The organism is Pelomonas sp. Root405 (genome assembly GCF_001425165.1).
Classification (GTDB): Bacteria; Pseudomonadota; Gammaproteobacteria; order Burkholderiales; family Burkholderiaceae_C; genus Pelomonas.
The window spans coordinates 1-44,940 of the sequence record NZ_LMDU01000007.1 but is presented as its reverse complement, the minus strand read 5'-3'; the positions used below and the strand labels follow the sequence as shown (position 1 = coordinate 44,940).

The window sequence follows — 44,940 nt, the reverse complement described above, 5'->3', positions numbered from 1 at the left end:
GCGCGCCGCGACCTGCCGCTGGCCGTCTTCCACTTCGACTGCTTCTGGATGCGCGAGTTCCAGTGGTGCGACTTCGCCTGGGACCCGCGCGGCTTCCCGGAGCCCGAGGCCATGCTCCAGCGCCTGCACGCCAAGGGCCTCAAGATCAGCCTCTGGATCAACCCGTATGTGGCGCAGAAGTCGCCGCTGTTCGCGGAAGGCGTCAAGCGCGGCTACTTCATCAAACGAACCAACGGCCTGACCTTCCAGACCGACCAGTGGCAACCCGGCATGGCCATCGTGGACTTCACGAACCCCGCCGCCAAGACCTGGTACCAGAGCCACCTGCGTCGCCTCGTCGCGCAAGGCGCCGACTGCTTCAAGACCGACTTCGGCGAGCGCATCCCGAGCGAGGGCGTCACCTACTTCGACGGCTCCGACCCCGTCGAGATGCACAACCTCTACGCGCTGCAATACAACGAAGCCGTCTTCGAGCTGCTCAAGGAAGTGCAGGGCAGCGACGCCATCGTCTTCGCCCGCTCCACCTACGCCTCCGGCCAGCGCTTCCCCGTGCACTGGGGTGGCGACTGCTGGAGCACCTTCGAGTCCATGGCCGAGAGCCTCAGAGGCGGCCTGTCGCTCACGTCCTGCGGCTTCGCCTTCTGGAGCCACGACATTGGCGGCTTCGAAGGCAACCCGCCGCCGGCCGTCTACAAGCGCTGGATCCAGTTCGGCCTGATGTCCTCGCACAGCCGCCTGCACGGCAGCAGCAGCTACCGGGTGCCATGGCTCGTGGACGAAGAAAGCTGCGACGTGCTGCGCACCTTCACGCGGCTCAAGCACCAGCTCATGCCCTATCTCTACGCCAAGGCCCACGAGGCGACCGAGACGGGCGTGCCGCTGATGCGCGCGATGCTCATCGAGCATCCGAGCGACCCAGCCTGCGCGCCGCTGGACCGGCAGTACCAGCTGGGCGAGGCATTGCTCGTCGCGCCGGTGTTCACGGAGAGCGGGGAGGTGGACTTCTACTTGCCCGAAGGGACGTGGACCCACCTGCTCAGCGGCGAGAAGAAGCCGGGTGGGCGCTGGCACAAGNGTGTTCACGGAGAGCGGGGAGGTGGACTTCTACTTGCCCGAAGGGACGTGGACCCACCTGCTCAGCGGCGAGAAGAAGCCGGGTGGGCGCTGGCACAAGGAGACGCATGGCTTCCTCAGCATGCCGCTCTACGCCGCACCGGGCAGCGTCATCCCCTGGGGCGCCGAGACCGAGAAGCCGGACTACGACTACGCCAGCGGCACCGTGCTGCGCGTGTTCGAGCTGGCCGACGGCCAGAGCGCGGGCTTCACGGTCGTGGGGCTGGACGGCAGCGTCGCGGCACGCGGCACGGTCAGCCGCAAGGGCGGGCAGTACACGGCCCAGGTGTCTGAGGGCGCGCTGCGCGACTGGGGCCTGGACGTGGACGGCCAGCGCAGTCCGGTGCTGAGCCAAGGGCGTGAACTGCGCTGGGGCGACTGAAGCCAAGCGAGGTGGCCGAACCCATCCGGGTTGGCAACCCCGCCTTTCTGAGGACCGACCCCAATATCGAAGGCCTGACAACGTTGTCATAATTTGACGCCATGAAGTTATCAACCTCTGTATCGGCCGGTCTGCTGGCACTGGCCGCTGCCTTCGCCGTCGCGAACGCTCATGCGCAAGGCGCTGCCGTGAACCAGGTCGGCTACCTGCCGGGCGGGGCCAAATGGGTGGTGCTGCCGGCGGGCGCGGGCGAAGAGTTCCGTCTCGTCCGCGTCGGCAGCAACGATGTCGTACTGCGCGGCCGCCTGGGCCCGGCGCAGACCTGGGCGCCGGCCGGCCAATCGGTGCGCTTGGCCGATTTCTCCGCGCTGAACGAAGTGGGCGAGTACGAGCTGCGCATCGACAACGTGCCGGCGTCGCCGCGCATCCGCGTCGCGCCCGATGCCTATGCCGCGCTGACGGCCGCCAGCCTGAAAGCTTTCTACTTCAACCGCGCCAGCACCGCGCTGGAGCCGCGCCACGCCGGCCGTTGGGCCCGCCCGGCCGGTCACCCCGACACGGAGGTGCTCGTCCACGCCTCCGCCGCCAGCGACAAGCGGCCCGAAGGCACGCGCATCTCCGCGCCCAAGGGCTGGTACGACGCCGGTGACTACAACAAGTACGTCGTCAACTCCGGCATCACCGTCTACACGCTGCTGGCCGCCTGGGAGCAGTTCCCTGCACTGTTCAAGGCGCAGAAGCTGGACATCCCGGAAAGCGGCAACGATCTGCCCGACGTGCTCGACGAGGTGCTGTGGAACCTCGACTGGATGCTGGCCATGCAGGACCCGGCCGACGGCGGCGTCTATCACAAGCTCACCAACAAGACCTTCGACGGCAGCCAGATGCCGCACCAGACCAAGGGCGAGCGCTATGTGGTGGCCAAGGGCACGGCTGCGGCGCTGGACTTCGCTGCCGTGATGGCACAAGCGAGCCGCATCTACAAGCCCTTCGATTCGCAGCGCCCGGGCCTGTCGGCCCGCATGCGTGACGCGGCAATCGCCGCCTGGACCTGGGCGCGAGCGAATCCGCAGGTCGTCTTTAAGAACCCGTCGGATGTCCGCACCGGCGAATACGGCGACACCAAGCTCGACGACGAGTTCGCTTGGGCCGCTGCCGAGCTGTACCTCACCACCGGCGACGCCGCCTACCGCGACGCGCTGAAGCTGGCGTCGCAACCCATCCGCGTGCCCAGCTGGGGCGATGTCGCCGGCCTGGGCTGGATGAGCCTGGCCCAGCACCGCGACAAGTTGACCAAGGCCGACGCGGAGCTGGTGACCAAACGCGTGCGCGGCTTCGGCGACGAACTTGCCGCGTCCTGGAAAGCTTCGGCCTACCGGATGACGATGGAGAGCCCGACCGACTTCGTCTGGGGCAGCAACTCGCAGGCCTTGAACCAGGCTCTGATGCTGATCCAGGCCTACCGCCTCAGCAACGACCGCGCCCAGCTCGACGCCGCGCAGTCGGTGCTGGACTACGTGCTGGGCCGCAATCCGTTGGGCATGAGCTATGTGACCGGCTTCGGCCAGCGCAGCCCCATGCGCCCGCACCACCGACCGTCCGAGGCCGATGGCGTCGAGCCGCCCGTCCCCGGTTTCATCGTCGGTGGCCCCAACCCGGGCCAGCAGGACCAGAAGAACTGCCCGCGCTACCCATCGGCACTGCCGGCGCTGTCCTATATCGACCACGACTGCAGCTATGCCGCCAACGAGGTCGCCATCAACTGGAATGCGCCGCTGGTGTATGTGGCAGCCGCGCTGCAGTCACTGACGCCACCAGCGCGCTGACCGCAAATAAGAGAACAACGGAGACCCCATGACCTCGTCAACCCGCCACCCGCTCGTCTGGGTGCCCTCGCTCTACCTGGCCATGGGCTTGCCCAACGTGATGGTCGGCGTCGTCGCAGCCATCATCTACAAGAACCTCGGCGTCTCCAACGAAGACATCGCGCTCTACACCTCGCAGATGTATTTGCCTTGGGTGCTGAAGCCCTTGTGGGCGCCGTTGCTGGAAACCTACCGCAGCAAGCGCTTCTGGGTCATCAGCATGGAATTCACGATGGCCGCCGCGCTGGCCCTCGTCGCGCTGTGCCTGCCCACCGAGGGCTTCTTCAAGCTGTCGCTGGCCTTCTTCTGGCTTGTCGGCTTCGCGTCTGCCACGCAGGACACCTGCGCCGACGGCGTCTTCATGACCACCGTGTCCAAGACCGACCAGGCGCGCTATTCCGGCGTGCAGGGCATGTGCTGGAACATGGGCGCCGTCGTCGCCTCGGGCCTGTTCGTGTCGCTGACCGGCTACCTGCACAACCACGTGGGCATGAGCTGGGTGCAGTGCTGGATGGTGGTGGTGTCGATTGCGGCGGCGTCGATGGCGCTGTTCGGCGTCTATCACCTGCGCGTGCTGCCGCCGGGCGCGCCGTCCACGCTGCAGGGCCAGGGCCTGGCGGTCGGCATGACGGGCATGCGTGAGGCCTGGGTTACCTTCTTCAAGAAGCCGCAGATCTGGATGATGCTGGCTGTCATCTTCTTCTACCGCTTCGGTGAGGGCTTCATCGAGAAGTTCGGCCCGCTGTTCCTGTTGGACGCGACCAGCGCCGGCGGCCTGGGGCTGGACAACGAATCGCTTGGCCATATCAACGGCACCGTCGGCACGCTGGCCTTCATCGCCGGCGCCTTCCTGGGCGGCTTCTTCGTCGCCAAGCGCACCTTGCCGCGCACCTTCTTCATCCTGGCCCTGGTGCTCAACGTCCCGCACCTGACCTACTTCTACCTGGCGCAGTCGATGCCGACTGACACGGTCACCATCGCGGCGATCGTCGCCATCGAGAAGTTCGGCTTCGGCATGGGCTCGGTCGGCCACATGCTCTACATGATGCAGCAGATCGCCCCAGGCCCCTTCCGCATGGCGCACTACGCGATGGCCACCGGCGTGATGGCGCTGACCAAGTGGGGCACCGGCACCGTCAGCGGCTTCATGTGGAACATGGTGGACCACAACTACATCAGCTTCTTCGGCTGGGTGCTGATCTTCTCGATCCCGCCGGTCATCCTGGCCTGGCTGGCGCCCTTCCCACATGACCACGAGGAAGCCGAAGAGTTCAGCGGCCACGCCGCGCCCGCTGGCGGGCATTGATGAGGCGGATGCGCCCGTGGCTGCCGCCGCGGAGCTCGCCTGCGGCGCCGATGCGTGCACCTGAACTGGCAGTGACAACCTAGGGGTTTGCCTGCTGCCCGGCGTTCTGCGCAATTGCTTGACGTTTGAACTATTGATTTCTAAAGTGGTGCGATGCGCATCACCTGCATTGGCGGCGGACCTGCCGGCCTCTACTTCGCCCTGCTGATGAAGAAGGCCGACCCAGCCCACCAGGTGCGGGTGCTGGAGCGCAACCGCGCGGGCGACACCTTTGGCTGGGGCGTCGTGCTGTCCGACCAGACGGTGGACGCATTGCGCGAGGCCGATCCCGAGACGGCCGGGCAGATCAGCGACGCCTTCAACCACTGGGACGACATCGCCGTCCACTTCAAGGGCCGCCGCATCGTCTCCAGCGGCCATGGGTTCTGCGGCATCGGGCGCAAGAAGCTGTTGAACATCCTGCAGGCGCGCTGTGAGGCGCTGGGCGTGGAACTGGTCTTTGAGGCTGATGTGCCGGACGACGCGGACATCGACGCCGACCTCATCATTGCCGCCGACGGCCTGAACAGCCGCATCCGCCAGAAGTACGCCGCCACCTACCAGCCCGATGTCGACCTGCGTGCCTGCCGCTTCGTGTGGCTGGGCACGACCAAGCTCTTCGACGCCTTCACCTTCGACTTCCAGCACACCGAGTGGGGCTGGTTCCAGGCGCATGCCTACCGCTTCGACGCTACGCACTCGACCTTCATCGTCGAGGCGCCCGAAGACGTCTGGCGCGCCGCTGGGCTAGAGGCCATGAGCAAGGAGGAGGGCATCGCCTTCTGCGAAAAGCTCTTCGCCCAGGTGCTGGACGGCCACCCGCTGATCTCCAACGCCAGCCACCTGCGCGGCTCGGCGTCGTGGATCCGCTTCCCGCGCGTCGTCTGCAAGACCTGGGTACACCGCAACGACCGCGGCACGCCCGTCGTGCTGATGGGCGACGCGGCCCACACGGCGCACTTCTCTATCGGCTCGGGCACCAAGCTCGCGCTGGAGGACGCCATCGACCTGGCGCGCGATATCCAGGCGCACGGCGACCTGACAGCGGCGCTCGATGCCTACGCGGCCACGCGCAGCATCGAGGTGCTGCGCATCCAGAACGCGGCGCGGAACTCCACCGAATGGTTCGAAAACGTCGAGCGCCATGCGCGCCTGGCGCCGGAGCAGTTCGCCTATTCACTGCTGACGCGCTCCCAGCGCATCTCGCACGAGAACCTGCGCCTGCGTGACGCGCGCTATGTCGGCGAGTTCGAGCGCTGGTTGGCCGTCCAAAGCGGTATCGACGCCCAGGTGCCACCGATGTTCACGCCGTTCAAGCTGCGCGGCGTCACGCTGAAGAACCGCGTCGTCGTGTCGCCGATGGCGCAGTACAGCTGTGAGGACGGTGTGCCCGGCGACTACCACCTGGCCCACCTGGGCGCCCGCGCATTGGGCGGGGCGGGGCTCGTGTTTGCGGAGATGACCTGCGTGTCGCCCGACGCGCGCATCACGCCGGCCTGCCCGGGCCTTTGGACGGACGAGCAGGGCGCCGCCTGGCAGCGCATCGTCGAGCATGTGCACGCCAACAGCAGCGCCCGCATCGCGATGCAGCTCGGCCATGCCGGCCCCAAGGGTTCGACGCGCGTGCCCTGGGAGGGCGAAGACCTGCCGCTGCCCGACGGCAACTGGCCGCTGATCTCGGCGTCGCCCCAGCAATACCAGGCCGGCATCAGCCAGGTCGCACGGGCGATGACGCGCGCCGACATGGACCGCGTGCGCGAGGACTTCGTTGCCGCCGCCCGCCGTGCGGCGGATGCCGGCTTCGACTGGCTGGAACTCCACTGCGCCCACGGCTACCTGCTGTCCGCTTTCATCTCCCCGCTGACCAACCAGCGCGACGACGACTACGGCGGTCCGCTGGAGGACCGGCTGCGGTATCCGCTCGAAGTCTTCTCCGCCATGCGCGACGTCTGGCCGCTGGACCGGCCGATGTCGGTGCGCATCTCGGCCCACGACTGGGTGCCAGGCGGCACGACGCCTGAAGATGCCGTGGCCATAGCCGCTGCGTTCAAGCAAGCCGGCGCCGATCTGATCGACGTGTCTTCCGGCCAGGTCAGCAAGGCGCAACAACCCGTCTACGGCCGCATGTACCAGACGCCCTTTGCGGAAAGCATCCGCAACCGCGTCGGCATCGCGACCATGGCCGTTGGCGCCATCTCCGAGGCTGACCATGTCAACAGCATCATCGCGTCGGGTCGCGCCGACCTCTGCGCCATCGCGCGGCCGCACCTGGCCAACCCGGCCTGGACGCTGACCGAGGCCGCGCGCATCGGCTACCGCGGGCCCATTGGGCTGGAATGGCCCAAACAGTATTTGTCCGGCAAGAGCCAGCTGGAGCGCGAGTTCGAGCGTCAGCGCGCCGGCAATGTGGCTGCGGCCGAGCAGGCGAACAAGGCGTTGGGCGTATGAAGCACGCTGTGGTGACGGGTGGAGGAAGCGGCATCGGCGCCGCCGTGGCAAAGCGGCTGCTCGCGGACGGTTTTTGCGTCACGCTGATGGGCCGCAGCGAAGACCGCTTGCGCCAGGCACAGGCGGCCCTTGGTGACGTGGCCATCCAGGTGTGCGACGTCGGAAACGAAGACAGCGTCACCGACGCCTTTGCCGCGGTCGGCGACGTGGACATCCTCGTCAACAACGCCGGCCAGGTCGAGACCGCGCCGCTGGCCCGCACCTCCCTCGAACTCTGGAAGCGGCTGCTTAACGTCAACCTCACCGGCACCTTCCTGTGCAGCCGCGCCGTGTTGCCCGGCATGGTGACCCGCGGGCAGGGCCGCATCATCAACGTCGCCAGCACGGCGGCGCTCAAGGGCTATGCCTATGTAGCAGCCTATTGCGCGGCCAAGCACGGCGTACTGGGCCTGACGCGGGCGATGGCGCTGGAAGTGGCGGCCAAGGGCGTGACGGTCAACGCGGTCTGCCCGGGCTACACCGAGACCGACATCGTCGCCAGCGCCGTCGACAACATCGTCGCCAAGACCGGCCGCACCGCCGACGAGGCACGCGCCGAGCTGGCCAAGGTGAACCCGCTGGGCCGCTTGATCCAGCCCGACGAAGTGGCGGACACCGTGGCATGGATCGTCGGCAACGGCGCCATCAACGGCCAGGCTATTGCCGTCTGCGGCGGGGAGACGATGTGATGTCGGCGGACATGGACTTCGAGACCCGGCTGTCCGACGACGACCACCAGGCGCTCAGGCTCTGGCTGCGCCTGCTGTCCTGCACGACGCGCGTGGAAGACCAGATCCGCCAGCGCCTGCGCGCCGACTTCGGCACCACGCTGCCGCGCTTTGACCTGCTCGCTCAATTGGAGCGCCACCCCGATGGCCTGACGATGCGCGAACTGTCCAAGCGCCTCATGGTGACGGGCGGCAACGTGACCGGCATCACCGACCAGCTCGAAGCCGAAGGCCTGGTGCTGCGCGAGACGCGCGCCGACGACCGCCGCAGTTTCATCGTCAAGCTGACGCCCCAAGGGCGCCGCCAGTTCAAGCGCATGGCCGCCACGCACGAGGGCTGGATCGTCGAGCTGTTCGCCGGCTGGACGCCGGCGCAAAAGACGCACGTCCACGAGCTGCTCGCGCAGCTGAAAACCCATTTGGCCAAGGACGCCGCATGACTCCCTACCTGACCTCCGGCAACCACCAGAGCCTTGCCGGCTACATGCCCGAACACTTCGTCTGGCAGCAGCAGGGCGCCGTCGGCGTCATCACGCTGAACCGGCCCGAGCGCAAGAACCCGCTGACCTTCGAGTCCTATGCGGAGCTGCGCGACCTGTTCCGCCGCCTGAGCTATGTTGACGACGTGCGCGCCATCGTCATACAGGGCGCCGGTGGCAACTTTTGCTCCGGCGGCGATGTGCACGAGATCATCGGCCCGCTGACCGGCATGAGCATGCCCGACCTGCTGGCCTTCACGCGCATGACCGGCGACCTGGTGAAGGCCATGCGCGCCTGCCCGCAGCCCATCGTCGCGGCCATCGATGGTGTGTGCGCCGGCGCGGGCGCCATCATGGCGATGGCGTCCGACCTGCGCGTCGGCACGGCCCGCAGCAAGACGGCCTTCCTGTTCACCCGCGTGGGCCTGGCCGGCTGCGACATGGGCGCCTGCGCCATGCTGCCGCGCATCGTCGGCCAAGGGCGCGCGTCGGACCTGCTGTACAGCGGCCGCAGTCTGGGTGGCGAGGAGGGCCTGGCCTGGGGCTTCCTGAACCGCCTGGTCGCGCCTGATCAACTGTTGAACGAAGCGACGACGTGGGCCGGCGACATCGCCAACGGTCCCAGCTTCGGCCATGCGATGACCAAGCGCATGCTGCATCAGGAGTGGGCCATGGGCGTGGACGAGGCCATCGAATCCGAGGCGCAGGCCCAGGCCATCTGCATGATGACGAAGGACTTCCACCGCGCGTTTGAAGCCTTCGTCGCCAAGCAAAAGCCAGCGTTTCAAGGCGACTGACATGCAACACCTCGACTGGCCATTCTTCGACGCCAAGCACCGCGAACTGGCGACGGCGCTCGATGCCTGGTGTGGCGAACATCTTCAGCAGGTCAACCATGACGGCGACATCGATGCGCAGTGCAAATCACTCGTCGCGCAGCTTGGCGCAGCCGGCTGGCTGAACCACGCGGTGGCTGGCGCAGGCGAAGCCATCGACACGCGGGCCATCTGCTTGATCCGCGAGACGCTGGCCAAGCATGACGGCTTGGCTGACTTCGCGTTCGCGATGCAGGGCCTGGGCTCGGGCGCGATCTCGCTGCACGGCACGCCCGCGCAGCGCGAGCGCTATCTGCCGCGCGTCGCTCGCGGCGAGGCGCTGGCCGCGTTCGCGCTGTCCGAACCAGAGGCCGGGTCCGACGTGGCCGCCATGCAGTGCATCGCCATCGAAGACGGCGACAGCTACGTGCTGACCGGCGAGAAGACCTGGATCTCCAACGGCGGCATCGCCGACTTCTATGTGCTGTTCGCGCGCACCGGCGAAGCGCCCGGCTCGCGCGGCCTCAGTGCCTTCATCGTCGATGCCGGCCTGCCCGGCTTCGAGATCGCCGAACGCATCGACGTCATCGCGCCGCATCCGCTGGCCCGCCTGCGCTTCACCAACTGCCGCGTGGCCAAGAGCCAGATGCTGGGCGCGCCGGGCGAGGGTTTCAAGCTGGCGATGCGCACGCTGGATGTGTTCCGCACGTCCGTCGCCGCCGCCGCGCTGGGCTTTGCGCGCCGCGCGCTGCAGGAAGGGCTGAACCAGGCGAAGTCGCGGCCGATGTTCGGCGCCCGCCTGGCCGACCTGCCGCTCACGCAAGCCAAGCTCGCCGACATGGCCTGCAGGGTGGACTCGTCCGCGCTGATGGTCTACCGCGCCGCCTGGCTGCGCGACCAGGGCAGGACCATCACCAAGGAAGCCGCCATGGCCAAGCTGATGGCGACCGAAGGCGCCCAGCAGGTCATCGATGCGGCCGTGCAGCTCTTCGGCGGCCGCGGCGTGCGGCGCGGCGAGATCGTCGAATCCCTCTATCGCGAAATCCGTGCGCTGCGCATCTACGAAGGCGCCAGCGAAGTGCAGCAGTTGATCATCGGTCGCGAACTGCTCAAGCAAGCCTGAGGACGTCATGCACCCATCGGCCCACTTGGATACCTTCGCAAGAGACCACCTCCCGCCGCAGGACCAGTGGCCGGAGCTGGTGTTCGAACTGCCCGAGCTGCAGTTCGGCCCCCGGCTGAACGCGGCGACCGAGTTGCTGGACCGCTGGGTCGAGCAAGGGCAGGGCGAACGGCTCTGCGTGCAAGGCGCCGGCGTCCGCTGGACCTATGCCGAGCTGCAGGCAGAGACCAACCGCATCGCCAACGTGCTGGTCAACGAGCTGGGTGTCGTGCCCGGCAACCGCGTGCTGCTGCGCGGCGCCAACACGCCGCAGCTGGCCGCCTGCTGGTTCGCCGTCGTCAAGGCCGGCGCCATTGCCGTGGCGACCATGCCGCTCCTGCGAGCGGTCGAGCTGGGCAAGGTTATCGCCAAGGCCGAGGTTACGCATGCGCTGTGCGATGCGGCGCTGGCCGATGAGCTGGCGGCGGCGCAGTTGCATAACCCGGTGCTGCGCGGCATCTGCCACTACCGCAGCGGTGAGCCGGATGGCCTTGAAGCCCGCGCGGCGCGCCAGCCTGCCACGTTCAGGAACATTGATACCGCCAGCGACGACTGCGCGCTGATTGCCTTCACGTCCGGCACCACCGGCCAGCCCAAGGGCACGATGCACTTCCATCGTGACGTCATTGCGATCTGCCGCTGCTGGCCCGTGCACTGCCTGCGTGCGCAGGCGAGCGATGTCTTCATCGGCAGCCCGCCGCTGGCCTTCACCTTCGGCCTGGGCGGCCTGCTGCTGTTCCCGATGAGCGTCGGTGCGTCCGCCGTGCTGCTGGAGAAGCCCGCGCCCGAGCTGCTGCTCGCGGCGATTGCGAAGCACCGCGCGACGGTCTGCTTCACGGCGCCGACGTCCTATCGTGCGATGGCACCGCTGGTGGGGCAGCACGACCTCTCGTCGCTGCGCAAATGCGTCAGCGCAGGCGAGGCCTTGCCCGCCGCGACGCGTGCGCTGTGGAAGCAGGCGACGGGCATCGAACTGCTGGACGGCATCGGTGCAACGGAGCTTCTGCACATCTTCATCTCCCACACCGAAGACACCTCCAAGCCTGGCGCCACGGGCAAGCCGGTGCCTGGCTACCAAGCCTGCATCCTCGACGACGGCGGCCAGCCGCTGCGCGCGGGCCAGGTCGGCCACCTGGCCGTGAAAGGACCGACCGGCTGCCGCTACCTGGCCGACGAGCGCCAGCACCAGTATGTGCAGGACGGCTGGAACCTGACGGGCGATTCCTACCTGATCGACGACGAGGGCTACTTTGTCTACCAGGCGCGCACCGACGACATGATCATCTCGGGCGGCTACAACATCGCCGGCCCGGAGGTCGAGGCCGCGCTGCTGAGCCACCCCGCCGTGGCCGAGTGCGCCGTCATCGGCGTGCCCGACGAAGAGCGCGGCCAGCTGGTCAAGGCCTTCGTCGTGCTGCGTGAGGGCCATGCCGGCGACGCGCGCGCGCTGCAGGAGCATGTGAAGGCCAGCATCGCGCCCTACAAATATCCGCGTGCCATCGAGTTCCAGACCAGCCTGCCGCGCACCGAGACGGGCAAACTGCAGCGTTTCAAGCTCAGAGACTGAACGTCAACAAGGAGATCCACATGACTCAGGAGAAGGAAATGCAACCACAGAGGCACAGAGGCACAGAGACCAGCAGCCTCTCTGCTTTTTCTCTGTGTCTCCGTGTCTCTGTGGTTGCATTGGGCTGCTGGCTCGCCGGCCCGGCCCAGGCCGCCGACAAGCTCAAGGTCGGTTTCCTCAGCACCTTGTCCGGCCCCGGGGCTGGCCTCGGCGTGGACATCCGCGACGGCTTCGCGCTGGGGCTCAAGCACAGCGGCGGCAAGCTCGGCGGCCTGCCGGTCGAGATGGTTACGGCCGATGACCAGCAGAATCCCGAGGTCGCCAAGCAGAGCGCCGAGCGCCTGATCAAGCGCGACAAGGTCGACTTCATGACCGGCATCGTCTTCTCCAACGTGATGCTGGCCGTCGGCCCGTCGGTGTTCGACGCCAATATCCCCTACATCAGCGCCAATGCCGGCCCGTCGCAGTACGCGGGCGAGCAGTGCAACCCGTACTTCTTCAACGTCGCCTGGCAGAACGACAACCTGCACGAGGCCGTAGGCAAGACGGTGGCCGAGAAGGGTTTCAAAAAGCTGGTGCTGCTGGCGCCCAACTACCCGGCGGGCAAGGATGCGATGACAGGCTTCAAGCGCTACTACAAGGGCGCCGTCGTCGAGGAGATCTACACCAAGCTCGGCCAGCTCGACTACGCGGCGGAGCTGGCGCAGGCCCGCGCGGCCAAGCCGGATGCGATGTACATCTTCCTGCCCGGCGGCATGGGCATCAACTTCATCAAGCAGTTCGTCGGTGCGGGGCTGTCCAAGGACGTGACGCTGTTCGGGCCGGGGTTCTCGGCGGACGAGGACGTCATCAAGGCGGTGGGGGAGCCGATGCTGGGCATGTTCAACAGCTCGCATTGGGCGCATGACATGGACAACGTGGCGAACAAGAAGTTCGTGGCTGACTTTGTGAAGGACTATGGGCGGCTGCCGTCGCTGTATGCGAGCCAGGGGTATGACGCGGCGTTGTTGATGAATGCGGCGGTGAGGGATGTGAAGGGGAAGGTCGAGGACAAGCCGGCGCTGTTGAAGGCGATCAAGGCGGCGAAGTTCGAGTCGGTGCGGGGAGCGTTCCGATTCAACAAGAACCAGTACCCGATTCAGGATTACTACCTGCGCGTGATCACGAAGGATGGGCAGGGGCGGGTGACGAACCGGACGATGGGGAAGATCTTCAGTGAGCACCAGGATGCCTATGTGGGCTCCTGCAAGATGAGCTGAGATGTGCGAGTGATGAGGGTTGCTTTTGGGGAGCGGGTGTCTTCTCGCTGCATTGCCGGGAGTCCGTCCTGGCGGCCGGGTAACTTTCTTCTGCGGGGCCAGAAGAAAGTCACCAAAGAAGAGGCCCTGAACCGCACACCAGCACCACGTGCACGAGCTGCGCCGTGCAACAGCCGGTCGCGGTGTGGGCAGACGCGAGCCGCTGCGCTCTCGCTGCTGTCCTTGTCACCAGCGTCACTCATCGCCACTTCAGCCCGCTTAACGCGCGGCTGCACGCCGGGCTCACGAGAAACACCGAAGACAGCGGCGCTCGGGCGCCGCGACGGCGCGATGGCGCGTCGCAACCGTGTAGGTTTGGGTGAGCGCAGCGAACCCCAACGCCTCGCCGCCCACGCCCGGTGGCGTCGCCCCAGCGACGCGGTATTCCCTGGTGAGTTCGGCGTGCAGCCGACGTTAATCGGCATGAAGCGGCAATGGATGGCGCTCGTCACAGGGACAGCAGCGAGAGCGCAGCGGGTCGCGTCTGCCCGGAATCGAACCGTGAGTTTTCGCGCGCCGCTGATAGCGCCGCCGCGGTCGTGTGCGGTTCAGGGCCTCTTCTTTGGTGACTTTCTTCTGGCCCCGCAGAAGAAAGTTACCCCGCCGCCGGGCGGGACTCCCGGCAATCGTCGCGCTAGCCCGATCCGCCCGGAAGCGACCCACTGACCATGGACTGGATCCTCATCACCGAGCAACTCCTCAACGGCCTCCAATTCGGCCTGATGCTCTTCCTGCTCGCCGCCGGCCTGACCCTCGTGTTCGGCATCATGGACATGATCAACCTGGCGCATGGCTCGCTCTACATGGTCGGCGCCTACCTCGCCGCCGCCACGGCCGCCGCGACAGGTTCATTCCTGCTGGCCGTCCTCGCAGCGTTGGTGGGCACCGCCGCAATCGGCATGGCCCTCGAAGTCACGCTGTTGCGACGCCTGTACGCCAGAGACCACCTCAGCCAGGTCCTCGCCACCTTCGCCCTCATCCTCATGCTCAACGAAGGCGTCCGCATCCTCTGGGGCGACCAGCCGCTGATGCTCAACACGCCCGCCGCCCTGTCCGGCCCGGTCGAACTCCTCCCCGGCCTGTTCTACCCCGCCTACCGTCTGCTCATCATCGGCGTCGGCCTCGCCGTCGCACTCTTGATGTGGGTACTCGTCACCCGCACCCGCGCCGGCATGTGGGTGCGTGCCGGTGCGTCCAACCGCCAGATGGCCACCGCCATGGGCGTTGACATCCGCAAGTTGTTCACCGCCGTGTTTGGCCTGGGTGCCGCGCTGTGCGCGCTGGCCGGCGCGCTGCTCGGGCCGCTGCTGGCCGTGCAGGTCGGCATGGGCGAAAGCATCCTCATCCTGGCCTTCGTCGTCATCGTCGTCGGCGGCATCGGCTCGGTGCGCGGCGCGCTGGTGGGCTCGCTGCTGGTCGGCTTGGTGGACACCGCCAGCCGCACGCTGCTGCCCGCGGCGCTGCGTCAGCTCGCCTCACCCGAGGTCGCGTCCAACCTCGGTCCGGCACTCGCCTCTATCCTGATCTACGTGCTGATGGCCGCCATCCTGTTCTGGAAGCCGCGTGGCTTGTTCCCTGCCCATGGCTGAAGCGCGCAGCCTTCACCACCGCGGCCTGGGCGCCTGGTTCTGGCCGTTGCTGGCCCTGCTCGCCGCCTTGCCACCGTTGCTGCAGGCCCTGGGCATGGAGTTCTATACGGTCGTCGGGACGCGCATCCTCATCTTCGCCATCGCGGCGTCCAGCCTGAACCTCATCCTCGGCTTTGGTGGCCTCGTCAGCTTCGGCCATGCGGCCTACATCGGCCTGGGTGCCTACACCGTGGGCGTGTTGATGGACGCGGGCGTCACTTCCGCTTGGATCGCCTGGCCGGCGGCATGCCTCGTCAGCGGCCTGGCAGCAGCCGTGATCGGCGCCATCAGCCTGCGCACCCGTGGCGTCTACTTCATCATGATCACGCTGGCCTTCGCCCAGATGTTCTATTACCTCGCCGTGTCGCTGAAGGCCTATGGCGGCGACGACGGTCTGGCGCTGGCGCAGCGCTCGGTCATGGGCTTCGGCCTGGACTTGAAGGACGACGCCAGCTTCTATTGGGTGGCGCTCGCACTCTTCGCCATCGTCATGGCCGGCCTGCAGCGCGTCGTGAACTCGCCCTTCGGCTGGCTGCTGCAGGGCGCGCGCGAGAACGAGGTGCGTGTGGCCGCTGCCGGCGGCCGGGTGTTCGTGCTGCGCTGGCAGGCTTTCGTGCTCGCAGGCGCCATCGCCGGCCTGGCGGGTGCCATGCTGGCCAACCTGAACGGCCTGGTGTCGCCGCACCTGATGCACTGGTCGCAGTCCGGCCAACTGATGGTCATGGTCATCATCGGTGGCGCGGGTGCGCTGTGGGGCGGACCGCTGGGCGCGCTGGCGCTGCTGCTGCTGGAGGAACTGCTGTCCGGCTACACGCTGCATTGGCAGCTGGGCCTGGGCGCGCTGCTGCTGCTCGTCGTGCTGTATGCGCCGCGTGGCCTGGCTGGAGTGTGGCGCCGTGCTTGAAGTCAAACAGCTCATCAAGCGCTTCGGCGCGCTCGCCGCGACCGATGGCGCGAGCTTCGACGTGCGCGCGGGCGAACTGCACGCGCTGATCGGCCCCAACGGCGCTGGCAAGACGACGCTGATCCACCAGATCTCCGGCGCGCTGGCGCCCGACGATGGCGCCATCCTCTTCGACGGCCAGGACGTCACGCGGCAAGGCATGGCGCGCCGTGTGCAGGCCGGCCTGGTGCGCAGCTTCCAGATCACCAGCCTCTTCAAGCCCTGCTTGGTGCGCGACAACCTGGTGCTTGCCGTGCTGGCTCGGCGTGAGCGTGCGCCGTCGTGGTGGCGCAGCGCGCGCGCCGATGCGGCCGCGCATGCAGAAGCCGATGCATTGCTCGCGCGCGTCGGCTTGACTGCCCACGCCAACCGCGTCGCCGGAGAACTCGCGCATGGCGAACAACGCCAGCTCGAAGTAGGCCTTGCGTTGGCTGCCAAGCCGCGCCTGCTGCTGCTGGACGAGCCGTTGGCCGGCATGGGGCCGGACGAGTCGGCCCGCATGGTGGAGCTGTTGCAGGTGCTCAAACGCGAAGGACTGACGCTGCTGCTCGTCGAGCACGACATGGACGCCGTCTTCCGCCTCGCCGACCGCATCTCGACGCTGGTGGCCGGCCGCGTCATCGCCAGCGGCTCGCCGGCCGAGATCCGCGAGCACGCGGAAGTGAAGCGCGCCTACCTCGGCGATGAGATGGAGGCAGCCATATGAGCGCGCTGCTCAAGATCGAAGGCCTGGAGGCCGGCTACGGGGCCAGCCAGGTGCTGTTCGGCCTGGATCTCTCGATGCAGCCCGGTGAGGTCGCCACGCTGCTCGGCCGCAACGGCATGGGAAAGAGCACGCTGCTGCGCTGCCTGTGCGGCTGGATGGCGCCCAGCAGCGGCCGCATCACCTTCTGCGGCCAGGACGTCACCGGCTGGCCCGCCGACCGCATCGCCCGGCTGGGGCTGGCGCTGGTGCCCGAGGGGCGGCAGGTCTTCCCCAACCTCAGCGTGCAAGAGCACCTGCGCGCCTTCGCGGCCAACCGCAGCGGGGCCGTGGAACCGTGGACGGTGGAGCGCGTCTACGGCCTCTTCCCGCGCCTGGCCGAGCGCGCCGGCCACATGGGCCAGCAGCTGTCCGGCGGCGAGCAGCAGATGCTCGCCATCGGCCGCGCGCTCGTCACCAACCCGCGCCTGCTGGTACTGGACGAAGCCACCGAAGGTCTCGCCCCCATCGTGCGCGAGGAGATCTGGCGCTGCCTGGCCGTGCTGCGCGCCGCCGGGCAGACCATCCTGGTCGTCGACAAATACGTTCAGCGGCTGATCCGCCTGGCCGACCACCACACCGTGGTGGAACGTGGGCGCGTGGCCTGGGCGGGCAGCTCTGCCGCGCTGTCAGCTGACCCGGCGCTGTGGCAGAAGCACGTGGGAGTGTGACGATGAGCTTTGCTTTTCAACGCGAACAACTTGTCCGGTTCGGCCACTGCGACCCGGCCGGCATCGTGTTCTACCCGCGCTATTTCGAGATGCTCAACGAGCTGGTCGAAGACTGGTTCGCGAACGGGCTCAAGCTGCCCTTCGAGCAACTGATCGGCCAGCGCCGCGTCGGCATGCCGACGGCGCAGCTCGAGACGCGCTTCGTGCGCGTCAGCCGCCACGGCGACAGCCTGGTGCAACGCATCCACGTCGAGCGGCTCGGCCGCAGTTCGGTGACGCTGCGCATCGCCTTCGAGGGCATGGACGAGGGCGTCAGGGGCACGCGCGTCGAGTTCACGCAGGTGCTGGTCTGCACCTCGCTCAGCGACCACAAGCCCCAGGCGTTTCCGGACGATCTGCGCGCCGCGCTGGAGCGCTCGCTCGCCGCACAACAGGAGACAGACAAACCATGAACAACAACAGCAAGCAGATCCTGCAGCCGGCCGGCTGGACCCCGCCGCGCGGTTATGCGAACGGCGTCGCGGCCAGCGGCCGCCAGGTGTTCGTCGCTGGCCAGATCGGCTGGAACGAGCGCTGTGAATTCGACAGCGACGACTTCATCGCCCAGGTGCGCCAGACGTTGCTCAACATCCGCGCCGTGCTGGCCGAGGCGGGCGCCACGCCCGAGCACATCGTGCGCATGACCTGGTACCTCATCGACAAGCGCGAATACATCGCCCGCGGCCGTGAGGTGGGCCAGGCCTACCGCGACGTGCTTGGCCGCGACTACGGCATCGCGATGAGCGCCGTGCAGGTGTCGGCGCTGATGGAAGACCGGGCGAAGGTGGAGATCGAGGTGACGGCGGTGGTGCCGGAGGCGGCAGACTCAGGCGCTTGAGCCGCAACGCAAACGATTCGGCTCACAATTTGAGCCGATAGTGCTAAATTGCGGCTCATGACCGCGAGAGCACGCCCTTGGAACTGGCTTCGCGCTGACTGGCCGACCTTCATCTACGACGAGGCGACCGTCAGCGCCGACCTCGCCCAAGCCTACCGTTTGCACGGTGTCATGGAAGGCAAGGCTGCAGCCCTCGGCTTCACCGGAGCCAGCGACGTTGCCCTCGACTCGCTGGCCGACGAGGTGCTGACCACGGCGGCCATTGAAGGAGAGCGGCTGTCGCTGGACGCTGTCAGGTCGTCGGTCATGCGCCGCTTGGGCTTGAAGGTGCAGGGGCCCATCGACCGTGCCGTGGATGGCCTGGTTGCCGTCGTTCACGACGCAACCACTGCGTCCGGCACGCCGCTCGACGAAGACCGGCTCTGCCGCTGGCAATCGGCGCTGTTTCCAGGCGGCACTTCAGGCCTCCAACGCATCGCCGTGGGCCGCTACCGGGATCACGAAGACCCGATGCAGATCATCAGCGGCCTGCCGGGCCGCGAGGTCGTCCACTACGAGGCGCCGCCATCGGCCGATGTGTCCCGGCACATGGCGCGCTTCATCAGCTGGTTCAACGACACCGCGCCCGGCGGCGCGATTCGCGTGGACGGCCTCGCGCGTGCCGCCATCGCCCACCTTTGGTTTGAAAGCATCCACCCGTTCGAGGACGGCAACGGCCGCATCGGCCGCGCCCTCGTCGACATGGCCGTGGCCCAGCACCTCAACACGCCGGTCCGGCTGTTCAGCCTGTCGCGGCAACTGCTGGAGCGCCGCGCCGACTACTACGACCAACTCAACCTCTGCCAGCGCGGCGGCATGGACGTGACGGGCTGGGTGCAATGGTTCGCGCAGCAATGTGCGGCGGCCTACGCGGCGGCCAGCGCCACCATGGACTCTGCGCTCGTGAAGCGCCGGTTTGCAGAGCACCACGGCATCGCCGGCCTGCCTGAACGCCAGCGCAAGGTGTTGCAGCGGCTGCTCGACGACGGTGACGGCGGTTTCCTGGGCGGGCTCAACGCCGAGAAGTACATGAAGATGACCGGTGCGTCCAAGGCCACGGCGACACGGGATCTGGCGGACATGGTCAGGCGCGGTCAGCTCTGGACCACGGGCGCCGGCAAGGCCCTCCGCTACTACGTCAATGTGCCCGGATGGACGCACGGCGTCGCGACGGGTGAAGGGTCGGGAGAGTCCTAACCTGGTAACTCATCGACAAGCGCGAATACATCGCCCGCGGCCGCGAGGTGGGCCAGACCTACCGCGACGTGCTGGGCCGCGACTACGGCATCGCGATGAGCGCCGTGCAGGTGTCGGCGTTGATGGAAGACCGGGCGAAGGTGGAGATTGAGGTGACGGCTGTGGTGCCGGGGTGAGCCTCTCACACGGTCAGAACTAAGAGGTCAATCGCGCGAGCTGCGTAGAGTCTCAGCTGATATCCGCGCCATCGGCAAACCGGCGGATGAACTCAACACCGGCATCTGTGACCCAATATGTGAAGGTCGTCGGGAAGTGTTTTGCGAAGCCATTGCTGCCCTGTACAAAAAAGGTGCCACCGTCGACCTTTTTGTCTTCGAAGAACCCGTCCTTGATAGCGTTCGCTACAAGCAGATCGCCCGCAGTGCCGAGAACGAAAACACGATCGCCTGACTTGGCCAACACTTCGAAGAGACGCCGTTCAAACTCGCCGTATCGATTGTTCAGAATGCCGAGATTGCTTTTGTACATCTTGATCGCGAGGCGATCGATTTCCTTCTTTTGATCGAAGCGAGTGTGGCAATTTGGGCAGAGGGAAATAAGGTTCCCAAACGAGTTGTCATGAGTCTCGGCCCAGGGAACGATGTGCGCAATTTCCGTGGTCGTCGCGCGGCACGTTGGTATCGCGCAGCGGTGGCCCGCTTCGACCAGCACAGCTCGCTTGATTTCCGCAGGAATTGAGTCGCGTGTCATGCACGTTTAACGCGTTTCGGCTGAGTAATCATCATCGAAATTCGCGACGCGCGTCGGCGTATTGGCGCGTTTCAAGCCAACACCACCTCAATCCCACGCCCCCTCAACTGATCCACGATCGCCTGATCCGCGCCGCTGTCGGTGATCAGCATGTCCAACTGTTCCACCGGCGCGATGACCGACAGGTTGCGCTTCATCAGCTTGGACGCGTCCGCCACGGCCACGACCTGGCGGCTGATCTTCATCATCTGGGCGTTGAGCTGGGCTTCGAGCAGGTGGGGCGTCATCAGGCCGATGTCGGGGTCCAGGCTATCCACACCTAAGAACAACCGGTCCGCGTACAGGCCCTGCAGCGCGGCCACGGCCTGGGGGCCGGACAGCGAGAAGGAGTTCGGCCGCAGCTGGCCGCCCGGCATGATCAGGTTGACGTGCGGCACCGTGGCCAGCAAGGCCGCGATGTTGAGCGCGTTGGTGATGACGTTCAGCTGCGTCAGCCGCAGGCCGCGGATCTGCTTGGCGATCTCTTCGGTGGTGGAGCCCGAGTCGAGCAGGATGGTCTCGCCGTCGCGGATCATCTTGGCGGCCTCGATGGCGATGCGGGCCTTCTGCTCGTGGCGCAGCTTCTGCTTGACGCCGATGGGCACTTCCTCGGTGTCGCGCTGGGCCAGCGCGCCACCGTGAGTGCGCAGCACGGCGCCGGTGGAGGCCAGCGCATTGAGGTCGCTGCGGATGGTGACGACGGAGGTGCCGAAGCGATCGGCCAGTTCGTCCACCGTGACGCGCCCCTGCGTCTGCACCAACTCGCGGATCAGCCGACGCCGCTCGTCGATGAGGAGCGGGCTTTCGGTTTTCGCGGGCGACGAGACGGAGTGGGGCATGCAGCGGACGAGAGGCGAAGCGGGCTTTCGAATGATATCGACGGCTCAGCCGTCGAGCCGCCCTAGCGCCTCAGGCGACAGCGGCCGGCCGCCCAGCCGCGCTGCATACAGCGCCGCGCCCAGTTCCGGCCCGAAGCGCGGCGTTTTCAGCACAGCGCCAGGCAGGCGCCTGGCCAGGGCAGCTTGCAGCGGCCCGAGCACCAGTTCGCCGGCCGCGAACACGCCGCCGGAATAGGACACGGGCACAGCCTGGATGCCGCTCACACCGAGGTTGCGCGCCACGCCGGCGGCTAGAGCGGCCAGCTCGTCGCCGGCGCGCACCAGCAGCTGTCGGGCCTGCACGTCGCCTGCGTGGGCGGCAGCCGTGGCCAGGCGAGCGACCTGGGCCAGCTCGCTGCGTGCGGCGCTGCCGTTGATCTCGGCGCAGAGGTCGAGGTCGTGCTGGAGTTCGAAGTGCTCGCGCACCAGGCCGAGCAGCGGGCCCGGCTCGGCGCGGCAGTCGGCCATGCGCGAGAACAGCGCCAGCACCTCGCGCGCCAGCCAGTGGGCCGAGCCTTCGTCGCCGAAGACCTCGCCCCAGCCGCCGCAGCGCGCGCCGCGGCCCATCCATTCGCCATAGGCGATGGAGCCGGTGCCGGCGACGAGGCTGACTCCGTCTGCGCCGGCCAGCGACCCCGCCCAGCTGCAGACCATGTCGTTGCCGACGGTGCTGCGGGGCAGCACGTCGGCCAGCAGCGCATCGAATGAAGTGATCAGCGCGCTGTCCTCGCCATGCGCGGGCAGGCCGGCAAAGGCGTGAGCGATGTCGCTGGCCGTGGCGCCGGCTTGCTTCAGCGTTGTCTGCACGCCGTCGCGCAGCAGCGCGCGCAGCGCATCGAAGCCGATCTGCAGGTAGTAGCTGGTGGTGGACTCATGCCGCGCGAGCAGGCGGCCATCGCCGTCGACAATCACGAAGGCCGTCTTGGTGCCGCCGCCATCGATGCCGAGGAAGAGGGAACTCATGGCTGCTGTTGCTGCTCGATCACGGGGTGGATGGTGACACCGCTGACGACGCGCGTGACGGTGCCCGAAGCGCTGGGGTTGTCGGGCGTGATGCCGAGCTGCAGCGAGGCGAGCAGGGCCAGGCACTGCGCGAAGACCAGGGCCACGGGCGCCAGCGCGAGGTCGGGCGCGGACGCGGGCAGGGCCAGGGTCACGTCGTCGGCGTGCGGCGCCTCGGCACCATTCAACGCGGATGTCCGCAAGGCCAGCACGCGGGCTGGTCCCTGCTGGCGCAGCTCGCGCAGCAGGTCGAGGTCGTACTGGCGCGTGTAGGGATCGTTGGACACGATGATGACGACCAGCGTCTTGTCGTTGAGGATGGTCTTGGGGCCATGGCGGAAGCCCAGCGTCGAGTCGGCCATCGCGACGAGCTTGCCGTCGGTCAGTTCCAGCAGCTTCAGCGCCGCCTCGCGCGCCAGGCCCAGCAGCGTGTTGCTGCCCAGGTAGACGATGCGCTCGAAGGGTTTGTCGGTCAGCGCGTAGAGGCGGTCGGCTTCGGCGGCCACCAGGGCGGCGGCGGCCTGAGCCAGCGCTGTCACCGGCGCCAGAGGCAGGCCGAAGGCCCAGGCGGCGGCCAGCAGCATGCCGCTGAAGCTGGACGTCATGGCGAAGGCACGGTCGTTGGTTTCGTCGGGCAGCAGCAGCACCTGGGCGCGCGGCTGCCCGGCCATGCGGCGGTTCAGCGTGCCGTCCGCCGCGCAGGTGATGACGAGGTGGTGGCAGGTCTTGACGAAGCGGTCGGCGAGCTCAACGGCGGCCAGGCTCTCGGGGCTGTTGCCGGAGCGGGCGAACGAGACAAGCAGCGTTGGCACCTCTGGCTGCAAACACTGCTCGGGGCTGGAGACGATGTCGGTCGTGGCCACGGCCTCGACGCGGATGCCGGGGCGCTGGCCGAGCTGGCGCAGCAACGCGGGTGCGATGCACTGGCCGATGAAGGCCGAACTGCCGGCACCGGTCAGCACGATGCGCAGTTGGGGCAGGGCGAGCAGCGGGTTCAGGAAGGCGTCGAGGGCGGGGCGCTCGGCTTGCAGTTGGGCGTAGACGGTCTGCCAGACAGCGGGCTGGTGCGCGATCTCGCGGGCCGTGTGCGCGGCGCCGCGGTGGTCGAGATCGGTGGGGTCGAGATGCAGAAGGGTCATGTCAGTTGTCTTCTCGCGCATTGAAGCGAATGCAGTAATGCAACCACAGAGACACAGAGGCACAGAGAAGTGCTCTGTGCATTCCTCAGTGGCTCCGTGCCTCTGTGGTTGCCTTTGTTTTCATCTCAAGCCGCGCAAGCGTGGAGGTAGGGCCGAAGCGCTTGGACGGTGCCGTCGCGCAGCAGCGAGTTGGTTTGCGTGTCGATGCGCCCCTCGCGCACCGCCTCGTATTGGCGCGGCAGGTACTGGCTCAGCAGCGTCAGCGGCGGCGGCGCGGCGTCTAGGCGGGCCAGCATGGTCCGGCAGGCCTCGCGCACGGCGGGGTGGGCCCAGTAGTAGCGGATGCGGTCGCTCAGGGAATAGGACAGGTCGACCTGCAGGCGCTCGGGATCTTGGTAATAACCGCGCCAATGCTCGGGCTCGGCGCGCATGACGCCCAGCACGGTGTCGACGAGGCCTTCACCCTTGCCCACCCATTCGCGCTCGACGGCGGCGAGGGCCCACAGCGTCTCGCGCAGCGCGAAGGTCACGCCCGGGCCGACCTTCAGGATGGCGAAGTGGTCGCGGGCCAGCTGGGCCAGGCGCTCGGGGGTCTGGTAGTCGGTCGAGTGGGCTTCGAAAACGAGACCAGGCTGGCGCTCGATGAAGGCGCTCAACGCCTGCGCCTTCTCGGGGCGGTAGTCGATGACCTTGTGGTGGTCGAACTCCACGCCGGGCTGCACGACCATGGCGACGACGCGTTCCCAGGCCAGCTCCAGCCCCGCGCGCGCGAAGGCGACGCGGTGCAGCTCCAGCGTGGACGCGGCTGCCGCTGGCGACGTGACCGCCAACTCGCCCAGGTCTTCATGCGCGCCGCCGGGCACGGGCACTTCGGTGCCGATGACATAGACCGGCGGGTCGCCGCGATCGGGCGCGTCGCGCCAGGCCGATTCGGCCGCGCGGCACAGGCGCACGGCGCGGGCGGCGATCTCGGGTTCGGACAGCGGCACCGGGTCACCGGCGCAGCTCATCGAGCAATCCAGATGGATCTTGCGAAAGCCGGCGCTCACGTACTGCGCCACCATGATCTCGGCCTTGGCCATGGCCACCTCGGCCGGCAGCTTGCGCCAGGCGTTCGGCCCGAGGTGGTCGCCGCCCAGCAGCAGCAGCTCGGGCGCCAGCCCTTCCGCTTCGGCCAGGCCCTGCACATAGCGGCGGAAGTCCAGCGGCGTCATGCCGGTATAGCCGCCGTCCTGGTTGACCTGGTTGGAGGTGGCCTCTATGAGGGCCGACCGGCCTTGCGCGGCGCATTCGCGCAGCGTGGCGGCGATGACGACGGGGTGGGCTGAACAGACCGACGGGATGCCGACGGCGAGGCTGCCGTTGGCCGCTTGCTTGTGGCGGCGCACGAGGTCGAGCATGAGCTTCATGCGGCGTCTCCTTGAACGGGTTGGGAAGAGGAAGAAGAGGAAGAAGGCGACTCGGGTTGCAGCGCCAGCAGCAGCGCAGCCAGCAGCGCCAGCGCCACGCCGAGCAACTTGGTGCCGGCGGGCATGGCGCCGCTGAGCGCCATGGACAGCACGGCCGTCAGCAGCGGGGCGCCGGCGTTGACGAGGGGGGAGACGACCAGGGCCTTGCCGTGGCGAAAGGCGTAGACCAGCGTCAGTGCACCGACGGCGTTCAGCACCTGGATGACGGCCGAGAGCCCCGGGCCGTTCCAGCCCCAGTGGATGGGCTGCGTGAAGTCGGTCAGCCACAACGCGGCCGGCACGCAGGCGAGGGCGCCCACGGTCATGTAGAAGAAGATGCTCTCGGCGCTGGCGGCCGTGTTGGCCAGCTTGATGAAGTAGGCCTGCAGGCCCCACGCCGCCATCACGACCAGCGCCAGCACGAACCACAACCCCAGCCCCTGGTCGCCCTGGCCCAGCTGCAGGTCGAACAGCGGCAGCGCGCACAGCGCCAACACGATGCCGGCCACGCCCAGCTTGCCGGTGCGCTCGCCCAACAGGCCGAACGACAGCGCGATGGTGATGGCCGGCGACAGCGAGACGATCGGGAAGATCAGATAGGCCGGACCCAGCTGCACCGCGCGGAACAGCAGCATCTGGCCGCCGGCGCCCAGCAGGCCCACGGTGAGGCCCAGCACGACGGCGCGGCGATCACGGTCGATGCGCCAACCCGCGCGGGCCAGCACGAAGACGGCGGGCGGAATCATCGTCAGCGCCCAGACGACATAGATCAGCGTGTCGGGAAAGCCGTGTGCGGACGGCAGGCCGGTGAAGGCGCCCCACAGGCCCCACAGCAGGGTCGTGATCAGCGCATAGGTGAGCCAGTTGCTCTGCATCGAAGTCGATCTTTCGGGTGGTTGGAAGGCGCGTTTGCGACTTTCGAGCGAAAGCATAAACGAACAAAAACGAAAACACAACGGCGGAAACACTTTCGTATATCAAATCCCGCAGGCGAGGGGTGAAACTCCATATAGGTCGGGCGTCATGATCTATGTCAGCGCCGTGGAAGGCTTTCGTGGCATGCTTCATCGAAAGCATTCGGCATCCGTGAAAACTCTATACGAAATCAAACGAAAGAATTCGTAGACTTGCGATCAAGCCGGTTCGACAGCCTTGAAGGAGCCGGCAAACCGCACCGGGGAGAGCTGCCCCGGCATCACGGCAAATGACATCGCGCTGCCCCGACGGCAGCCCCGACACACAAGATCAAAGGAACTGTTCGATGAGTCCTCGCCTGCAACCCCGTTTTGAGCTGCACCCGCTCGCGCTGGCCGGCCTGATGGCCCTGGTGGCCTTCGGTGCCGCCCCGGCTTTCGCCCAGGAGGTCGCCGCCAACACCGACGGCACCACCGAGCTGGACCGCGTCGAGGTGACCGGCACCCGCGCCAGCCTGCAGAAGTCCCTGGCGCTGAAGCGCAACGCTGCCGGCGTGCAGGACAGCATCAGCGCGACCGAGCTGGGCCGCTTCCCCGACAACAACGTGGCCGACTCGCTGAGCCACATCACCGGCGTGTCGATCTCGCGCACGGCGGGCGGCGAAGGCCAGAAGGTCAGCATCCGCGGCCTGGGCCCCGAGTACACGCTGACGACGTTCAATGGCCGCCTGTTGGGTACCGACAGCGCCGGCCGCTACTTCGCCTACGACGTGCTGCCCGCCGATGTCATCAGCGGCGCCGACGTCATCAAGTCGGCCCAGGCCTCCTTGACGGAAGGCGCCATCGGCGGCCTCGTGAACCTGCGCTCGGCCAGCCCGTTCGACCAGAAAGGCCAGCGCGGCCTGCTGCGCGTGGAGGCCGACCGCAACCAGATGAGCAGCCTCAACGGCACCAAGCTGTCGGGGACCTACAGCAACACTTTCGGCAACGACTGGGGCGTGCTGCTGGGCGTGGTTTACGCGAAGCGCGACGTGCGCACCGACACGGCTGGCAACGACGGCGGTTGGAGCCGCAATCCGGCGCCGAACAAGCCGGAGCTGTTCTGGCCCTGGGGCAACACCTGGGGCGGCAACATCGACCCCAACGGCAACGGCCAGCTGGACCTGGACGAAGAGGGCCTGATCGCACCGGGCCAGTTCCGCTTCGGCTCCATCATGGAGAAGAAGGAGCGCCTGGCGTTGTCGGGCAAGGTGGAATGGCGGCCGAGCAGCGACCTGAAGGTCGTGGTCGACGGTTTCAAGACGCGGCTGGATTCGCCGCAGGTCGGCTACCAGCTGTCCTTCTATCCGCTGTATGCGCCGGGCCGCTGGTCCGACATGAAGATCAACAACGGCGTGGTGACCGACTTCACGCTGGCCAACCCCGACCCGGAACTGGCGCTCAACCCCGAGCTTTTGAACAAGACCGAGTACCGCGTCGTCGACACGGCGATGTACGGCGCCAATGCGGAGTGGAAGCTCTCGCCGACCTTGAAGCTGACGGGCGACATCTACGAGTCCACCTCCAAGCGCCACTCCGGCGGCAACGACAGCTATGTCGTGCTGCGCATGAACCAGCCCAACACGACGCGCATCCAGCTGACCGGCTCGGCCGTGCCCGACGTGAAGACCACCTTCGCCGACGGCCGCGACCTGCAGACCGGCCTGGCGCAAGGCCTGTTCAAGGCCAGCGACTTCAATACCCACTACTACAGCCGCGCCGGCGACAACATCGACGACAAGATCAACGGCGCCACGGTCAATCTCGACTGGAAGCTGGACCGCTTCTTCATCGACCAGCTGAAGTTCGGCCTCAGCCAGACCAACCGCAAGAAGTCGCGGGACATGATCAACAACGCCTTCAATGCCGGCGCCGATCATTACTCGGGTAACTACGCGATCAACGTCGGCACGCTGGGCGGCAACGTCATCAACCAGACGTTCAGCCCCGACGGATTCCTGAGCGGCGTCAGCGGCAACTTCCCGCGCAGCTTCCTGGGCTTTGATGTCAACAACTATGCCGAGGCGCTGAAGGCCTATGACGGAAAGCCCCGCCCCGGTGGCGGCGTCTACAGCTCGACCGCGTCCGGGCCGGCCTGGAACCCGCTGGAGAGCTATCGCGTGACGGAGAAGACGACGGCCGCCTTCGTGCAGGCCGACCTGTCGGGTGACAGCTGGAACGCGGACCTCGGCGTGCGCTTCGTGAAGACCAAGACCTCCTCGCAGGCTTGGGACGCCAAGCTCACCGACATCATCGAGAACGGCGCCTTCAACTACACCGCTGTCTACGCGACGCCGACCGTCCTGAACCAAGAGGCCAGCTACAACTTCGCGCTGCCGACGGTCAACTTCACCTGGCTGTTCACCGACAACCTGCAACTTCGCCTGGGTGCCGCCAAGACCATGGCCCGGCCCTCGGTCGACAAGCTCGCGCCGTCCAGCACGACGGCCAGCATCTCCTGGGGCGACTTCACGCAGATCTACAGCGGCAATGCCGAGCTCAAGCCCTACAGCGCCCGCCAGTACGACGCCTCGCTGGAGTGGTACTACAGCAAGGACTCGGCGCTGACCTTCGCCGTCTACCAGAAAAACATCAAGAACCAGATCACCAACCTGTGGCTGGCGGGCCAGGACATCGGTGCCCCGGGCGGCCGGCTGTTCAATGTGCAGCGGCCGGTCAACGGCGACAAGGCCACGGCCCGCGGCTTCGAGATCGGCTTCCAGCATCTGTTCGACAACGGCTTCGGCGTGCGGGCGCAGTACACCCGCAACAAGTCGCGCGCCTGGGTCGGCGGCGAGCAGCGTGCGCTGGAAGGCATCGCGCCGGCAACCGCATCGCTGGGCGTGGTCTACGAGAAGGGCCCATGGAGCATGAGCGCCACGGCAGACCGCACCGACGCCTTCGTCACCGCCACCAACGTGCTGGGCGCCAACTTCAACGAGACCGCCAATGCCACCACCTGGGTCACGGCGCAGGTGGCCTACGAGGTCAACCAGTGGCTGCGCATCAGCCTCGAAGGCAACAACCTGACGGACGCGGTGCAGGCGCCCAAGCTGGGCAACGGCAGCATCAGCCTGCCCAACGGTTACTACCGCTACGGTCGCGCGTTCACTCTCGGCGCTAGTCTGAAGTTCTGATCCAGAACGAAGCGGGCCGGCTCAATGAGCGGCCCGCGCTTGGCCCCGATGTATCCGGAATTTGCTGATGCGAAACCTTGTCTCCTCCGTTGCCGCCCTGCTTGCCGGGGCGGCCTTTTTCTCCTCCGCACAGGCGGCCGAGACGAGCTACACGATGGCCGACTACGGCCGCGTCGCGAAGATCGACGTCCACCTGCACCTGCACAACCCGGCGCCGGCCTTCATGGAAGCCGCGAGGCGCCAGAACTTCAAGGTGTTGACGATCAACGTCGACTACCCCGACTTCCCGCCGCTGGCTGATCAGCAGCGCGTGGCGATCCAGCTGCAGAAGGCCTTCCCGCAGGACGTGGCCTGGGCTGCGAGCTTCTCGGTGGACGGGTCCGACCAGCCCGCCTGGCTGCCGGCCACGCGCCAGCGCATCGACGCCGCGTTGAAGGCCGGCGCCGTGGGCCTGAAGGTGTGGAAGAACATCGGCATGAGCCTGCGCGGTGCCGACAAGAAGCTGGTGATGATTGACGACGCCCGCTTCGCGCCGCTGTTCGATGACTTCGCCAAGCGCGGCATCCCGCTGCTCGGCCACCAGGGCGAGCCGCACAACTGCTGGCTGCCGCTGGAGAAGATGACGGTCAACAACGACCGCGAGTACTACAGGGCCCATCCGCAGTACCACATGCACCGGCACCCCGAGATGCCCAGCTGGGAGGCGCAGATGGCCGCCCGCGACCGCATGGTCGCGGCGCACCCGGGGCTGCGCTTCATCGGCGTGCACCTGGCCTCTCAGGAGCGTGACGTCGACGAGCTGGCCGCCTTCCTCGACAAGTTTCCCACCGCAGTCGTTGACGTGGCCGCGCGCGTCGGCCAGCTGCAGTACCAGAGCCAGAAGGACCGCGAGCGAGTGCGCCGCTTTTTCATCAAGTACCAGGACCGCGTTATGTACGGCAGCGATATCGCCCAGGCGCCCGACCAGGACGGCGCCGCGCTGGGCAAGGAAGCCGAAGGCGTGTGGCGCATGCACTGGCGCTACTTCAACACGGCGGACAGCTTCAAGGTGAGCGACCTCGACAAGCCGGTGCAGGGCCTGGCGCTGCCGCGCGACGTGGTGGACAAGCTCTACCGCACGAATGCCGAACGCGCCTTCCCGGGCGCCTGGGGAGCCAAGCGATGACGGCGCGCCGTGCCTTCCTTCAATGGCTGGGCGCTGCGCCGCTGGCCACGCAACTGCCGCTGGCTCAGGCTGCGGAGGGCAAGGGCCATGTGCGCGTGCAGGACGCTGCGGTGTCGCTGCAGTTCGACGACCAGATGCGCTGTCGCGTCGTCAGCTTGTTGGGCAGGCAGCCGGTCACGTTGACCGGCTTTGACGCCAGCGAGCACCTCGTCGTGAACGGCAAGCCGCTCGCGCGCTTCACGCTGCAGAAGGCCGAGCCGGCCAAGGCCACCACGGCCTTCGGCGCCGGCCAGGCGCTGCGCCTGATCGGCCGCTCGTCGGAGGGCATCGAGAAGCGCGTGACCGTCACGCTGCTGGACGAGCACCCCGGCGTCGCGCTGCTCGACGTCAGCTATCTGAACACCGGCGACAAACCCGTCGCCGTCGACGCCTGGGTCAATGCGGCCCATCGCCTGGCCGCGGCACCGCGCCATGCCGGTGGCGCGAAGGGCTATTGGGCCTACTCGGGCGCCAGCCACCAGGACCGCCGGGACTGGGTTAAACCGGTCAAGCGTGGCTTCGAGCAGCAAAACTTCATGGGCATGAATGCGTCGGACTACGGCGGCGGCACGCCCGTCATCGATGTCTGGCGCCGCGATGTCGGCCTGGCCGTCGGCCACCTGGCCCTTCAACCGCAGCTCGTCGCGCTGCCCGTGAAGGCCAGCGGCGACCAGGTCGACATGTCCCTGCGCGGCGACGCACCGCAGACGCTGAAGCCCGGCGCCACCCTCACCACGCCGCCCAGCTTCATCGCCGTGCACCGCGGCGACTTCTTCGTGCCGCTGGATCGCTACCGCCGCCTGATGGCTGCCCAGGGCCTGGCCGCACCGGAACCACCGCAAAGCGCCTACGAGCCGCAGTGGTGCGCCTGGGGCTACGAGCGCGACTTCTCGCTCGACTACGTGCGCGCCACGTTGCCCAAGGTTCAAGAGCTTGGCTTCAAGTGGGCCGTGCTGGACGACGGCTGGCAGCGCAAGACCGGCGACTGGAACGCGCCTGACCGCACCAAGTTCCCGCGCGGCGCGGAGGACATGAAGGCGCTCGTCGCCGACATCCACGCGCGCGGCATGAAGGCGCGGCTGTGGATCGCGCCGCTGGCCGTCGCGCCTGGCAGCGACGAACTGCACGACCACACCGACCTGTTGCTGCTGGACAAGGACGGCGCGGTGCAGGACGTGAGCTGGTGGAACAGTTTCTACCTGTGCCCCGCGTACGAGAAGACGCAGGCCCGCCTTGCCGCCACGATCAAGATGATCATTGGCGACTGGGGCTTCGACGGCCTCAAGGTGGATGGCCAGCACCTCAACGGCGTGGCGCCCTGCTTCAACCCCGCGCACAAGCACGCGCGGCCGGAAGCCTCGGTCGAGGCCGTCGCGGCCTTCTACAAGGTCATGCACGACACGGCCCACGCGGCCAACCCGGAAGCGGTCGTCGAGGTCTGCCCCTGCGGCACCAGCTACGCCTTCCACAACATGCCCTTCATGGACCAGGCGCCGTCGTCTGACCCGCTGTCCAGCTGGCAGGTGCGCCACAAGGGCAAGACGCTGAAGGCCTTGATGGGCCCGTGGTCTGCCTATGCGGGCGACCACGTCGAGCTGAGTTCCGGCGGGCAAGACTTCGCCTCCAGCGTCGGCATCGGCGCCGTGGTGGCCACCAAGTTCACCTGGCCGGTGGACCCGAAGCCCAAGGACAGCTTCCTGCTGACGCCGGAGCGCGAGGCGCATTGGCGCCAGTGGGTGGACCTCTACAACAAGCAGCGCCTGGCGGAAGGGCGCTATCGCGGCGAGCTTTACGACCTAGGCTTCGACAAGCCCGAGACGCACGTGGTGGAGCAGGGCGGGGCGCTGCATTTCGCGTTCTATGCCGAGCGTTGGGACGGCCCGGTCACGTTGCGGGGCTTGGGCGCTGGCAGCTGGACGTTGCGCGACTCCTTAACGGGCAAGGAGCTTGGCAAGGTCACTGCCGACAAACCGACGCTGCCCGTGCGCTTCACGCACAGCCTGCTGATCGAAGCTCGCCCCGACGCACCCGACACGCTGCCCATCGCGTTCACCGGCAAGGTCGCGCAGGTGGGCACCGATGGCTTCCCGCTCGCCTCGCAATGGGCCGACGCACCCGCCACCTTCTTCCGCCACGACTGGCAGGGCAAGGCGCTCGCCGGCCCGCAGTCCACCCGCGTGCAATTGCTGCGGGCGCCAGGCCAGCTCTATCTGCGCTTCATCTGCAAATTCGAGGCGCTGAGCACCTTCGACCGCGCCGGCTCGGCCACCGACATCTGGCCGCTGTGGGAACGCGATGTCGTCGAGGTCTTCCTGCAGGCGCCCGACAGGGCCGGGTTGAAGAGCTACCGCGAGGTCGAGGTGTCGCCCAACGGCCTGCTGCTGGAGATTGCCGTCGAGGCGTCGGGCAAGAAGCGCATCAATGGCGAGAGCCGCGCCCGGGCGCACGTCGACACCAAGGGCAAGGTCTGGACGGCGGAACTCGCCGTGCCCATGCGCGGAGCTGAGGACGGCTGGCGCCTCAACCTGTTCCGTGTCGAGGGGCAAGGCAAGGACCGCGTGTACTCCGCGTGGAGCCCTACCCAGACCGCCTCGCCCGACTTCCATGTCCCGGCCGCCTTCGGCCGCCTGTTGCCCTCCGCATGAAGCTGCTTGCCCTCTCCCTGCTCGTCGCGTTCTCCGCCCAAGCCCAGCAGTCGCTGCAGGCCACCGGCCGCTGGCAACACCAGCCCGTGGGCAATGCCGCCACGCCGCCGATGGGCTGGTCGAGCTGGAACGCCTTCCGCGTTGACATCACCGAGCAGAAGGTGCTGGCCTCGGCGCAGGTCATCGTCGACTCCGGCCTGGCCGCCGCGGGCTACCGCAACATCAATGTCGACGATGGCTGGTGGCTCAAGCGCCGCACGTCGGACGGCCGGCTGCTGGTGCGCACGGGGCTGTTCCCCAGCGCCGACCTGGGCGCGGGCAAGGACTCGTCGCTGCGCCCCTTCACCGATCGCATCCATGCGATGGGCCTGAAGGCCGGCCTGTACACCGACATCGGCCGCAACGCCTGCTCGCAGGCCTACGACGCCGACAGCCCCAACCTGCCCGAAGGCACGCATGCCGAGCGCGAGGTCGGGCTGATGGGCTTTGTCGAGCAGGACGTGAAGCTGTTCTTCGGTGAGTGGAACTTCGATTACCTGAAGGTCGACGGCTGCGGCCTGTCCTCCTATGGCCGCGACCGACCCCATGTGGCTTCAGGTCAGTACCGCGAGTACACGCCCACCATCGTCGAAGGCAGCATCAACCAGTCCGACATCGAGGGTACCAAGAGGCTCTATGCCGGCCTGAGGCAGGCCTTGCACCAGGTGCGGCCCGCCAACGACTACATGCTGTCCGTCTGCCTGTGGGGCACGGTGAACGTGCGCAGCTGGGGACAGGACTACGGCACGCTGTGGCGCAGCAGCAGGGACATCTGGAAGGGCTTCGCCCAGATGGTCCACAACTTCGACACGGTGGCCACGCGCGAGTTCTATGCCGGCCCCGGCCGCTGGAATGACCCCGACATGCTGGAGATCGGCAACGGCGACTTCGACGGCAACCACCTGCTCGAAGCCCGCACCCACCTGGGCCTGTGGGCCATCGTCGCGGCGCCGCTGATGATCGGCACCGACCTGTCGAAGACCTCGCCGGCCATCATCGACCTCCTGAAGGCGCCCGAGGTCGTCGCCATCAACCAGGACCCGGCCGGCCACCAGGGCGTGCTCGCCTATGCCGACAGCGACCGGCAGATCGTCGTGAAGACCTTGGCGGACGGTCGCAAGGCCGTGCTGCTGTTCAACCGCACCGGTGCGAACGCGAAGTTCACGCTGACGGCCGAGCACCTGAAGATGGACGCGACCACCCCCATCGCGCTGCGCGACGCCTGGGCGCGCGCCGATGCGGGCACGTTCACCGGCCAGCGCGAGTTCGAGCTGAAGCCGCGCGAGGCGCTGCTGTTCACCGCCACCGGCAAGCACATGCTGCCGCGCGGTTATTTCGTGTCCGAGCGCCCGGGCAGCGTCTACGTCGCCCGCGACGGCATCCGCGCGCTGGAGCAGGACCCGGTCGTCTACCGCGCGCTGGCGTCCTGGTCCACCACCGACAACGGCGGCACCCGCCCGGCCTATGCCGGCTGGGGCGGGCCACGGGCCGACTCGACGCCGCATGACCAGGGCTTGAGCGTGCAGCGCGAGACCTTCCGCCATGGCATCGGCGTGCTGGCCGACTCGCGCCTGCAGGTGCAGGTGGCGGCCGGCTCGCAGCGCTTCACCGCCCGTGTGGGCGTGGACGATTCGACGCGCGGCAAGACCGCAGCGGTCAGCTTCGAGGTCTGGGGCGATGGCCGCCGGCTCGCGAGCACCGCACCCCTCAAGTTCAACCAGCCGGCGCGCGATCTCAGCGCCGACCTGCGCGGCGTGAAGCTGATCGAGCTGATCGCGCGCCAGCACGGGGCCGACACCACGGGCCCCCTCGTCGTGACCTGGGGCGGCGCTCGCATCGAGTAGCCAGCCGCTCAGCCACGCGCTCTTTTCTCCATCGCTGATGGCACCGGTCGCGCCGGTGCCCCGGCTGCGTTCGCGCTGACGCAGCCTGGCGTTCCGGTCCAGCGCACTCCACACCCTCGGGCCTGACGCCCGATCTTCTAGAGGAGAACACGATGCCTTCCATGAGCCCCTGCCCCCTGCCGCGTTCACGCAACGTGTTGACGTTCGCCGGACTCGGCGCCGTGTTGTTTGCTGCGATGCCGGCCTTGGCGGCACCGGTCGTGTCCAACCCGCTGGGCGCCTGCCTGGAGGCCAAGGTCGACACCTGGGACATCCGCCTGGCGAGCTGCAATGGCAGCACGGCGCAGAACTTCAGCTTCACGCCCGTCAGCACCGGCAGCAGCATCTTCACGATCAAGAACACGCAGGCCAACCTGTGCGTCAACGCCACCGGCACGGGCTCGGGGGCCTTCGTGGAGCTGAACACCTGCCAGCCCACCCAGACGCGCCAGCGCTTCCAGACGGTGGCGCTCGCTGGCGGGTCGACCTACCAGCTCAAGCTGGCGTCCAACAACGTCTGCCTGACCGCGCCGACGCAGGTGGGTCAGGTGGCCTTCTCGGTCGCGACCTGCAACACCAGCAACGCGAACCAGGCCTGGCGGAACAACGCGCCTTCTCCGGCGCCCACACCAGCACCGACGCCCGCTCCCACGCCGGCACCCACGCCGGCGCCTACGCCTGCACCCACGCCTGCACCCACGCCGGCGCCGACACCGGCCCCCACGCCCGCACCTGCGCCGGTCGAAACCAGCTTCACCGTCAGCACCGCCGAGATCGCCAACCCCGAGCGCGGCATGTACACCTGGGCGGCCAACGACCTGCTGTCGTGGACGCAGGCCAATGCCGACGCGCAGTTCCAGGCCGGCTACCGCGTCGTCTACGCCCCTGTGCGGCTGGACGCCTATGCCAGCACGACGCTGCCCGCCAGCGTGCTGACGCAGCTGACCGAGCGCTTCGCCATGGCGCGCCGCGCCGGCCTCAAGCTGGTGCCGCGCTTCCTCTACAACTACCCCGAGAACGAGACCGAGTACCAGAACGTCAAGGACGCGACGCTGACGCGCGTGCTCGGACACATCGGCCAGCTCAAGCCCGTGCTGACGGCCAATGCCGACGTCATCGCCTACCTGCAGGCCGGCTTCATCGGGGCCTGGGGCGAATGGCACACCTCGTCCAACAACCTGACCGAACCGGGCCCCCGCACGCAGATCCGCGACGCGCTGCTCGATGCGCTGCCGGCGGACAAGTTCCTGCAGCTGCGCTACCCGGCCTATCTGATGGCGTGGGCGCCCACGGTGCCCGGCTGGCGCGACGGCTCCGCGGCCTCGCGCATCGGCGCGCACAACGACTGCTTCCTGGCCTCGGCGACCGACGTCGGCACCTACAGCGAGAACGCCAGCGAACGCACCACCGAGCGCAACTACATCGCCGCGCTGTCGCGCGTGGCGCCCTTCGGTGGCGAGACCTGCAACCCCGCCGACGAGCAGAACCCGACGCCGCGCACCAGCTGCGCCGACATCCTGGCCGAGGGCAGCCAGTTCAACCTGACCTACCTGAACAACGACTACTACCGCGAGATCTTCCACACGCGTTGGGAGCAGCAGGGCTGCATGGCCGAGGTCAAGCGCAGCATCGGCTACCGCTTCGAGTTCACGACGCTGCGCCACAACGAGGCGGTGACGGCAGGCCAGTCGGGCACGCTGCTGCTGACGGTGAAGAACAGCGGCTGGGCGCGCGCCTTCAACCCGCGTGCGGTGCAGTTGGTGCTCAAGCACAAGACCAGCGGCGCCGTGGTCCGCATCGCGCTGCCGACCGTCGACCCGCGCGGCTGGCTGCCCAACACGACGAGCACCGTGTCGGCCGGCTTCACGGTGCCCACGGGCACGCCGACCGGCGCCTATGACGTGCTGCTCGCCCTGCCCGACGGCGCCGCCTCGCTGAGCGCCGACGTGCGCTACAGCGTGCGCCCGGCCAACGCCGACAACGCCGCCAAGGCCCAGGCCTGGGACGCGACTCTCGGCGCCTTCCGCGCCGGCACCACCCTCACCGTCCGTTGAAGCAGCTTCTCCAGGAGAAACGAATGTTGAACTTCCGATTGAAGCTCGCAGCCGCGAGCCTGTTGACCCTCGGCGTCACGCTGGCCCCGGCGGCGCCCACCGGCTTCAGCATGGTGGCCTACTGGGGCGAGACCGCCAGCACCTACGGCGGCCAGATTCCGAGTGGCGCCTTCGTCGTCATCAACCCCAACAGCGGCGCCACCGGCTTGAATGCCAGCCAGGTGACGAATTGGAAGGCCGTCATCGCCAACATCCGCGCCCAGGGCGGCAAGGTGCTGGGCTATGTGGCCACCGGTTATGACACCAATACCGCCGACGAGCTGGCCCGCTACAACGCGATCAACGCCAACCTGAGCGCGTACAAGAACACGCTGGGCGGCGTGGACGGCTTCTTCTTCGACGAGGCCGCCTTCGACGACGCGGCGCTGACGGACGCGCAGAAGTGCAACGGCACCGGCCCGAAGTTCAGCGCCGTGCGCGCCAAGATGGCGGCCACCGGCACCAGCGGCACGGTGGTGTGGAACTCGGGTTGGCCCGGCGCCAGCAGCTGCTTCGTCGGCGCGGCCAGCCATGGCGAACACCTCGTCGTCTACGAGGCCCGCTACAGCGACTACGTGGCGGCGGCGAGCTGGCTCAACGGCGGCGTGCAGAGCTATGCCGCGTCGCTGGGCGTCAAGACCTGGCTGCTGGTGCACTCCGCCACGCAGGCCGAAATGCGCACAACGCTGAAGGGCAGCGCCGCCAACTATGTCTATGTGACCAGCATGACCTACAACCCCAGCCTGCCCTGGGGCGGCCCGATCTGGAACTACACGCCCACTTATTGGGGCAACAACAGCCTGTCGGGATCGGAGCGCTGGTGCCTGAACAGCCTGAAGACCGGCGGCACCTGCTAATCCGCCAGGACCACAGACATGAAGCGTTTGAAAACCCTCATCGCCGCACTCGCCCTTGCGAGCACCGCGCCCATTGCATCGGCCATCGAGATCATCGTGCCGGCCTACTTCTATCCCTCGTGGATGCCGGAACACAACGAGTGGCACCAGCTCACCTGGGCCGCCCAGCAAGGCGCCGACGTCGCGGCCATCATGAACCCCGGCAACGGCCCGGGCGCGGCGTCCAACAGCGACTACGTCACGTCCGTCAGCGCCTTCCGCGCGGCCGGCGGCAAGGTGTTGGGCTATGTCTACACCTGCTACGGCATCAACCTCTGCACGTCCGAGGTGCCGGCCACGCGCTCGACGAGCGAGGTGGTGGCGGATGCGCAGAAGTATGCCAACTGGTATGGCGTGGACGGCGTGTTCCTTGACGAGATGGCGACGCAGCCCAGCGCGCTGCCGTTCTATCAGACCGTCAGCGATTCGCTGCGCGCGGCGCACCCCGGCTGGGACATCGTCGGCAACCCGGGCGTGACGCCGATGGCAGGCTACGCGGCGTTGGCGGACACGATGATGAGCTTCGAGGGGTCCTATGCGAGCTTCATCAATGGTCCGTTCCTGAGCGGGCTGACGAACGCCGCGGCGACCGGCGCCATCGTGCACAGCGTGGCGACCGTCGAGCAGATGCACGAGGTGATGGACCTGGCCAGGCAGGCCGGGCTGGGCGCCATCTACATCACGGACGGCACGATGGCGAGCGGCAACCCCTACCTGCATCTGCCGAGCTACTGGGCGGCTGAAGTGGCGGCCGCGACGGCGCCCGTGCCCGAGCCTGCACAAGCCGCGTTGCTGGCTGCCGGGCTCGGTGTGCTGGCCTTGGCGCGGCGTCGCAGGCGCGTCGCCTAGGCTCATCCAAACGGATGGGCCCCTCCCATCCGTCTGGCGGCTGGGCAGGCTGGAAAGCGCTTCCTAGACTCCCCTGCAACGGGCGGATTGCAGCCTGGCCGAAACCGCCAACGCGGTGGATGGTGGCCAGCTCCTGCCCCGTTGAGGGAGCTTTCCATGCTGACTTCTTTGCTTGCGCGTTTTCCTCGCGTGGCTGGGCTTGCCGCCATGCCGCTGGTGCTGATGGGAGCGGCCCTGCTGGCCCCCTCACCGGCGCTGGCCCACGACGATGGCGCCTACTGGCACGAGTCCGCGGCCGCAGCGCGCAACCCGCAGTGGATGCTGACCCTTGGCGCCGCCAAGAAGCTCACCGAGCTGTCCCTGCCCGGCACGCATGACAGCGGCACCTACCCCGGCGTGGGTGGCGACATTGCGCAAACCCAGACCATGCCGATCCGTGCGCAGCTCGACTCCGGCGTCAGGTATCTGGATATCCGCCTCAAGTACTACGACCCGTTTGCGCTGCGTAACTGCAACGACACCTACACGTCGGCTAACTGCGAGATGCTGGTGTTTCACGGTGGGGTCAACATGTTCCTGCCCTTCGAGGCCGGCGTGCTGAGGCCGACGCTGGCCTTTCTGAAGGCCAATCCGTCGGAGCTGGTCATCATGCGCATCGCCAAGGAGACGGCCGACTGCGACTGCAACCCCGGTCCGGCGTTGAACACCTTGCTGGAACGCGAAGCCGTGCTGGACGGTGCGTTCACCGGCCAGAAGTATTCGGACTACCTGCTGCGCAGCAGCTGCCCCGCGCCGGACCAGTTGAGTCTGGGCGTGGTGCGCCCCCTGAATGCAAAGCCTGACCCCACGTCGTGCGACGCGCGCGGCAAGCTGCTGATCCTGGACCAGTATCTGGGCGGCACGCTCGCAGCCAACCACTACTACCGGCACAACGGCCTGCTGAGCTTTGCGTCTGCCACTTTCGAAACCCTGCGCAACAACTGGGATCTGTACGACCGGCTCTGGCTGCCCACCAAGGGCCATCTCGCTGCCGCCGCCAAGAGCACCGTCATGACCGACTTCTATTTCAACGGCATCGGTGGGGCGAACGGCGGCTTTCCGTATTTCTTCGCCAGCGGCCATGCCAATCCGGCGACCGGTGCCGCTCGCCTGTCGACCGGCCTGGTGGACGGCATCAGCGCCAACGCGTCCACCTATCCCGACTTCCCGCGCACCTCCTGCGGCCTCGGCCTGTGCACCATCTCCTTCGAAGGCATGAACACGCTGGTGGCCGACTATCTGCTGCGCCCCGAGTTCCACCTCGGCAATCCCCGTGTCGGCATCGTCTCGGCGGATTTCCCCGGGGCTCGCCTCATCACCGCGGTGGCCAGCGTGAACAAGGGTGTCAGCTTCAACCGGCCCACGTTCGGCTACACCCTGGTGACGCCGGACAGCAGGCGCTATGACCCCGGCACCTGGACCAACCGGCAGGTTGTCATAACGCCCCATTGCGACGTCGTCTGCGTTGCCAACCGCGCCGTCGTGTCGGACGACGCACCGAACGGCGTCAGCTACACGCTGTCCGGCGGCGGCCACAGCGTCAGCTTCACGACCAGCCCGATCCGGATTGACCCCAAGCCGCCGACCATCACGGCCGCCGCGACCACGCCGCCCGGCGCCTCGGGCTGGCACACCGCCAATGTGGTCGTGCGCTTCAGCTGTGCCGACACGGGCGGCTCCGGCGTTGCGGACTGCCCCGGCGACCTGGTGCTGAGCAAGGAAGGCACCGTGACCTCGGGCCTGAAGTTCGCCCTGGACGTCGCCGGCAACAAGAGCGACGCCAGCAACATCGTCACGGTCAAGATCGACAAGACCCCGCCCGCCGTCGTCTACCGCGGCAACCTGGGCTCGTATGCGCCCGGGCAGACCGTCGACATCAAGTGCGAGGCCATGGACAAGGACTCCGGCGTCGCGTCGACCACCTGCGCCGACATCCGGGGCGCGGCTTCATCGTTCGGCCCCGGCAGCCACCGCTACAGCGCTACCGCCGCCGATGTGGCTGGCAACACTGGCTCGGGGACGGCCAGCTTCACCGTCGTGGCCATGCCGGGCGACATCAACTTCGACGGCGCCATCGACTGCGGGGACCAGGCCATCGTGAAGGCCGCGTTCGGCCGGCGCGTCGGCATGCCCGGCTTCGACGCCAGGGCCGACGTCAATGGCGACGGCGTGGTCGATATCCGCGACCTGTCGTTCATCGCGCAGAAACTGCCGGCGGGCACCACCTGCCGCTGAGCGACCGCCCCCGAACTGCATTCAATCCAAGGAGAGAAACATGAAGAAGCTCACCTGTGCGTGGGGCATCGTGCTGGCCCTGCTGGCCGCGCCCGTGTCGGCGACAACCCTCTCGTTTACCGCCAGTCCGGCGCCCGTGCCGGTGGGCGATGCCTTCACGCTCGACGTGCGCGTGGCCGACGCGCCCGACCTGTATGCCTTCCAGTTCGACATCGCCTTCGACCCCGCGCTCATGCAGGCCGGCGCGGTGCTGGAGGGCAGCTACTTGTCCGCCGGCGGCGGGGCGACCTTCTTCATCCCGGGCGACATCGACAACAGCGCCGGCACGGTGTCATTCACCGCCAACACCCTGGTCGGGCCCGGGCCGGGCATCAGCGGCGGCGGCCTGCTCGTGCAGCTGTCGTTCCAGGCGCTGGCCCCGGGCCAGGCCGGCCTGGCGTTCAGCAACGTCGTGCTGCTCGATTCGGCTTTTGCCGAGATCGCGTCGACGCCGATCAATGGCGCCATCACCATCACTGCCGTGCCGGAGCCGGCGTCCTTCGCGCTGTTCGGCCTCGGGCTGGCCGCCCTCGCGGCGGGCGCCCGGCGGCGAGTCCCGAACCACAGTTGAGCCCGCCCGAGCGCGGCGGCGCCGCCGTGGCCGAGCCCGGTGCGAGCCTGCCCGATTTCGAGATTTGGCGGCATGATGGCGCGGCCATGACCGCGCCATTGCACGCCTTGCACCTCCTCATCGTCGACGACCACCCTGTCGTGCGTGTCGGCATGGCGCAGCTGCTGCGCACCCAGCGCGAGGGCTGTGAGGTGAGCGAGGCCGACAGCCTGCCCGCCGCACAGGCGGTGCTGGCCCGCCGGCCCGACGTGGCCCTCGTCGTGCTCGACGTGCACCTGCCGGGCCTGGCGCCGCTGCAGGCGCTGCGGCAGCTGCGCGCGGAATGGCCGCTGCTGCCGGTGCTGCTGATGTCGGCCGACACCGACCCGCAGCTCGCCATGCGCGCACTGGACGAAGGCGCGGCCGGCTGGCTGCCCAAGAGCGCCGACGTGCGCGTGCTGCTAGGGGCCCTTGAGCTGGTGCTGGCCGGTGGCTGCTATCTGCCGCCCTTCCTGCTGCAGCGCGGTACCGCCCTGCCCGAGGAAGCGCTGACCCAGCGCCAGGCCGAGGTATTGGCCGAGCTGGTTAAGGGCCTCAGCAACAAGGAGATCGCACGCCAGCTCGGCATGAGCGAGCCGACGGTCAAGGGTCATCTCGTGACCATCTTTCGCCTGCTGCGCGTGCGCAACCGCGCCGAGGCCGCACTGGCCGGTCAGGCGCGGCTGGCTTCAATGCGGTTCTGAGTGCGGTTCTGCGTGCTGTCCGGAAGGCGGCTTTCCCGGTGCTTCTGACGGCGCGCTGAGCCAGGCGCGCAGCGCCGCCGGCGGCAGCGGCTTGCGCGCCGGCTGCACGCGGAGTGCCCGCAGGGCCTTCGCGCTCATTGGCAGTGTCTCGCCGCTGATGAGCAGGGCCGGCAGCCCATCGCCGAAAGCCTCGCGCAACACCGTGATGGCGCTCAGGCCGTCGCCTTCGCCCAGCCGCCAATCGCTGATGAGGCGCTGGGGCCGGGCACCCGCCGTGCGCAGCCGCGCCAGCAACGGCGTCACCGCGGCGTCGGCCCAGACCTCGCAACCCCAGGTGCGCAGCAGGTTCGCAGTGGCCTCGCGCACCGCTTCGTCGTCCTCCACCAGCGCCACGCAGCGGCCCTGCAGCGGCTGGCCCTGCGGCACCGTGCGCGGCTCGGTCAGCAGGCGCGGCGCGTCCTCGGGCAGGCTCACGGCGAAGCAGCTGCCGCGGCCCAGGCGGCTGCGCAGAGCCACCGGGTGCTCCATCAGCCGCGCCAGCCGCGCCACGATGGCCAGGCCCAGGCCGTGGCCGCGCTTGCGGTCGCGCCCCGGGTTGGTGAGCTGCACGAACTCCTGGAAGATGCGCTCGTGGTGCTCGGGCGCGATGCCCGGGCCGGTGTCCCAGACGGCGACCTGCACGCGGCCCGCGCGCCGACGCGCCGCCAGCAGCACGCCGCCCCGCTCGGTGTGTGTCAGCGCGTTGGACAGCAGGTTGCGCAGCAGGCGTTCGAGCTGTTGCGCGTCGCTGCGCACCCACAGCGCCGTCGGGCGCAGCCGCCACTGCAGGCCCTTGGCTTCAGCGAGCACCGCGTACTCGGTGGACAGGCGCTCGAACAGCGGCTGCAGCGGCACCGAGCGGCATTGCGGCTGCAGCGCGCCGCTGTCCAGTCGTGACACGTCCAGCAGGCCTTCGACCAGCCCGTCCAGCGCCTGCGCCATGGCCTGCAATTGCTCGGCTGTCTGTGCCGCACGCCGACCCTGCAGCTCGTGCGCGGCCTGCGCGGCCAGCAGCCCCAACGCGTGTACGGGTTGGCGCAGGTCATGGCTGGCGGCGGCCAGGAAGCGCGTCTGCGCCTCGCGCGCCGCCTGCGCCTGGGCGAGCAAGGCCTCGCGCTCAAAGCGCATGGCGTGGCTTTCGCGCAGCAGCCGCGCGTGGCGCAGCGTCAGCGACATCGCCAGGCCGATGGCTGCCAGCACCAGCAAGGCGCTGTAGGCGCCGCCCCAGCCGCCGAGCGACAGGAAGAGCGTGATCAGCGTCGCGGAGACCGGCGCAATCAGCATCACGAAGGCGCGCGGCTGCGGCGCCATCACATTGATGCTAGCCACGCAGGTGACGCAGGCCAGCATGGCGGCGTACATCTGCGTGGCGCGCTGCTGCGCGTCGAATGCCATCACCAGCGCTGCCGCCCAGAGCACGCCGGTGAGCAACGCGCCCAGCTCGGCGCGGCGCTCCCAGGCCGTGGGGTTGATGGTCTCGGGCAGCTGCGCCGCCTGGCGCTTCCAGCGAGCCCGCAGCCCGATCAGCACCGTGAACGCCACGGCCCAGGCCAGCAACCCCGGCAGCGCCACCCGGTCGATCTGCGCACCCACGTGCAACAGCACCAGCAGCGCTGCCGCCACCAGGCTGACGCCGCTCTGGGCATAGAACAGCAGCAGCATCGCGCGGCGCGTGCGTTCGTCCGTGGGGTGGCGCAGCATGCCCGCATCATGCCCAGCCGCGCGCGAAATGGCAGCCCTACGAACGGATCGGCTTGCGTGACCACGCACCGGGCTCCGGGCGCCAGCGGCAGGAATTGGATAGCAAAGTGTCGAACTCGCTGTCAAGGTATCGACACACGACAGGTCCGCGGCACTGACCACCAATGTCAAAGTTTTGAACTGGCGCGAGGTGGCTGGCGTCCCTTGATCGATCGCTATGCAGCGGTTGCCAACGGTCGCGGCCGAAGTCCGTACGGCTGCAATGTGCCCGTTGCGGGTATTCGTCTTAACTCGATCAGTTCACACAGTCGGCCAAGAGCTGGCATTGGGCTGCGCGCAGTGAACGGCAGAAAGGTGCGCAGTTCACGGCTCGGTTGGCATCGCGCCTGCCAGCGCAAAGTCTGAGCGCGCTGCCTACTTCGCCCTTCGCGCCAGACGCCATGCACGGTCCACGGCATCCTGCTCCATGGCCCTCGCAAGCCACTCACGCTGGCGCGCCTGCTGTGCCAGTTGTTCCAGCGAAAGGTCGGGCACCGTAGACAACTCTGCGCGCGTCAACTTCGACAAACCCTGCGACGGCGGGTTGACCCATCGCGCCACCAGCCGCATCTCAACAGCGCCGCGTGCAGTCTGTGCACTGAACTGCGCCACGCTGCCGTTGGTGTTCAGCTCCTGCCAGTCCGCCAGCGCGACCAGGCAGTCCTCATCCAACAATTGCCCGGTAGGACGCATGCTGCCGTCGTCAAAAAAGTGCAGAGTCACAACCACGCACTCCCCCGACGCCGTCTTCATCTTTTCCACCAGCGGGGCAAACATGCTTGGTTGGCGCGCCGGCATCAACCTCTTGCGCTCCACCCAGTCCGCGCCGTCCAGGCGCGATTCCAGCTCCACCACCAACGTCTGCTTGGGCGGCGGCTCAACGTAGCCAGGCCGCGGTGGCATCACATCCGCCTGCACGACTAGGGCGCTGCTGGCCAGGCATAGCGCCAACAGCTGGGTGTGCAGCAAGCGGGCGTGGGCCGAGTTGGGTGGGAACTGCATGCAGTACGACTGAAATCCGAATGATTCGTGGAGCTATGGCTTGGTTTGGGAAGACGGCGCGTGAGTCGCCATCCTCAAGACAATCACCGGCACGCCGGTTCAGCTTCTGGGCAAAACATCGCGCAGCCGCTGCAGATTGGTAGCGGAAGCGTATCAGCGTGCTTGATCTTGCCCCTGCATAACCGGACACGGTCTATGCGCTGGTTGGCGCGCTCCCGGTCTGGGTGACGCGCTGTTGATGTTGCCTGAACTCCCTGGGT

The 44,940-nt window shown here is 67.8% G+C and carries 34 protein-coding genes and 3 pseudogenes; 29 read left to right on the top strand and 8 right to left on the bottom strand.

The window, feature by feature from the left end; all coding sequences use genetic code 11:
* Positions 1-48: 48 nt before the first annotated feature.
* From yicI to ASC81_RS27835, 19 genes and pseudogenes are all read left to right on the top strand, one after another.
* Positions 49-1,074: pseudogene (gene yicI, locus ASC81_RS28285) on the top strand (alpha-xylosidase); the annotation flags it as partial.
* A 1-nt stretch (position 1,075) separates the two neighbouring features.
* A pseudogene (locus ASC81_RS27840) lies at positions 1,076-1,495 on the top strand (hypothetical protein); the annotation flags it as partial.
* A 101-nt stretch (positions 1,496-1,596) separates the two neighbouring features.
* The gene (locus ASC81_RS09300; protein ID WP_082536401.1) at positions 1,597-3,321 is read left to right on the top strand and encodes a glycoside hydrolase family 9 protein; all 1,725 of its coding nucleotides are present in this window, start codon (positions 1,597-1,599) and stop codon (positions 3,319-3,321) included.
* A gap of 28 nt (positions 3,322-3,349) precedes the next feature.
* A complete protein-coding gene (locus ASC81_RS09295) occupies positions 3,350-4,666 on the top strand; it encodes an MFS transporter (protein WP_082536400.1) in 1,317 nt (438 codons plus the stop codon).
* Positions 4,667-4,819: 153 nt separating this feature from the next.
* Entirely contained in the window at positions 4,820-7,153 is a 2,334-nt protein-coding gene (locus ASC81_RS09290; RefSeq protein ID WP_056265683.1) for a bifunctional salicylyl-CoA 5-hydroxylase/oxidoreductase, read from the top strand.
* Entirely contained in the window at positions 7,150-7,881 is a 732-nt protein-coding gene (locus ASC81_RS09285) for an SDR family NAD(P)-dependent oxidoreductase (RefSeq protein WP_056265682.1), read from the top strand. The genes ASC81_RS09290 and ASC81_RS09285 overlap by 4 nt, the downstream gene beginning before the upstream one ends.
* Positions 7,881-8,360, top strand: a complete 480-nt coding sequence (locus tag ASC81_RS09280; RefSeq protein WP_056265680.1) for a MarR family winged helix-turn-helix transcriptional regulator — start codon at positions 7,881-7,883, stop codon at positions 8,358-8,360. The genes ASC81_RS09285 and ASC81_RS09280 overlap by 1 nt, the downstream gene beginning before the upstream one ends.
* Positions 8,357-9,196, top strand: a complete 840-nt coding sequence (locus tag ASC81_RS09275) for an enoyl-CoA hydratase family protein (RefSeq protein WP_056265677.1) — start codon at positions 8,357-8,359, stop codon at positions 9,194-9,196. Before ASC81_RS09280 ends, ASC81_RS09275 begins: the two co-directional genes overlap by 4 nt.
* 1 nt (position 9,197) lies before the next feature.
* Positions 9,198-10,337, top strand: coding sequence for an acyl-CoA dehydrogenase family protein (locus ASC81_RS09270; protein ID WP_056265674.1), 1,140 nt, complete (start codon positions 9,198-9,200; stop codon positions 10,335-10,337).
* Between the two features lie 7 nt (positions 10,338-10,344).
* Positions 10,345-11,943 (top strand): benzoate-CoA ligase family protein, encoded by a 1,599-nt coding sequence (locus tag ASC81_RS09265; RefSeq protein WP_056265672.1) that lies wholly within the window; start codon positions 10,345-10,347, stop codon positions 11,941-11,943.
* Positions 11,944-12,062: 119 nt separating this feature from the next.
* On the top strand, positions 12,063-13,202 hold the full coding sequence (locus ASC81_RS09260) for an ABC transporter substrate-binding protein (protein ID WP_235533613.1): 1,140 nt from the start codon (positions 12,063-12,065) through the stop codon (positions 13,200-13,202).
* Positions 13,203-13,909: 707 nt separating this feature from the next.
* Positions 13,910-14,830 (top strand): branched-chain amino acid ABC transporter permease, encoded by a 921-nt coding sequence (locus tag ASC81_RS09255; RefSeq protein ID WP_056265666.1) that lies wholly within the window; start codon positions 13,910-13,912, stop codon positions 14,828-14,830.
* The gene (locus tag ASC81_RS09250; RefSeq protein ID WP_056265662.1) at positions 14,823-15,773 is read left to right on the top strand and encodes a branched-chain amino acid ABC transporter permease; all 951 of its coding nucleotides are present in this window, start codon (positions 14,823-14,825) and stop codon (positions 15,771-15,773) included. The genes ASC81_RS09255 and ASC81_RS09250 overlap by 8 nt, the downstream gene beginning before the upstream one ends.
* Positions 15,733-16,518 carry an ABC transporter ATP-binding protein gene (locus tag ASC81_RS09245; RefSeq protein WP_056265661.1) on the top strand — a complete coding sequence of 262 codons (786 nt, stop codon included), beginning with the start codon at positions 15,733-15,735 and terminating at the stop codon, positions 16,516-16,518. The genes ASC81_RS09250 and ASC81_RS09245 overlap by 41 nt, the downstream gene beginning before the upstream one ends.
* Positions 16,515-17,225 (top strand): ABC transporter ATP-binding protein, encoded by a 711-nt coding sequence (locus ASC81_RS09240; RefSeq protein WP_082536398.1) that lies wholly within the window; start codon positions 16,515-16,517, stop codon positions 17,223-17,225. The genes ASC81_RS09245 and ASC81_RS09240 overlap by 4 nt, the downstream gene beginning before the upstream one ends.
* 2 nt (positions 17,226-17,227) lie before the next feature.
* On the top strand, positions 17,228-17,677 hold the full coding sequence (locus tag ASC81_RS09235) for a thioesterase family protein (RefSeq protein WP_056265658.1): 450 nt from the start codon (positions 17,228-17,230) through the stop codon (positions 17,675-17,677).
* Positions 17,674-18,102, top strand: coding sequence for a RidA family protein (locus ASC81_RS09230; protein WP_056265655.1), 429 nt, complete (start codon positions 17,674-17,676; stop codon positions 18,100-18,102). Before ASC81_RS09235 ends, ASC81_RS09230 begins: the two co-directional genes overlap by 4 nt.
* A 57-nt stretch (positions 18,103-18,159) precedes the next feature.
* Positions 18,160-19,338, top strand: a complete 1,179-nt coding sequence (locus ASC81_RS09225) for a Fic family protein (RefSeq protein WP_056265653.1) — start codon at positions 18,160-18,162, stop codon at positions 19,336-19,338.
* An 8-nt stretch (positions 19,339-19,346) separates the two neighbouring features.
* A pseudogene (locus ASC81_RS27835) lies at positions 19,347-19,514 on the top strand (RidA family protein); the annotation flags it as partial.
* A 52-nt stretch (positions 19,515-19,566) separates the two neighbouring features.
* On the opposite strand, the gene ASC81_RS26530 reads toward ASC81_RS27835, so the two are convergent.
* The 6 genes from ASC81_RS26530 to ASC81_RS09195 all read right to left on the bottom strand — a co-directional run bounded on the left by ASC81_RS26530 (position 19,567) and on the right by ASC81_RS09195 (position 25,469).
* Positions 19,567-20,088, bottom strand: coding sequence for an HNH endonuclease (locus ASC81_RS26530; protein ID WP_082536397.1), 522 nt, complete (start codon positions 20,086-20,088; stop codon positions 19,567-19,569).
* A gap of 71 nt (positions 20,089-20,159) precedes the next feature.
* Positions 20,160-20,966: a DeoR/GlpR family DNA-binding transcription regulator gene (locus ASC81_RS09215; RefSeq protein ID WP_056265648.1), complete on the bottom strand. Its 807-nt coding sequence runs from the start codon at positions 20,964-20,966 to the stop codon at positions 20,160-20,162.
* Positions 20,967-21,011: 45 nt separating this feature from the next.
* Positions 21,012-21,968 (bottom strand): N-acetylglucosamine kinase, encoded by a 957-nt coding sequence (locus ASC81_RS09210; protein WP_056265646.1) that lies wholly within the window; start codon positions 21,966-21,968, stop codon positions 21,012-21,014.
* Positions 21,965-23,146, bottom strand: a complete 1,182-nt coding sequence (locus ASC81_RS09205; RefSeq protein ID WP_056265643.1) for an SIS domain-containing protein — start codon at positions 23,144-23,146, stop codon at positions 21,965-21,967. The genes ASC81_RS09210 and ASC81_RS09205 overlap by 4 nt, the downstream gene beginning before the upstream one ends.
* 125 nt (positions 23,147-23,271) lie before the next feature.
* The gene (locus ASC81_RS09200; RefSeq protein ID WP_056265641.1) at positions 23,272-24,555 is read right to left on the bottom strand and encodes a D-tagatose-bisphosphate aldolase, class II, non-catalytic subunit; all 1,284 of its coding nucleotides are present in this window, start codon (positions 24,553-24,555) and stop codon (positions 23,272-23,274) included.
* Entirely contained in the window at positions 24,552-25,469 is a 918-nt protein-coding gene (locus tag ASC81_RS09195) for an EamA family transporter (protein ID WP_056265638.1), read from the bottom strand. Before ASC81_RS09195 ends, ASC81_RS09200 begins: the two co-directional genes overlap by 4 nt.
* Before the next feature lie 386 nt (positions 25,470-25,855).
* Here ASC81_RS09195 and ASC81_RS09190 point away from each other — a divergent pair, with 386 nt between their 5' ends.
* The 10 genes from ASC81_RS09190 (at position 25,856) to ASC81_RS09145 (ending at position 41,899) form a co-directional block, all read left to right on the top strand.
* Complete coding sequence (locus ASC81_RS09190) at positions 25,856-28,684, top strand: TonB-dependent receptor (protein WP_056265635.1); 2,829 nt, start codon at positions 25,856-25,858, stop codon at positions 28,682-28,684.
* 67 nt (positions 28,685-28,751) lie between these two features.
* Positions 28,752-29,849, top strand: a complete 1,098-nt coding sequence (locus ASC81_RS09185; RefSeq protein ID WP_056265691.1) for an amidohydrolase family protein — start codon at positions 28,752-28,754, stop codon at positions 29,847-29,849.
* The gene (locus ASC81_RS09180) at positions 29,846-32,533 is read left to right on the top strand and encodes an alpha-galactosidase (RefSeq protein WP_082536396.1); all 2,688 of its coding nucleotides are present in this window, start codon (positions 29,846-29,848) and stop codon (positions 32,531-32,533) included. Before ASC81_RS09185 ends, ASC81_RS09180 begins: the two co-directional genes overlap by 4 nt.
* Positions 32,530-34,416 (top strand): NPCBM/NEW2 domain-containing protein, encoded by a 1,887-nt coding sequence (locus ASC81_RS09175; RefSeq protein ID WP_056265634.1) that lies wholly within the window; start codon positions 32,530-32,532, stop codon positions 34,414-34,416. The genes ASC81_RS09180 and ASC81_RS09175 overlap by 4 nt, the downstream gene beginning before the upstream one ends.
* Before the next feature lie 152 nt (positions 34,417-34,568).
* Positions 34,569-36,509 carry a DUF4832 domain-containing protein gene (locus ASC81_RS09170; protein WP_082536395.1) on the top strand — a complete coding sequence of 647 codons (1,941 nt, stop codon included), beginning with the start codon at positions 34,569-34,571 and terminating at the stop codon, positions 36,507-36,509.
* Between the two features lie 23 nt (positions 36,510-36,532).
* Positions 36,533-37,405: a spherulation-specific family 4 protein gene (locus tag ASC81_RS09165; RefSeq protein WP_056265628.1), complete on the top strand. Its 873-nt coding sequence runs from the start codon at positions 36,533-36,535 to the stop codon at positions 37,403-37,405.
* Between the two features lie 18 nt (positions 37,406-37,423).
* Positions 37,424-38,293 (top strand): spherulation-specific family 4 protein, encoded by an 870-nt coding sequence (locus ASC81_RS09160; RefSeq protein WP_056265626.1) that lies wholly within the window; start codon positions 37,424-37,426, stop codon positions 38,291-38,293.
* A gap of 156 nt (positions 38,294-38,449) precedes the next feature.
* Positions 38,450-40,567 (top strand): dockerin type I domain-containing protein, encoded by a 2,118-nt coding sequence (locus ASC81_RS09155; protein WP_156391955.1) that lies wholly within the window; start codon positions 38,450-38,452, stop codon positions 40,565-40,567.
* Between the two features lie 40 nt (positions 40,568-40,607).
* On the top strand, positions 40,608-41,177 hold the full coding sequence (locus tag ASC81_RS09150) for a cohesin domain-containing protein (protein ID WP_056265617.1): 570 nt from the start codon (positions 40,608-40,610) through the stop codon (positions 41,175-41,177).
* Positions 41,174-41,899 (top strand): response regulator transcription factor, encoded by a 726-nt coding sequence (locus ASC81_RS09145; RefSeq protein ID WP_056265614.1) that lies wholly within the window; start codon positions 41,174-41,176, stop codon positions 41,897-41,899. Before ASC81_RS09150 ends, ASC81_RS09145 begins: the two co-directional genes overlap by 4 nt.
* Here the strand turns inward: ASC81_RS09145 and ASC81_RS09140 are convergent.
* Positions 41,885-43,639, bottom strand: a complete 1,755-nt coding sequence (locus ASC81_RS09140; RefSeq protein ID WP_056265612.1) for a hybrid sensor histidine kinase/response regulator — start codon at positions 43,637-43,639, stop codon at positions 41,885-41,887. The genes ASC81_RS09145 and ASC81_RS09140 overlap by 15 nt on opposite strands.
* A 414-nt stretch (positions 43,640-44,053) precedes the next feature.
* Entirely contained in the window at positions 44,054-44,647 is a 594-nt protein-coding gene (locus ASC81_RS09135) for a hypothetical protein (protein ID WP_156391953.1), read from the bottom strand.
* Between the last annotated feature and the right edge of the window lie 293 nt (positions 44,648-44,940).

Excerpts from the sequence above, each read along its gene's own strand:
- ASC81_RS09240 (WP_082536398.1), top strand. The coding sequence starts at position 16,515 with ATGAGCGCGCTGCTCAAGATCGAAGGCCTGGAGGCCGGCTACGGGGCC.
- ASC81_RS09300 (WP_082536401.1), top strand. The coding sequence starts at position 1,597 with ATGAAGTTATCAACCTCTGTATCGGCCGGTCTGCTGGCACTGGCCGCT.
- ASC81_RS09200 (WP_056265641.1), bottom strand. The coding sequence starts at position 24,555 with ATGAAGCTCATGCTCGACCTCGTGCGCCGCCACAAGCAAGCGGCCAAC.
- ASC81_RS09185 (WP_056265691.1), top strand. The coding sequence starts at position 28,752 with ATGCGAAACCTTGTCTCCTCCGTTGCCGCCCTGCTTGCCGGGGCGGCC.
- ASC81_RS09195 (WP_056265638.1), bottom strand. The coding sequence starts at position 25,469 with ATGCAGAGCAACTGGCTCACCTATGCGCTGATCACGACCCTGCTGTGG.
- ASC81_RS09225 (WP_056265653.1), top strand. The coding sequence starts at position 18,160 with ATGACCGCGAGAGCACGCCCTTGGAACTGGCTTCGCGCTGACTGGCCG.
- ASC81_RS09230 (WP_056265655.1), top strand. The coding sequence starts at position 17,674 with ATGAACAACAACAGCAAGCAGATCCTGCAGCCGGCCGGCTGGACCCCG.
- ASC81_RS09265 (WP_056265672.1), top strand. The coding sequence starts at position 10,345 with ATGCACCCATCGGCCCACTTGGATACCTTCGCAAGAGACCACCTCCCG.
- ASC81_RS26530 (WP_082536397.1), bottom strand. The coding sequence starts at position 20,088 with ATGACACGCGACTCAATTCCTGCGGAAATCAAGCGAGCTGTGCTGGTC.
- ASC81_RS09160 (WP_056265626.1), top strand. The coding sequence starts at position 37,424 with ATGAAGCGTTTGAAAACCCTCATCGCCGCACTCGCCCTTGCGAGCACC.
- ASC81_RS09215 (WP_056265648.1), bottom strand. The coding sequence starts at position 20,966 with ATGCCCCACTCCGTCTCGTCGCCCGCGAAAACCGAAAGCCCGCTCCTC.
- ASC81_RS09295 (WP_082536400.1), top strand. The coding sequence starts at position 3,350 with ATGACCTCGTCAACCCGCCACCCGCTCGTCTGGGTGCCCTCGCTCTAC.
- ASC81_RS09210 (WP_056265646.1), bottom strand. The coding sequence starts at position 21,968 with ATGAGTTCCCTCTTCCTCGGCATCGATGGCGGCGGCACCAAGACGGCC.
- ASC81_RS09275 (WP_056265677.1), top strand. The coding sequence starts at position 8,357 with ATGACTCCCTACCTGACCTCCGGCAACCACCAGAGCCTTGCCGGCTAC.
- ASC81_RS09140 (WP_056265612.1), bottom strand. The coding sequence starts at position 43,639 with ATGCTGCGCCACCCCACGGACGAACGCACGCGCCGCGCGATGCTGCTG.
- ASC81_RS09205 (WP_056265643.1), bottom strand. The coding sequence starts at position 23,146 with ATGACCCTTCTGCATCTCGACCCCACCGATCTCGACCACCGCGGCGCC.
- ASC81_RS09165 (WP_056265628.1), top strand. The coding sequence starts at position 36,533 with ATGTTGAACTTCCGATTGAAGCTCGCAGCCGCGAGCCTGTTGACCCTC.
- ASC81_RS09190 (WP_056265635.1), top strand. The coding sequence starts at position 25,856 with ATGAGTCCTCGCCTGCAACCCCGTTTTGAGCTGCACCCGCTCGCGCTG.
- ASC81_RS09150 (WP_056265617.1), top strand. The coding sequence starts at position 40,608 with ATGAAGAAGCTCACCTGTGCGTGGGGCATCGTGCTGGCCCTGCTGGCC.
- ASC81_RS09255 (WP_056265666.1), top strand. The coding sequence starts at position 13,910 with ATGGACTGGATCCTCATCACCGAGCAACTCCTCAACGGCCTCCAATTC.
- ASC81_RS09155 (WP_156391955.1), top strand. The coding sequence starts at position 38,450 with ATGCTGACTTCTTTGCTTGCGCGTTTTCCTCGCGTGGCTGGGCTTGCC.
- ASC81_RS09175 (WP_056265634.1), top strand. The coding sequence starts at position 32,530 with ATGAAGCTGCTTGCCCTCTCCCTGCTCGTCGCGTTCTCCGCCCAAGCC.
- ASC81_RS09270 (WP_056265674.1), top strand. The coding sequence starts at position 9,198 with ATGCAACACCTCGACTGGCCATTCTTCGACGCCAAGCACCGCGAACTG.
- ASC81_RS09180 (WP_082536396.1), top strand. The coding sequence starts at position 29,846 with ATGACGGCGCGCCGTGCCTTCCTTCAATGGCTGGGCGCTGCGCCGCTG.
- ASC81_RS09245 (WP_056265661.1), top strand. The coding sequence starts at position 15,733 with ATGCGCCGCGTGGCCTGGCTGGAGTGTGGCGCCGTGCTTGAAGTCAAA.
- ASC81_RS09280 (WP_056265680.1), top strand. The coding sequence starts at position 7,881 with ATGTCGGCGGACATGGACTTCGAGACCCGGCTGTCCGACGACGACCAC.
- ASC81_RS09170 (WP_082536395.1), top strand. The coding sequence starts at position 34,569 with ATGCCTTCCATGAGCCCCTGCCCCCTGCCGCGTTCACGCAACGTGTTG.
- ASC81_RS09250 (WP_056265662.1), top strand. The coding sequence starts at position 14,823 with ATGGCTGAAGCGCGCAGCCTTCACCACCGCGGCCTGGGCGCCTGGTTC.
- ASC81_RS09285 (WP_056265682.1), top strand. The coding sequence starts at position 7,150 with ATGAAGCACGCTGTGGTGACGGGTGGAGGAAGCGGCATCGGCGCCGCC.
- ASC81_RS09235 (WP_056265658.1), top strand. The coding sequence starts at position 17,228 with ATGAGCTTTGCTTTTCAACGCGAACAACTTGTCCGGTTCGGCCACTGC.
- ASC81_RS09290 (WP_056265683.1), top strand. The coding sequence starts at position 4,820 with ATGCGCATCACCTGCATTGGCGGCGGACCTGCCGGCCTCTACTTCGCC.